Origin of the sequence: Shinella sp. M31, assembly GCF_049199205.1 — a bacterium.
In the GTDB taxonomy this organism is placed as follows: Bacteria; Pseudomonadota; Alphaproteobacteria; order Rhizobiales; family Rhizobiaceae; genus Shinella.
The window spans coordinates 1-50,154 of sequence record NZ_JBLZPH010000168.1 but is presented as its reverse complement, the minus strand read 5'-3'; the positions used below and the strand labels follow the sequence as shown (position 1 = coordinate 50,154).

Sequence of the window (50,154 nt, the reverse complement as noted above, 5' to 3'; positions counted from 1 at the left end):
ATATAGTCGACGCCGGTTTCGGCAATCGCCCTGACAGTCTGGAGATTGACGTTGCCGGAGGCTTCGAGCTTCACGCGGCGCGCGTCGGTAATATAGGCCTCGTCCGTCAGGCCCGCGCAATCGCGGTTGATCTCGACGGCCCGGCGCAGAAGCTCAGGCCCCATATTGTCGAGCAGGATCACGTCGGGCTGCGCCTCTAGCGCCTCCTCCAGCTCCTCCAGCGTCGTCACCTCGACCTCCACCTTGACGAGATGGCCGGCGAAAGCGCGCGCGGAACGGATCGCGCCCTCGACGCCGGCGGCCACCGCGATGTGGTTGTCCTTGATGAGGATCGCATCATCGAGCCCGTAGCGGTGCGACGAGCCGCCGCCCATACGGACCGCATATTTTTCCAATGCCCTCAGCCCCGGAATGGTTTTCCGTGTGCAGCAGACCTTTGCCGGCGTGTGCGCGATCTCTTCGGCAAAACGCGCCGTATGGGTCGCGACGCCGCAGAGATGCATGAGGAAGTTCAACGCCACCCGCTCGGCCGACAGCACCGCCCGCGCCGGCCCCGAGACTTTCGCGATGACGGTGCCGGGCGCCAACTTGTCGCCGTCCTGCACGAAGGCCTCGAAACGGATCGAAGGGTCCATCAGCCGGAACGCCGCGCGCGCCAGATCAAGCCCTGCCACGACGCCATTCTCGCGCGCATTCAGCTCCGCCGTCGCCTTCATATCCGGCCCGATCGTCGCCTGGCTGGTGATATCGCCGGCCCGGCCCAGATCCTCGGCAAGCGCCGCGCGCACCTGGTCTTCCACCATAAGGGAGGAAAGGACGGGGAGATAGGAGGTGGTCATGGGCTTGTCCTGTTCAATGTCGAGTAGAAGATGGCAGGCTCACGCCGCCGCCGTTTCCGAGAGTTCCGCGACGACCTTGTCCGCCTCGGCGAGCGTGATGAAGGTGCGGTGCTTCCAGTTTGCCTTCTGCTCGGGGAAATCGGAGCGGTAGTGGCCGCCGCGGCTTTCTTCGCGCAGGTAGGCGCCCGTCGCGATGAGCTTTGCCGTGGTGACGATGTTGTGGAAGCGCATGCGGCTGTTTTCGCGCTCCAGCGTCGCAATCTCGCGGATCGCGGCCGCAAGGCCCTCGCGGGTCCTGATGACGCCGACCTGATCGCTCATGATGCGGCGCAGACGCTTCAGCGCGGCGCTGTCCTCGATGGTCACGAGGTCGTCGCTCTCGCCGGCATTGTTGCCCCAGTCGTTGAGCTTCGGCTCCGGCAGCATGCCCTTGATGTTTTCGGCAATGCGGGCGGAAAAGACGACGGCTTCGAGCAGGGAGTTGGAGGCCAGGCGATTGGCGCCGTGCACGCCCGTGGAGGTGACTTCGCCGGCGGCCCAGAGGCCGTCGATCGAGGTGCGGCCCTCGGCATCCGTCAGCACGCCGCCCATGTGGTAGTGCACGGCGGGCACGACGGGGATCGGCTGGGTGATGGGATTGATGCCGGCGGCCTTGCAGGAGGCATAGACCGTCGGGAACATCTCCGGGAAATGCGCACCCACCGCCTTGGTGCAATCGAGGAAGGCGCCGCGGCCGGCCTGCACTTCGGCGAAAACGCCGCGCGAGACGATGTCGCGCGGGGCGAGTTCGGCATCCGCATGGATATCCAGCATGAAGCGGTGGCCGGAGGAATTGATGAGATGCGCGCCGTCGCCGCGCAAGGCTTCGGTGGCGAGCGGCGCGGGGTCGCGGCCGATATTGATGGCGGTCGGGTGGAACTGCACGAATTCCGGATCGGCGATGATCGCGCCGGCGCGGGCGGCCATGCCGACGCCCTGCCCGCAGGCCTGCCACGGATTGGTGGTGACGGCGAAGAGATGGCCGACGCCGCCCGAGCACAGCACCACGGCGCGGGCCGGGAAATGCACGCGGTTCTTCGCCTGGCCGGCATCGGGACGTGCGATGACGCCGGAGATGAAGCGACCTTCGCTCACCAGTTCCTCGACGACATAGCCTTCCAGCACGCGGATCGACGGCGTGTTGCGCACGGCGGCAATGAGCGCTTCCATGATGGCCTTGCCGGCCATATCGCCCTTGACGCGCACGATGCGGCGCTCGGAATGAGCCGCCTCACGCGACAGCATCAGTTTGCCTTCCAAATCGCGGTCGAAGGGAACGCCGTAATCGAGCAGGTCGTGAATGCGCGACGGTCCCTCGGAGACCATGAAGCGCGCCATCTTCTCATCCACGATGCCGGCACCGGCTTCCAGCGTGTCGGCGACATGCTTGTCGAACGTATCGCCGGGGCTCATCGCCGCCGCGATGCCGCCCTGCGCCCATGCCGACGACGCGCCCTGCCCGATGGGCGCGGCGGCGAGGATCGTGACGGGGCGCGGTGCGAGCTTCAGGGCGCAGAACAGGCCGGCGAGGCCCCCGCCGACGATAACGATATCGTCGATGCCGTTCCAGGATTGCGGGCGGAAACTGTCAATGGGCATATGCTACTCCTCCGACTTGCGGCCTGCCGCTCGCCCCTCACCTGCCTGCCGGCATCCTCTCCCCGCAAGCGGGGAGAGGAGCGATGGGCTCACCGTTCTGCCCCTTCTCCCCGCCTGCGGGGAGAAGGTCCCGGCAGGGGGATGAGGGGCCGCATGATGCGGGCCATACGTCCGTTACTGCTTCAAATTCACCATCCGCTCGACGGCAAGGCGGGCACGGTCGGCGATGGCCGGATCGACCAGAACCTCCTCCGTCATGTTCACCAGGCTGTCGAGGATCTTCGGCAGCGTGATGCGCTTCATGTGCGGACAGAGATTGCACGGCTTGACGAAATCGACATCGGGCAGTTCCGCCTGGATGTTCGACGCCATCGAGCATTCCGTGACGAGCAGCACGCGCGACGGGCGGTTGTCCTTCACATAGTTGATCATGCCCGAGGTCGAGCCGGCGAAATCGCAGACGGCGATGACGTCGGGATGGCATTCGGGGTGACCGATGATCTCGATGCCGGGATGGGCTTCCTTGTAGGCGAGCAGTTCGGCCGCCGTGAAGCGCTCGTGCACCTCGCAATGGCCCTTCCAGGTCAGGATCTTCTTTTTCGTCTGCTTGGCGACGTTCATCGCCAGATATTCGTCCGGGATGCAGAGGACCGTATCGCTTTCCAGGCTTTCCACGACGGAAAGCACGTTGGACGAGGTGCAGCAGATGTCCGTCTCGGCCTTCACGTCGGCCGAGGTGTTGACATAGGTGACGACGGGCACGCCGGGATAACGCAGCTTCAGGAGGCGTACATCCTCGCCGGTGATCGATTCCGACAGCGAGCAGCCGGCGCGCGAATCCGGGATCAGCACGGTCTTTTCCGGGTTGAGCAGCTTCGAGGTCTCGGCCATGAAGTGCACGCCGCACTGGATGATGATCTCGGCATCCACCTTGGTGGCATCGCGGGCGAGCTGCAGCGAATCGCCGACGATATCGGCAACGCAGTGGAAGATTTCCGGCGTCTGGTAATTGTGCGCCAGGATGACGGCGCCGCGCTCGCGCTTCAGCCGGTTGATGGCCGCAACGTAGGGCGCATAGACAGGCCATTCGAAGGCGGGGATGAACTGCTTCACCTTCTCGTAGAGGTGCTCCGTCTCGCGGGCGATCTCCGGGGTGAACGTGAGGTCGGGTCTTTCCAGGACGCCGAAGCGCTCGGCGGCGGTCAGCGGGCGCACGGCTTCTGCTTCTGCCGCATGCGGGGCCAGAATGGTCATGGAACCCTCCCTCTTCTCCGCCGGTTCCGGCGGGTCGGCCATTTTGCTCACTTTGAGCATAATGGCTCCAAAACAAAACCGGCATGGGCCGGTGGTTTAGATTTAAAAACTTTTGTGACGGTTTGCAAGAAGCGCCGCCGGAATTCCTTCAGGCGGCGCGATGGTTTTCAATCAGGCCATAGCCGGACGCGGCACGCTCTTTTCCTGGATCGGCCAATGGACGACGGCCGCGAAGATGCCGAGCGCGACCCCGAGCCACCACACTGGATCGTAGGTGCCGAAGTGGTCGTAGAGATAGCCGCCCATCCACACGCCGAGGAACGAGCCGATCTGGTGCGACAAGAAGACGATGCCGCCGAGCAGGCCGAGATGCTTCGTACCGAACATGATGGCAACGAGGCCGTTGGTCGGAGGCACCGTGGAAAGCCAGAGCAGGCCCATGACGATCGCGAAGATGATCACCGAGGTCGGTGATTTCGGCAGCAGGATGAAGGCCGAGACGGCAACCGAGCGGGCGAGATAGATATAGGCGAGGAAATAGGGCTTGGAATAGCGCTGGCCGATGACGCCGGCGGCAAGCGAGCCGATGATGTTGAAGAAGCCGATCAGCGCCAAAGCGATCACGGCATAGCGCGCATCGATGCCGAGGTCGCCGAGATAGGCCGGGAAATGCGCGGTGATGAAGGCGACCTGATAACCGCAGACGAAGAAACCGGACACGAGCAGCAGATAGCTGCGATGGCCAAGCGCCTCGCGCAGCGCCTCGCCGATCGTCTGCTTGTATTCGTTGGCGGACGTGATGCCGGAGGAGGAATTGCCGCGCAGCGGAATGGCGATCAGCGGCACGAGCAGCATCAGCATGCCGAGATAGACGAGGCTGTCCGACCAGCCATAGGCGCTGATCAGGCCCTGCGACAGCGGCGCGAACAGGAACATGCCGGCAGACCCCGCCGCGGTGCAGATGCCGAAGGCCATGGAGCGCTGCTCGGGCGTGACATTGCGGGCGAAGGACGACAGGAGGATGCCGAAGGAACCGGAGCCCACGCCGAGGCCGACCAGCACGCCGCCGCCGATGTGCAGCCAGAGCGGCGAGGTGCCGAGCGACATGAGGAACAGGCCGAGCGCATAGACGAGACCCGAGATCAGCAGCACGCGCCAGGTGCCGAACTTGTCGGCGATGGCGCCGAAGAACGGCTGGCTGACGCCCCAGGCGAGGTTCTGCAAGGCCATGGCGAGACCGAAGGTCGTGCGGTCCCAGCCGGTATCCTGCAGCATGGGCAGCTGAAAAAAGCCCATCGCCGAGCGCGGGCCGAAGGTCAGCACGGCGATCAGCGAGCCGGCGACAATGATGAGCCAGGGCATGGGCCGGCTCGCGGCAGGCGCCGCAACGGTGGATGGGGCGGACATGAGCGTCTCCAAATCGAGTGCCCGAAACCTACGTCGCGCCATCAATTAACAAAAGCGAATTTAATTGACCGAGCGATCAGTCCCGTTGATGGGATATTTCGATTCAAGCGGTCCGCGGATGTGCTTGACGCGGAACGATTTTGGGCGCATCCCACCCTCAGGTGTCACAGGACGCCAATTGAACCCGGATAAGATCAATGGACCCCGACAGTCGACTATCGAGAGCGATCGAGCGACCCGTCCGGTAGCAGCGTTTCGGCTTGCTCCGGATGGCGAGAGCGCCCTCCAAGGAGCAAAACATGCTGCAGATCTATGCCCGCAAGGCTGACCGTTTTTGCCTGCGCGAGATTTCCAATCCCGCCATCGAACAGGCGATCGCGCCTGCCCTCTGGTACGACCTCCTCAACCCGTCGACGGAAGAGGTGAAGGACGTCGAGGCGGCCCTTCATATTGCTATGCCGACGCGCGAGGAGATGGAGGATATCGAGCTTTCAGCCCGCCTCTATCAGGAGGACGGTGCCGCCTTCATGACCATGACGGCGCTGACCAATCTCGACAGCGACGAGCCGGCGAAGACGCCGATCACCTTCATCCTGCGCGGCCCGACGCTGGTGACGGTGCGCCATGCCGATGCAAAACCCTTCGCCACCTTCTGCACGCGGGCGCTGCGCGGCAACGGCCACACTTACGAGACCGGCGAGGACGTCATGCTCGGCGTCATCGAGGCCGTGATCGACCGCATGGCGGATGTGCTGGAGCGGCTGGGTAACGAGATCGACGGCATTTCGCGCGAGGTCTTCCGCAGCAAAAAGGCTTCGTCCACCAAGAAGACGCGCGACCTCGAGGCGCTGATCGAACAGCTCGGCCGCAAGGGCGACTTTTTGAGCGGCGTGCGCGAAAGCCTCGTCAGCATCTCCCGCCTCGTCGCCTATCATGCGGCGCTGGAAACACCGACGCGCAAGCCGTCGAAGGAAATCCGACAGTTGGTGAAACTCGTTCAGCGCGACGCCGCCTCGCTCGGCGACCACGCTGCGTTCCTGTCGGGCAAGATCAATTTCCTGCTCGATGCGACGCTCGGCCTGATCAATCTCGAGCAGAACCAGATCATCAAGATCTTCACCGTCGCCTCGGTGGTCTTCCTGCCGCCGACGCTGGTCGCGTCGGCCTATGGCATGAACTTCGAGCTGATGCCCGAGCTGCAATGGCACTTCGGCTATCCCTACGCCGTCGGCCTGATGATCATCTCCGCGCTGATGCCGTTCCTTTATTTCAAGCGTCGCGGCTGGGTTTAACGGCATCGGGGGCCGATTACAGCCAGTTCTCGGCCCGCAGCCCCGGCATGCGGGCGAATTCCCTGAGATTGTTGGTGACGACGATCAGCCCTTCGCTGCGGGCATGGCCGCCGATCTGCATATCGTGCGGGCCACAGGGCGTGCTCGCCCGCTCCAGTTCCGCACGGACCTGCCCGTAATGCGCCGCCGCCTTGTCACCGAACGGCAGGACCTCCAGCCGCGCCACGAAATGCTCGATCGCGGTGAGGTTTTCTGCACGGCGGGCGGATTTCTCCGCGCCATAGTGCAGCTCCCCAAGGGTGATGCCCGATATGCAGAGTTGCTCCGCCAGCGCATTGAACTTTTCTCGCACGGCTGGAGGATAGGTCTTCATCACATAGATGCAGATATTGGTATCGAGCATATAGGCCAGCATCAGAACGTCTCGCGTTCTTCCGCCGTCGGCTGCACCCTCTCGCTCAGGAAATCGCCGCTGACCCGCGGACCGTTCAGGAACAGATCGTCCCACCGCTGGCCCTGCGGGACGATGACGCGGCTGCGGCCGATCTTGAGGATGTCGACCTGACGCACCTCGGCAGGAAAAGCAACGGCTTTCGGCAGACGCACAGCCTGGCTGCGGTTGCTGATGAAAACGGTCGAATTGGCCATGCTCCGCTCCTCATGTGATATCCCGACGGGATATACATAAGACGAAAGCGCAGAAACCGCAAGATTCCGCCGCTAGGCCCGCACCTTCATCGGCCAGCGCTCGGAGCGCGTCTTCGTCACGCGCACCGTATCGCCGAGGCGGATTTCGCCCTCGCTGCGCGGTACGGCGTTCCAGCCGAAGAGCACGCCGGGCACCCGACGGTCGGCGGACATGCGCTTCTCGGCGAGGCCCTGGATGGGATTGCCACCGATGCGTTCGCCGGTCGTCTGGTCCTGCGTGGTCATGATGCAGCGGGCACAGGGCTTGACGAAGTCGAAGACGATTCCGTTGATCTCGATCGCTTCCCAGAGATCCTCTTCCCAGGGATCGTCGCAGGAGACGAGGATGTTGGTGCGGAAGCGGTCCATGCCGACGGGCTCCTGGCCCTTGGCGGCCAGCGTCCGGTTGAGATCGGCCAGCGAGCCCGTCGTGGTGACGAGGATGGGGAAACCATCGGCGAAACCGACGGGCGCCGGCTGGCCGGCCCAGTCCTCACCTTCGGCGCGGTGCGCCAGCGCATCCATGTGGACGAGCTTGACCGGACGATCGAGCCAGTCGGACAGCACGTCATTGACCGCCTCGTCGGCGACGGCGGCGTTGACGGGGCTGTCCCAGACGGTGACGTCGAGGCGGTCTTCCGGCTCGAAGCTCGCGAAGAGCTGGCGGCCCTCCATTTCGAGATGCAGGCTTTCGCCCACCGCCGTCGCCTCGATGCGGGCAAGCGCCTGCAATTCGCGCTGGGTGATGAAGCGGCCGTCTGGCTCGACGATCATGAAGCGGCGGTCGCCGGCGAGGCCGTCGAGGCGCACTGTCGCGCTGTCGACGGGAATGGCCCGGCCGCTCTTCAGCGGGTGAATGTTGAGGCCCTCGATCTTCATCGCACGTCCCTTCCTTGAAACTTTGATTCAACGCTCTGCCGAGCCGATTCAATCCGGCGGCACAAAAGCATGTTTTCGTTCAGATTTCATCCAGAAGCATGTCGCGGATCGCGCGCAGGCGCTCTGTGCGCTCCAGCGCCATGCGGGCGCCTGCCGTCGTCTGGAAGCCATCTGCCAGCTTGAACAGCTTTACCTCGAAATGATCGATAGCGAAGGCCTTGTCGTCGAGCGGGCGATTTTCGGCGAGCGGATCCAGGGGATCGTAGAGACCGCTGCCCATGCGCCCGGCAATGTAGAAGCAGCGTGCAGCACCCACCATGCCGATGGCATCGAGCCGGTCGGCATCCTGCACGATCCTCGCCTCCAGCGTCTCGGGCGCGATATTGGCGGAGAAGCTGTGGGTGAGGATGGCATGGCTGACGGCGGCCACGTCCGCATCGCTCCAGCCTTCGGCGGCCAAAAGCGTGGCTGCTTTTTCGGCGGCAAGACGCGAAGCCTTGGCGCGCAGTGGCGAATTCTTCTCCACCGCCACGCAATCGTGCAGCAGCACGGCGGCGGCGAGAAGACGTGGGTTTCCGCCCTCCTCCGCCTGGATGCGGCGGGCGTTCTTCCACACGCGGAGGAGATGGGCGGCGTCATGCGAGCCGTCGTCGGCGGCGAAGGCCTGCGGCAGCAGACACTCGGCGAGCGGTCCCAGAGGTGTGAAGGCGGCGGCGAGGCAGGTGAAGGACATGGGCAATCCGTTTCGATTGCCGCAGACCTACCCCGTCACGCCCCCGCGTTCAATTCCGGCTTTTCACCCGCCCCGGACTTTCCCGAGAGGATTTTCTGGTAGAACAGGCCGATGCCGATCAGCACTGCGCCAAGCCCGATGAAGGAGAGCGCACGCAGGATGCCTTCGAGATTGGCCATATCGATCAGGAAGACCTTTACCACCGCGATCAAAACGAGGCCGGCGGAGGCAAGGCGGATGCTCTTGGAATCCAATTTCGAACCGACTGCCAGAAGCAGCACGCCGAGCAGCAGCCAGACCACCGAATAGGTGTAGGTCTCCGACTGGAGGAACCCCTTCCAGTCCGCGATGCCCTCGCCGTGCCAGTAGCGGCGAACCGACAGCGTGACCCAGGCGAAGACCAGCGCGACGCCGGAGAGCGCGAGCAGGATGACATAGGGCATCGGCCGGCGGCCGCGCGCATACCAGGCCAGGCCGCCATAGGCGATGCCGGGCAGCAGGTAGCCGACGAGCAGAAGATCGAGCACCGGCCATTTGCCGAGCAGTTCGCCGGTGAAATACGGGTTGAGGCCGATGAAATGGGCGCTCAGCACCGAGAGCACCGAGAGCCCGCCGACGACCATCGAGCCGTAGCGGAAGACCGGGCTTGGCGATTTCAGGTCGAGCGACATCATGATGGCGGACGCGCCGATGACGAGCAGCGTGTAGGTCGCCTGTTCGCCGAGCGTCGGCACGGAACTGTCGAGCACGCCGCCATTCATGCCGTGGCGCACGAGGATCGCCGCCGTCAGAAGCAGGAAGAGGCTGGCGAGTGCCTGCAGGAGATTGCGGATGCGCTCGCCCGGCCAGCGGCGCAGTTCGAACGCCGAGAGCGCGAGAAGTGCGGCGGGGATGCCGTAGCCGGCGAGGAGTTGGTTGAAGACGGGGGTCTTCGAGAGGTTCACGGCACCGACGATCGTGGGCTCCCAGGCGATGCGGCCGGCGACGACGGCGGCGGCACCCGCCATCAGCCAGGGCAGCACCGGCCAGCGGCGCAGGCGAGTGGCGAAGACGGCGATGGTGCCGAGCAGGATGATGCCGAGCGTGGTCACGAGGCCGTCCGTCAGGGCATGCAGCGCCAGAACGAGGAAGGCGAAGCCGCCGGAGGAAAGCGTCCATTGCGGCAGGAAGAGGCCATACTCCTCTCCTTTTTCGCGCGAAAAGGCTTCCGCGGCGGTGAAGAAGACGAGGCCGAGCAGCGCGGCGAGAAGGCCGTGTTTAACGTCGAAGGAGAGGTTGCCGAAGGTGAAGAAGCTGATAGCGAGTATCGCGAAGGGCACTGTCGGCGCAAGCACACTCCAGAGAGCCGCGAACGCATTGGAGCCTGCCATGCGCAGGCGTATCGCCACGAGGCCGACGGCAGCATAGGCAACCGCGAGAATCAGCAGCAGATTGACCGGCACCGAACCGAGGACAGGCACGGGCAAGACGCTTTCCGCCATCGGCGGCGCGGGGATAACGCCCTCCACCGCTGGCAGCGCGAGACTGCCGAAACCATCGATCAGCCCTTGATCCGGCAGGCCGACCATCGTCACCACGCCGACAAAGGCGGCGACAGCAGACAGGATCGCCGGATAAATCGCCCAGCCGCGCAACGCGCCGAGAATGGCGAGCGCAACGACGACGATAACGAAAGCATAGTCGGCATGGGCAAGCGCCGGAACTGCACTGGCGAGCACCAGTGCAGGAAAGGTCATGGCGAGCGCGCCGGTGAGCGAGACGGCAACGGCCGGCGGGGTGAGCAGATGATCCAGCGCATCGGCCGGCTTGGCATCGACGGGCTGCGGCAGGTCTTCCGCCGTAACACTCCCCGGCCAGATCAGGCCGTGGCCGACGGCGAGCACCAGCAGCGCGACGAGGGCCGGCACCACATCGACGGTGCTTCCCTGCGAGAGATAGAGCACGGCCCACAATGCCATGCCGGCATTGGCAAGCGCCGGCACGACCTGCCAGCGGCGGATGCGCGAGGCGGCAAAGGTCGCAAGCCAGGCGACGATGAGGAAGCCGAACAGGCCCCAGGCGCTCGGCTCTTCCGTCGCGACCAGTGCCGGCGTCAGCATGGAGGCCAAGAGGCCGAGGCCGGCGAGTGCCTGCCCGTGCAGCAGCGAGAGGCCGATCGTCGCGAAGGAGACGGCGGCGAGCAGCACGAAGGCCGTGACCGGGCCGATATAGAAGTAGAACTCGTAGGAGACGTAGGTGACGGCGAAGAGCGTGATGGCGCCGGCGGCCGTCAGCACGCCGGGGATCATGGCGTTCTGGAAGGCATTGGCGATCAGCGGCTGGGTGCGGCGGCGCACGAATTCGCCCGCCGCCATCAGAACCAGGCCGAAAGCGGCGGCCAGCGACAGGCGCACGGCGGGGCTCAGCAGGCCGGCTTCGATGGAATATTTCACCATGAAGATGCCGCCGAGCGCCAGCGCGATACCGCCCACCCAGACGGCCCAGCGCGCACCGATGCGGCTTTCGAAACTTTCCTTCGGCTTGGCCGGCGCGACGGCGGGCGCGGCCACAACCTCTTCCGCCGCCTCGCTGGCGGCAACGGCTTCGGCCGGCGCGGCGGAGGTTTCACCACCGAAGATCGCGCGGCCTGCATCCGCCTCGCCGCTTTTCGCTGCCCAGGGGCTGGCGAAATCGGCCGACGCAGGCTCGTCCGACGCCTCTTCACGCGCGGTTTCAAGCGATTCGGCTTCGGTGGCTGGGAGTGCGATGCCGCCCGCCTTCAGCGCCTCGATCTCACCCTTCAGCCGCATCACCTCTGCGCCGATTTTCTGCGCGCTGTTGCGCGAGGCATTGAGGGTATAGAGCGCGAGGCCGATCGCGACCAGGGAAAGGATTTCGAGCATTACGTCTCCAGCAGGCACAGTCCGGGCGGCGAGACTACCCGGTTTTATCCAAACGCCAAACGGGGTTACGTTTCAGCGCGGTGATCTCTTCGGACCTTCGTTCTTTGTTTTCACGCAATTCCGGACGCAAAACCGCTGCGCACTTTTGCTGGGATTGCGTTATCGCATGAGATTTTCGATGGGGAAGATGGCGCAGGTTTCGGTGCCGTGCGCCAGAAGCTTGCCGTTCCTGTCACGCAGCCAGGCTTCCGAGGTGGCAATGGTGCGGCCGCGATGGACGATCTTTCCCTCGCAGAACACCTCGCCCATACCGGGCAATACGGGCCGCACGAGGTTCAGCTTGAATTCGATGGTCGTATAGGCCTCGCCCGGTTTGATGACGGAGAAGACGGCGCAGCCGAGCGCGGAATCCATCACCGTCGCCGTCCAGCCGCCATGCACCGTGCAGAGCGGGTTGAGGTGATCGGCAGAAGGCATGCCGGAGAAGACGACGCGGCCGTCCTCCACCTCCCGCATCGAGAAGGCGAGCGTCCGGCACATGGGGGGTGCGGGCAGATCGCCCGACAGCATCGCCTTCAGGACCTTCAGGCCGCCGTCACGCTGCACCACGTCGAGCGGCAGCGTGCCGATGCCGCCGACCGTCAGCCCCGGATAGATTTCCACCGTCATGCATGCGCCTCTTCGGGTTGATCGTTTTTCGGTCCGCCGAGCGCCTTCAGCGCCGCCTGCACGAAGCCTTCGCGGGCATTGGCCAGCTCCAGCCCGCGCGGTTCGCAGACATGGCGGTTGAGGAAAAAGGCCGTCAGGCGGAAGCCATCGGCAAGGGCTGCGGCATCGGCTGCGTGCCGGCTTTCATCGCCGAGGAAAGCGGGCAAGGCCAACATCTTCTCCGCCCAGGGCGCGCCCGCGGCACGGGAGACGGCGCGGCCGGATTTCGGCGAGACGTAGCAGAGGTCGTCCTTCGCGCCCGTCGCGACGCATTCGAGCAGATCGAGGCCGAAGCCGAGATCGTTCAGCACGGCGAGCTCGAAGCGGATGAACAGCTCGCCGGCATCGGCGGGCTCATGCAGGTGGCCAAGGATGACGGAGAGCGCTTCGTAGAGATGCGGATGCGGATCGCGCTCCGGCAGGAAGCGCAAGAGCGCCGCCATGGCCTGCACGCCGTAGACGGCGGTCGCCGTTTCCATCAGCCGGCCGGCGCGCAGTTCGAGCGGCTCGACGCGGAACTCGCCGAGATGCTCGTCGAGCCTTGCCCGCCAGGTGACATCGACGGAATTGCCCGGCTGGAGCACCGGCTGCATGGTCCGCGAACGGCCGCCGCGCACCATGCCGAGATGGCGCCCGCGCTCGCGCGTCATCACCTCGACGATCACGGATGTCTCGCCGTGGCGCCGCACGCCCAGAACGATGGCCTCGTCACTCCATTGCATAGAGGAAGCCTTACGCCGTCCGTCGGTTCGCCGCAAGCCGGCGCACTCCTGTCCATGCGTCGGAACGACGCGTGGCGCATCGGCCACACCTAAGCCCTTGCCACAGTTTCGCTTTTTTCTCGCCCTGCCCACGCCGGCTTTGCCCCCGAAGAACCGGCCAAAGGCCGAAAAGGCCAGATTTGAACTTCGAAATGACAGGTGCCGTCTTGATGTGTGTGTTCCGCCCGCTTGCCCTTCTTGCCCTTGCCGCCACGTTGGCCGGCTGCGCCACCACCACGATGGAGGTGAAGAGGAAGGGGCCGGATCCCATGCATGTCGCCATGTACGGACCGCATCCCGACGAGCGGTTCCCCTTGCCGGCGATGGATATCAGCCGCGTGAACCCGAGATATTTCCGCCAGCAGGTCGCCTACCAGACGATGGAGCCGGCCGGCACCATCGTCATCGATACGCAGAACCGCTTCCTCTATCTCGTGCAGGACGGCGGCATGGCGATGCGCTACGGCATCGGCGTCGGCAAGGCGGGACTGGAATTCGAGGGCACGGCGCGCATCGGCCGCAAGGCGGAATGGCCGCGCTGGACGCCGACGCCGACCATGATCAAGCGCGAACCGGAGCGGAACCTGAAATGGGCCGGCGGCATGGAGCCGGGCCTGACCAACCCGCTCGGCCCGCGCGCGCTCTATCTCTACAAGGACGGCAAGGACACGCTGTTCCGCATCCATGGCACATCCGAGCCGTGGTCGATCGGCAAGGCCGTGTCGAGCGGCTGCGTGCGGCTGTTCAACCAGGATATCATCGATCTCTACAGCCGCGTGCCGGCCGGCAGCCGCGTCGTCGTGCTGCAGCACCAGACGCCGGCCAGCGAAACCATGCCGATGGCGGCCGCCGACGGTCTCGTGCCGCCGGCGGCTATTTAAGGATCACCAGGCGTCGGGCTCTCGCACCATGTGCACGATATTGGCCGGATTCATGATCCAGCCGCCCCGGAAGCCCGCACCCAGGTCCTCGACGGCGTCGCAGCGCACGGCGCCGTTCTTCTCCAGATGGTGAAGTGCATCCGCATGGTCGGGCGTGAAAAGCTCGAGCCAGACTTCGGCCTGGCTGTAGTTCGGCGCCTCGTCGATCCACAGCCGGTTCGGGCCGAGTTCGAAGCCGATGGCCGGCGCCTTCGCCTCGAAGGGTTTCAGGCCGACGACATCGCGATAGAAGGCGACGGTTGCCGCGTATTGATGCGTCGGCACCTTCATCGCGATGTTGATGCCGCCTTTGATTTCCGTGCTCATCGCCATCTCCCTCATGTGAAATCTTCCTGCTCGGCGGTCACGACACCCTTGAGTTCGCTTGGGTAATAGCCCTCGCGCAGGTTGATGCCATATTCCACATAGGCCTTCATGCAGGCCAGCATCTGCGACCAGCCCTCGCAGTTCATGTAGGAAGATTTCTGGCCACGGTCGTTTTCGCGCCAGCCGGTCTCGGCGATGGTCACCATCGTGCCGCCGTCGTCGAGCGGCTTGAAGCGCATCTCGACGCGAGTCTTGTAGGGGTCCTCGCCTTCGTCGACCATCGCATCCCAGCGAAAGACGATGAGGGCATTTTCCTCGACCTTGTCGACGATGACAGGCGCCATGCCCCACCAAGTCACAGTGGTCCCTTCGACAAGCGGCGCGCTCGCACCGCCGATCGTCGTGAAATAACCGCTCAGCTTCTTCGGATTGACCACCGCGTCGAAAACCTCGGCAACCGGTTTGCCGATCCGCCCGTTCACACGAAATTCCAGCGTCATGCCGTCCTCCTTGGGGCGCATGGCCCTCCTCTGTCTTGCACCCGATCAAAATACGTTATAAAAATATAACATGTCAAGCGAATCGACCGAGGATGCCGTTTTCAAGGCGCTCGCCAACGGAAAGCGGCGGCAGATGCTGGATGCGATCAAGCACGCACCGCTGACCACCGGTGCGCTGTGCGAAAAATTTCCGGAAATGGATCGCTGCACGGTGATGCAGCATCTGAAGGTGCTGGAAGAGGCCGACCTGATCATTCCCCGCAGGCAAGGCCGCGAGCGCTGGAACCACCTCAACGCGCTCCCCATCCAGGCGATCCATGACCGCTGGATCAGCCAATATGCGGGGCACGCGATGAGCGTGCTTTCGGCATTGAAGGGGGAACTGGAAGGCTGAGGCGCCGCCCTTGCGGCAGCGCCCCGCAAAGATCAGACGGTGGCGGCGATGCGACCGATTTCGGCGATGAGTGCGTTGCGCTCGTCGCCGGAAATGCCGGGCATTTCGACAAAGGCCGAAACGACGATGGCGCCGCGGTTCGGCGACCAGGCGACCGCCACGTCATTGGCATTGCCGGCCTTGTCGCCGTTCGTGCCGGTCTTGTCGCCGGTCATCCAGTCGGCCGGGAAGCCGGCGCGCAGCCGCGTATCGCCCGTCTTGTTCATGACGAGCCAGGCGGCAAGCTGGGCCTTGGAGCGCGGCGAAAGCACATCCGTGAAGACCAGCTTGCGCAGCGTCTCCGTCATTGCGACCGGAGTGGTCGTGTCGCGCTCGTCGTCAGGCGTTTCATGATAGTTGAGCGTCGGCTCGGTGCGGTCGAGGCGGGTGATCTCATCGCCGAAACCGCGCAGGAACGCCGTAACCGCCTTGGGGCCGCCCGACGCGCCGAGCAACAGGTTGGCGGCGGCGTTGTCGCTGAGCGTAATCGTCGCCTCGCAGAGTTCGGCAATCGTGATGCCCTTGCCGCCGACGCGCTTTTCTACCACCGGCGCCCAGTCGACGAGATCCGATTTCTTGACGACGATGCGGCGGTCCAGCGCCTCGTCCTTGCGGTCGATGCGGGCGAGGATATGCCCGGCCAGCAGGGCCTTGAAGGTGCTGCACATCAGAAAGCGCTCGTCGGCGCGGTGGCCGAGCCGGGCGTTCGTCGCGAGATTATGTATGGCAACGCCGATGCGGCCGTCGTGGCGCGCTTCCAGTTCGGCGAGCTGCTCTTGCGGCGTGCCGCCGGAGGCCGCCCCTGCCGCGCCGGCCAGAACCGAAACAGCGGGTATCGCAAGGAGAGCGCCGGCAATCGCCTGCCGGCGTGAAATCGTCATCGTCATAGGTCAATTTTCCTGTCTGCCGGGTCACGGAGCGTTTTGCGCCCGGCCCGTTTGAGCCCGCCCATGGCGCGACTATGCGCAAAGGGGTGGGGCAAAACAAACGACGATTTCTGCCGGCAGCCATTAGGAAAACTAGGGCTTATTTCTTCTTCAGCGCCTCGGCGAAAGCCGCACCGAAGGCCCCCTGCGACGGGGCCTGCTGCTTGGGCGCAGCCTGGCTGAATTTCGGCTTCATCTGGGTGTTCCTGTCGTTGCGCTGGGTGCTGTCACGGTCGGCGGGCGCACCGCCGTCCTTGCGCATGGTAAGACCGATGCGCTTGCGCGGCACATCCACTTCCGTCACGCGCACCTTCACCACATCACCGGCCTTCACCACCTCATGCGGGTCCTTGATGAAACGGTCGGCCAGTTGCGAGACATGCACGAGGCCATCCTGATGCACGCCGATATCGACGAAGGCACCGAAAGCGGCAACGTTGGTGACGGTGCCCTCCAAAAGCATGCCGACCTTCAGGTCCTTGATGTCGTCGATACCGTCGGCGAAGGTCGCGGTTCTGAATTCCGGGCGCGGGTCGCGGCCGGGTTTTTCCAGTTCGGCAAGAATGTCCTTGACCGTCGGCAGGCCGAAGCGCTCATCGACGAAAACCTTGGGATCGAGCTGCTTCAGTGCGGCGCTGTCGCCCATCAGGCTACGCACGTCACGCCCGCAGGCGGCGACGATCTTTTTCGCCACGCCATAGGCTTCCGGGTGCACCGAGGAGGCGTCGAGCGGCTCCTTTCCATTCGGAATGCGCAGGAAGCCGGCGGCCTGCTCGAAGGTGCGTGCGCCGAGGCGGGGGACCTTCATCAGTTCCTTGCGGCTCTCGAAGGGGCCGTTGGCGTCACGATGCGCGACGATCGCTTCCGCCGACGATTTCCCAAGGCCGGACACACGGGCGAGCAGCGGCGCGGACGCCGTGTTGAGATCGACACCGACGGCGTTCACCGCGTCTTCCACGACGGCATCGAGCGAACGGGAGAGTTTGCCCTGGTCGACATCGTGCTGGTACTGGCCGACGCCGATCGATTTCGGCTCGATCTTCACCAGCTCGGCCAACGGATCCTGCAAGCGGCGCGCAATCGAGACGGCGCCGCGCAGGGAGACGTCGAGGTTCGGAAATTCGGCGGCTGCGGTTTCCGAGGCCGAATAGACCGAGGCGCCGGCTTCCGAAACAATGACCTTGGTGGGCTTGGCGCCCGGAAGCTGCGCCAGCATGTCGGCGACCAGCTTTTCCGTCTCACGGCTGCCCGTGCCGTTGCCGATGGAGATCAGCTCGACCTTGTGTTTGCGGATAAGAGAAGCAAGCTCGGCCTGCGTGCCGCGCACGTCGTTTTTCGGCGGGAACGGATAGACCGTCGTCGTCTCGACCACCTTGCCGGTATTGTCGACAACGGCGACCTTGACGCCGGTGCGGATGCCCGGATCGAGGCCCATCGTGGCGCGCGTTCCTGCGGGAGCGGCGAGCAGCAGGTCCTTGAGGTTGCGGGCGAAAACGCGGATCGCCTCTTCCTCCGAACGCTCGCGCATCTCGCGCATCAGGTCGAGCGACAGCGACATGGAGAGCTTTACGCGCCAGGTCCAGCCGATGACCTCGGCCAGCCACTTGTCGCCCGGCTTCGTGCCGACCGCATAGAAGGAGGCGATGATGCGCTCGACCGGCTTGACCGGCTCGGTGCTGTCCTGATCGACGACGATATCGACCGACAGGAACTCCTCGTTCCAGCCGCGCAGCATCGCGAGCGCCCGGTGGCCGGGCACGGTCGCCCAGCGCTCGGTATGGTCGAAATAATCGGAAAACTTCGCGCCGGCCTCCTGCTTGCCCTCGACCACGCGCGAGCGCAGGAAGGCATTTGCCTTCATGTATTCGCGCAGGCGCTTCAGGAGATCGGCATTTTCCGTCAGCTGTTCAGCAACGATGTCGCGCGCGCCTTCCAGCGCCGCTTTCACATCCGGCACCTCGGCCGAGAGGAATGTTTCGGCCAGCTCCGCCGGCACCAAAGCGCGGTCGGCAAGGATCTGCTCGGCAAGGCCCCCAAGGCCACGCTCTCGGGCGATCTCCGCCTTGGTGCGACGCTTCGGCTTGTAGGGCAGGTAGATGTCCTCGAGCTCGGCTTTCGTCATCACGGCGGCGATCTTACCGGCAAGCTCGTCCGTCAGCTTGCCCTGCCCCGCGACGCTGTCGAGGATCGAGGCGCGGCGGGCTTCCAGTTCGCGCAGATAGGTCAGACGTTCGGAGAGCGTGCGCAGTTGCGTGTCGTCGAGACCGCCGGTCACTTCCTTGCGGTAGCGCGCGATGAAGGGCACCGTCGCCCCCTCGTCCAAGAGCCCGACGGCGGCGGAAACCTGCGCGGCGCTCGCCTTGATCTCGGATGCGATCAGGTTTGCGATCTTCTGCGGTGTCGGGGCCATGATGAACTCCTCTGGCTGGCAAGCGGGCGGCGACCATAGTGCGCGGCCGCAAACAGGCCAATCGCAGGGGGGATGGGCCGTCGCCACGTCCACAACATATATCACGGCCTTGCCGAAGGCGCAGAAGCGCATCAGGGTTGAGCGGACAGAAACAGGAGCTTACCGGTTGTAACGCTTCATAAAGCCTTGCCGCCTATCTTGTCCCCGTAGGGGAAACGGGGCCTTCGGCATGCGCGGCGCATTCTTTGCAGCAGTCTCACTGACGGCCTTCGCCACGGCTGCTCCCGCGGGCGCGGCCACGCTCAACCTGCTCATCTGGGAATCCTATATCGACACGCAGATCCTCAAGGATTTCTCGGTCGAGACGGGCGTCGAGGTCCGCCAAACCTTCTACGACAGCGGCGACGCGCGCGACGAAATCCTTGCCGATCCCAACAGCAATGTCGACGTGGTTCTCACCAACGAGAACGGCGCACGGCTCTATGGCAACCGCGGCGTCATCATGGCGCTGGACAGCCAGATGGTGCCGTCGCTGAAGGACTATGCCGACAGCTGGACGAAACGCTGCGGCGGCTTCGGCGTGCCCTATCTCTGGGGCACGATGGGCATCCTCTACCGCTCGGACAAGATCACGACGCCGCCCACCTCCTGGGCCGACATGATGAAGCCCGCAGAGAGCCTGCGCGGCCACATCGCCATGTATGACGACCATGCCGAGGCCTTCGTTGCACCGCTGGCGCTGCTCGGGAAGTCCGTCAACGCCAATGACAACGAAACGCTGAAGGCGGCCTATGAGCTGATGAAGGCGCAGGTGCCCTATGTGCTCACCTACGATTATGTCATCACCTCCATCCAGAACGCCGACAAGGGGCCGAACATCTGGATGGCGCTCGGCTATAGCGGCGACCAGTACACGCTGAACGACAAGGTCTCTTCGCCCGGTCTCTGGCGCTATGTCGTGCCGAAGGAAGGCACGCTCTCCTGGCTCGACTGCGTTTCCGTCAGCGCGCGCTCGCAAAACAAGGATCTCGCGCTCAAGCTGGTCGATTATATCAGCAATGCCAAGAACGGCGCCCGCAACGCCATCAAACTCAACATGCCGACCGCCAGCACCGCCGCTTTGGCACTGCTGCCGGAAGACATGCGCTCCAATCCCGAAATCTATGCCGCACCGGAAATCCTGGCCAAAAGCCAGTTTCAGGAGGAGCTGACCGTGCAATCGGTGCAGGCCCGCCGCCGCATCATCAGCAGTCTGGCCAAGATCAGTGACGCTCGGTAAACGCGCCCTCTCCCTCATTTTCCCCGTCATCCTGGCCGGCTACGTGCTCGCGGCGTCGCTGATCTATTACGTGCAGAGCGCCTCGGTCATCGGGCTGGAGCGCGCGCGCCTGTGGCAGCAGATGGGCCTCCTGACCGCCGTCTTCCAGAACGAGGTGACGCAGAACCGCAGCCTGATCTATTCGCTCGTCGAAGGCGGCGCCGTGCGCCTTTTCGTCAACGAGCCGGACGCCGCATATCGCTCGAATGCGCTGGGCGTGCGCCTGCAGCAGAGCATCACCTCGCTCTCCGACGACGGCAAGAAATTCATCTCGGTCGCCATCATCCGCCCACCGCTGACGGTCGACTACTACTATGAAAACAGCGACGATCCCTTCGCCGAGATCACGCGCCAGCAGGTCGAGCATGCCCGCCAGGTGATCGCGAGCCCGCGGCTGTCCTCCTGGAGCTATCTCAATGTCGACGGCCTAGAGCCGTTGATCGTGCATTCGGAATTCATCGATCCGCTGACCTTCAACCGCCCCGTCGCCAGCGCAAAGAACGGCGCGATCCTGGTGCAGACCGCCGTCAGGCCAAAGCTATTTCTCGACATGAAGCGGGCGCTGGAGAAGGAATACGGTGCCCAGATCGAAATCGGCCAGCACCAGCTTCTCGCCCAGGGCGCGCTGTCGGCCACCGCGACGCTCAGCCCTTCGCTCTTCGCGCGTCTGACGCCGGATCCGACCTTCCTGAATGAGCGGCTCTGGACGCTGAAATCGCTGCTGGCGCTCGGTGCCATCGCGCTCAGCCTGTGCACCATCATCCTCGTGCTCGGCCTCGTGCGCCGCTACATCACCAATCCCATCGCCCGCCTCGACCGCCAGCTCACCGACGTGATGACCGGCAGCCGCAGCGCCCTGCCCGACATGAACGAGGCCGGCGAGATCGGCCGCCTGTCGGCCAACGTCAAGCGCCTGCACGACCATTCGATGCAATCCTTCGATCTCGTGCGCAATGCCTCGTGGACCGATACGCTGACGGGCATTTCCAATCGCGAATATTTCAACATTCGCTCCACGCAAATCCTCGAAGAGGCCGAAGCCGAGGATATCGGCTGCACGCTTCTCTTCATCGATGTGGACAACTTCAAATTCGTCAACGACAAACACGGCCACAAGATCGGCGACGAGCTTCTAAAGGTTCTCGCCGCCCGCATTTCGGCGATCGTCGCGCGCGCCGTCAGGGAACGTGGCCTGCCGGATGGTCTGTTCGCGCGCCTTTCCGGCGACGAATTCGCCATCATGCTGCGCTGCCAGCCGGGCAGCGGCACGATCACGGAAACATCGAACCAGATCCTGGCGCTGTTCGGTGAAGGGTTCGAGGTGCTGGACAAGGCCTATCCCGTCACCGCCAGCATCGGCATCGCCGTCTATCCCGAGGACGCCCGCACCCTGCCCGAGCTCGTCGCCAATGCCGATGCCGCCATGTACCAGGCGAAGTCGCAGGGCAAGAACGGCTCGGCGCGCTATTCCCGCTCGCTGCACGAGAAGCGCAACCGCCAGCGCCGCATCGAGGAAGAGCTGCGCGTGCTCGATCCCGACCGCGAATTCCACCTCGTCTACATGCCCATCGTCGACGGTCACGGCAAGGTGATGGGCTGCGAGGCGCTGCTGCGCTGGACTTCCCCGGTGCTCGGCCGCGTGACGCCGGACGAGTTCATCCCGATTGCCGAAACGACCGGCCTGTTCAGCAAGATCGACTGGTGGGTAATCGACCGGGCGATGGCCGAATACGGCCAGATCAAGAAGCTGTTCGGCGCCGAAACGATCCTCTGCATCAACATCTCCTCGGCCGAGCTCTACACCAAGTCGATCAGCGATCATTTCTGCGATTGCGCGGACCGACATCGCGTCGACCCGCGCGTCATCGAGATCGAGCTGACCGAGACCTTCGCCGTCAAGCTCGGCGAGCAGTCGCGCCGCAACATCGAAATCCTGCGCAGCCGCGGCTTCCGCATCTCGATCGACGATTTCGGCGCCGGTTACACCTCGGTTCAGCAGATCATCGAGTACCCGGCCGAGACCATCAAGCTCGACCGCGAGCTGGTGGAAAGCCTCACCCGCTCGGCCGCCCTGCCGACGTTGCGCGCGCTCGTGGCGCTCTGCCATGCCCAGGACATGTCGGTGATCGCCGAAGGTGTCGATACGACGGAGAAGATGGGCCTGCTCGCCGCCGCCGGCTGCGACTTCTACCAGGGCTATCTCATCTGCAAACCGCAGCCGCTCGAAGACCTCGGCATCTGGGCCATGCAGCGATTGGTGGAAAAGGCCCGCGATGCGGCGCACAGCCCGGAGCGTCGGGCGCGGGCGTAGTTGGATTCCAGCCCCTCATCCGGCCTGCAGGCCGCCTTCTCCCCGCAAGCGGGGCGAAGGGATAAGCCGCACCGTTTTCTCCCGCCAATGCCCGCTCACAGGGCAAGTCCCCTCTGCCCGCTTGCGGGGAGAGGGTTAAGGTGAGGGTGAGGGTGAGGGGCTTAATCCTCGCGCCAAACTCTCAAGACGTCGGGAAATCCAACCCCATTTCGCGGAAGCGGGCCGGGTCGTCGCCCCAGTTCTCGCGCACCTTCACGAAGAGGAAGAGGTGCACGGTCTGCTCGAGGATCTCAGACAGTTCCTTGCGGGATGCCGTGGAGATCGCCTTGATCGCGTCGCCGTTCTTGCCGAGCGCGATCTTCTTCTGGCTGTCGCGCTCGACATAGATGACCTGTTCGATGCGCACCGAGCCGTCCTTGCGCTCTTCCCACTTTTCCGTCTCGACATGCGAGGAATAGGGAAGCTCCTGATGGAGGCGCAGAAACAGTTTTTCGCGGGTGATTTCCGCTGCGAGTTGGCGCATCGGCAGGTCGGAAATTTGATCCTCCGGATAGTACCACGGTCCCTCCGGCAGCGCGGCGGAGAGGTAGTCCATCACGTCTTCGCAGCCCGAGCCGTTCAGTGCCGAGATCATGAAGGTGCGCTCGAACTTGACGACCTCGTTGACGGCCGCCGTCAGCTTCAAAAGGTCTTCCGGCTTGACGCGGTCGACCTTGTTCAGCACCAGGATCTTCGGCTGGTGGACTTCCTTCAGGCCTTCCAGGATCGTCTCGGCGTCGCCCTTCAGGCCGCGCTCGCTGTCGATCAGGAACATGATGAAGTCGGCATCCTTGGCGCCGCCCCAGGCCGTCGTGACCATGGCGCGGTCGAGCCTGCGGCGTGGCTTGAAGATGCCGGGCGTGTCCATGAAGACGATCTGGGCATTGTTGTGAATGGCGATGCCGCGCACGATGGCGCGCGTCGTCTGCACCTTATGGCTGACGATCGACACCTTGGCGCCGACGAGGCGGTTGACCAGCGTCGACTTGCCGGCATTGGTCGCGCCGATCAGCGCCACGAAGCCCGAATGGGTCGGGCCCGCGCCAGTATCGCCATTCTCGGCGGGGATGTTCGTTTCTTCGGTCATGATGTCCGTTTATTCCGCGCCGCTGCCCTTGGGCCAGACGCCTTCGCGTTCCAGAATCTTCGTTGCGGCCGCCTGTTCGGCGGCCCGTTTCGAGCGGTCGATGCCGGTTTCCGGCTTCACGCCCTTGATCTCCACCGTCACGGTGAAGCGCGGGTCGTGATCCGGGCCGGAGCGTTCGTCCACCTTGTAGTTCGGCGTCAGGCCGAAGCGGGCATGCGCCCATTCCTGCAATTCGGTCTTGGCGTCGCGCCGCGCGCCTTCCGCGCGGGCCGCCCTGCCCTCCCAGTTGCGCAGGATGAAGCCGCGCGCGGCTTCCAGCCCGCCGTCGAGATAGATCGCGGCGATCAGCGACTCTACCACATCGGCGCGCACATTCAGCATGGCTTTTCCGGTGAGCTTTTTCACATCCGCGCCGGTGCGGATGAAGCGGTGCAGGCCAAGGTCGTCGGAAACCGCCGCGCAGCTTTCGGCGCTGACCAGCTGGTTCAGGCGAACGGAAAGCTCGCCCTCCTTGGCATCGCGGAAGGTGCGGAACAGCATCTCGGCGACGCAGAGCCCGAGCACGCGGTCGCCGAGGAATTCGAGCCGTTCGTAGTTGCTGCCTTTTCCCGGCCGGGCGCTCGCATGCGTGATCGCCCGGTCGAGACGGTCCTTGTCGGTGAAGGCGTAGCCGATCAGGTCTTCGAGAGCCTTGCGGTTAACGTCGTTCAGCGGAATGGCGCCCTTCATTCAACGACCTTGAACAGGCGGTCCCAACGCAGGTTCGTCGGCCACTTCCAGATTTCGCTGAAGGACGTGTCATGGCCGAGCGAGAAGAAGATCAGGCTGGCGCGGCCGATCAGGTTCTCGGCCGGCACGAAACCGACGTCGAAACGGCTGTCTGCCGAGTTGTCGCGGTTGTCGCCCATCATGAAATAATGGCCTTCGGGCACGATGAATTCGCGCGTGTTGTCGCCGACCGTACCGGGGCGCGTGTCGAGCGTGTCGTAGGTCACGCCGTTGTCGAGCGTTTCGCGGAAGACCGGAACGTCCTCGCCGGTATCGTACTGGTCGTCGGCGCGGAAGAAGCCATTGTGCTCGCGCGGCACGGCGACGCCGTTGACATAGAGTTCGCTATCCTTGACCTGGATGCGGTCACCCGGCAGGCCGACGAGGCGCTTGATGTAGTCGATATCCGGGTTCGGCGGGAAGCGGAAGACGACGATGTCGCCGCGCTTCGGCTCGCTCGCAAAAATGCGGCCGGAAAACAGGTTCGGCGAGAACGGCAGCGAATATTTCGAATAGCCGTAGGAGAACTTGTTGACGAAGAGGTAATCGCCGACGAGCAGCGTCGGCATCATGGAGCCGGACGGGATCGTGAAGGGCTGGAAGAGCACCGTGCGGATCACCACGGCAAGCAGCAGCGCCTGGATGATGACCTTGACGTTTTCCCACAGGCCGCCTTCGGCCTTTTCTGTCTTCTCTGCCACGCCGGACTTTTCCTTATTTGCGAACATTTGGCCCTCTATAGAGGAAAGGTTGTCTGTTGGAAATCGCGTCGGTCAAAAAGACGCGGGGATCCGGTTATCCGGGCGTTGCAGACGGCAGCGCTTCGATGATCACGAAAGCCTGGGCCAGCGGAAAGTCGTCGGTGATGGTGATGTGGATGCGGGCCTCATGGCCCGCGGGAAGCATCTGCTTCAGCCGTTCCAGCGCCCCGCCCGTCAGCTTCATCGTCGGCTTGCCGCCCGGCAGGTTGACGACGCCCATGTCCTTCCAGAACACGCCCTGCGCCAGGCCCGTTCCAAGCGCCTTAGAACAGGCCTCCTTGGCGGCGAAGCGCTTGGCATAGGAGGCCGCGCGGTTCTTGCGCCCGTCGGATTTCGTCCGCTCGATCTCGGTGAAGCAGCGATCGGTGAACCGCGTGCCGAAGCGCTCCAGCGACTTCTCCACCCGGCGGATGTCGATGAGGTCGCTGCCGATGCCGATGATCATAGGGTTGTTTCTCCGGGGGAAAGGGCGGTGCGGGTCGGGGAAAGCCCGGCGCGCTGCAGGAGGCGCGCATGACGCCGCGCCTTGAAGGAGCGCACGGCAAAGCGCGTCACGCCATAGCCGATGGCGGCCGTCACGAGGCCGAGAAGACCGGCACCGGCAAGCATCGGCTTCAGGACGGGCTGCCAGAGTTCGGACAGCTGAAGGTGCTCCAGCCGGTGGAAGAGTTCAGCTGCCGTCACCGCCTCGCTGGAGGTGATGCCGAGAAGGGCCTCGCCGACCCGGAAGGTCGCGAGCGCAATCAGCGGAATGGTGAGCGGATTGGCGATGGTCGTGGCAAGCCCTGCGGCCAGCAGGTTGCCGGCCATCAGATAGGCGAGCGCCATGGCCAGAATGATATGGAAGCCCAGGAGCGGCGTGAAGGCGGAGAATATGCCGGCGGCAACACCTGCGGCCACCGCATGCGGCGACGCGGACAGGCGCAGGATTCGCTTGGCAAGGTAGCGCGCCGGACGCGTCAACCCCTTGCGCGGCCAGAAGAATTCGCGCAACCGGTCGGCCATCGAGGCCTTTTTTCGGCGTCTGAACAACATGCCCAAGACATAGCCGATCCGTTAGTGGCATTTCAATGGCGCCGACATGGGGCGCCGACGGGCGACCATCATGGCGCCACGGGCGGCCGTGGCGCACCCTGTGCGCCACTCGATCTCAAGATTTAGAAAGACTTGCGGAACAGGCCGCGGTCGATCTGACGCTGGCGATATTCCAGGTCGATCCGGTCGATGGCGCCATTGAGATAGGCGATTTCGCGCTCTTCGGAGTTCGGTACACGCAGGGCGCGGGCGAAGTTCTTGATCTGCTTCAACATGGTAAACCTCTTTCGGTTACCTCCCGACGCAGAAGATAGGATGAGACACCCAAAGGCACCAGCGACACTATTCCAATACAGCCATGCATAAGGCGCATAACGACTGGTCAAATCTTGGGCAATCCTGCCTTATTCAAGGCAGGATGCCACATTTTTGCATGGAAACTGTCATGTAAACACGCGGCTGATCGTCGAGACGCACTGAAGCTCCTTGAGCTGGCCCATCAACTGGTTCAGCTGGCGGAGATCCCAGACCTCGAGATCGATGTGCACCTCGGTGAAGTCCGTCGCCACCCGCGTCATCGACATGGAGCGGATGTTGACGTCGCTGGTGGCGATCGTCTGGGTGACTTCGGCGAGCGTGCCCGGTTCGTTCAGCGCGTTGATCATGATGCGCGCCATGAAACGGGTGTTGTTGGCCTCGTCGAGATCCCAGCGCACGTCGATCCAGCGTTCGGGCTCGTCGTCGAACTTCTGCAGCGCCGGCGACTGGATGGGGTAGATCGTGATGCCCTTGTCCTTCTCCATGATCCCGATGATACGATCGCCCGGCACGGCGCCGCCGGCGGAGAAATGCACCTCGGCATTGCCGGAGAGGCCGCGGATCGGCAGGGCTTCGGGGCCGGTTTCGGTCTCTGCGCCCTCCAGTGCGGATTTCGCCTTGCCAGGCAGCTTGAAGACCATGCCGGCGGCGCTGCGCATGTTGAACCAGCCCTCCTCCGTGTTGGGCTTCACGGTCACGCGCTCGTCCTGGTAATCCGGGAAGACGGCGCGCAGCACGTCGAGCGAGGACAGTTCGCCGCGGCCGACGGACGCGATGGCGTCCTCGACATCCTTCTGGCCGAGCCGGTGCAGCACCGGCTTCAGGCCATCCCGCGAGAAGGATTTTCCGGCGCGGTCGAAGGTGCGTTCCAGAATGCGATAGCCGAGGCCGGCATATTGTTTTCGCACGGCGGCGCGGGTGGCGCGGCGAATGGCGGCGCGCGCCTTGCCGGTGACGACGATCTCTTCCCAGGCCGGCGGCGGCACCTGAATGCCGGAGCGGATGATCTCCACCTCGTCGCCGTTGGAGAGACGTGTCACGAGCGGCATGATGCGGCCGTTGATCTTGGCCCCGACGCAGGTATCACCGACATTGGTGTGCACGGCATAGGCGAAATCGATAGGGGTGGCGCCGCGCGGCAGCGTGATCAGCTGGCCCTTCGGCGTGAAGGTGAAGACCTGGTCTTGGAAGAGTTCGAGCTTGGTATGCTCGAGGAACTCCTCCGGGTTGTCGCCTTCGGCCAGCGCCTCGATCGTCCGACGCAGCATGGCATAGGCATTGGAGCGCGGCGAGGTCGTGCGAACTTCGCCGATCACCACTTCCTTGTCCTTGTAGAGCGAATGCGCCGCGATACCGTATTCGGCGATCTCGTGCATGCGCTTGGTGCGGATCTGCAGCTCGATACGCTGGCGCGAGGGGCCGACGATGGTGGTGTGGATCGACTGGTAGTCGTTCTGCTTTGGCGTCGAGATATAGTCCTTGAAGCGGCCCGGCACGACGCGCCAGCGCGTGTGCACGATGCCGAGCGCGGCGTAACAGGCCGGGACGTCATCCACGAGGATGCGGAAGGCGTAAACGTCGGAGAGCTGTTCAAAGGACAGCGACTTAGACTGCATCTTGCGAAAGACCGAATAGACCGTCTTCTGCCGTCCCTTGACGAGCGCGTCGTCGAGACCGTTGACCACCAGCAATTCGCGCAGCTCGTCCTCGATCTTGCGGATGAGGCCTTCGTTGCGGCGCGAAAGCTCCTCCAGCTTCTTCGTGACGGTCTCGAAGGCTTCCGGATTGATATGGCGGAAGGAGAGGTTTTCCAGCTCCTCGCGCATGTCCTGCATGCCCATGCGGCCGGCGAGCGGCGCATAGATATCCATCGTCTCCTCGGAGATGCGGGCGCGCTTTTCCGGCGTCATATGATCCAGCGTGCGCATGTTGTGCAGCCGGTCGGCGAGCTTGACGAGCAGCACGCGCACGTCGTCGGAAATCGCAAGCAAGAGCTTGCGCAGGTTCTCCGCCTGCTTGGCCTTCTTGGAAACCAGATCGAGCTTCTTGATCTTGGTGAGGCCCTCGACCAGCGCGCCAATATCCTCGCCGAACAGTTCGTCGATTTCGCCGCGCGTCGCGCTGGTGTCCTCGATCGTGTCGTGCAGCAGGGCGACCGCGATCGTCGATTCGTCGAGGCGCATGTCGGTCAGGATGGCGGCGACTTCGAGGGGATGGGAAATATAGGGATCGCCGCTCGCCCGCTTCTGCTGCCCGTGCTTCTGCATCGCATAGACATAGGCCCTGTTCAGCAGGGCCTCGTTGACGTCGGGCTTGTACTTCTGAACCCGTTCGACGAGTTCATATTGGCGCATCATTCTCGATCGGCTCCCTCCCCGCGCGGCGGGGCAAAAAAAAGTGCGCCCCAACCATAAGAGGGGCGCACCGGCATTCGCAATATCAAAGGTTTCGGTAAGTTACCGAAATCAGTAATCGTCGCTCTTTTCCGGCGGTACGAGACCTTCGATACCGGCCAGCAGCTCTTCTTCCGACATGCGGTCGAAGGTGATGGTTTCCGGCTGGTCCTCGTCCTCGTCGACGGCGGCCGTCGTGGATGTCGTCTCGGCAGCCAGGCTTGCCGGATCGGGCTCGGGCTCGTCCACTTCGACATGCTTTTGCAGCGAGTGGATCAGATCTTCCTTAAGGTCGTCGGGCGAAAGCGTTTCGTCGGCGATTTCACGCAGAGCAACGACGGGGTTCTTGTCGTTGTCGCGGTCGATGGTGATGGCGGCGCCCTGCGAGATGAGGCGGGCGCGATGGCTTGCAAGCAGAACCAGCTCGAAGCGGTTGTCTACCTTGTCAATGCAATCTTCAACGGTGACACGGGCCATTGCCTGTCCTTTGTGATCAAGAATTTCAGGAGTTTGCATGCCCGATACAGGCAAAGCAGGAAAAATTCAAGTTTTTCCTTCCTTATCCCCTCATCTGCGTGTCATAAGCCTGCCCATGTAATTTGCGGTTGAATCTTGACGTTACGTCAGGCTGGAAGTCCAAATATCCGACAAATGAGATAAGGCGCGGGAACTGTTCTCCAATTCCGAAGCCGTTGAATTTGCTGAAACGTTGCCGGCGACAAAAATCGTATCCGCAACCTAGGTTTGCTTGGAAAGCGTCTTCGGCTGCCCTAAATGAAGATTATATGAAAAAGAGGTAATTCAACCGGCCAGTGCATCCGAAAGGGCCGGAACATGTTCAAAACTAACCTGTTTAACTCAACTTCTACTTAAAAGGATTTCCCGATATGTTCGACCCCCGCGAGAAAATCGCCCTCTTCATCGACGGTGCAAATCTCTATGCGGCTTCCAGAACACTCGGCTTCGACATCGACTACAGGAAGCTTCTGAAGGCCTTCCAGAAACGCGGCTACCTGCTGCGCGCCTATTACTACACAGCCCTCATCGAAGACCAGGAATATTCCTCTATCCGCCCGCTGATCGATTGGCTCGACTATAACGGCTACAAGGTCGTCACCAAGCCGGCCAAGGAATTCACCGACTCGCTTGGCCGCCGCAAGATCAAGGGCAATATGGACATCGAGCTTGCGATCGATGCCATGGAGCAGTCCGAGACGGTCGACCATCTCGTCATCTTCTCCGGCGACGGCGATTTCACCACGCTGGTCGAGGCTTTGCAGCGCCGGGGCCGCAAGGTTTCCGTCGTTTCCACGATGCAGACCCAACCGCCGATGATTGCCGACGACCTGCGCCGCCAGGCCGACTATTTCATCGACCTCGGAACGCTGAAGGCCGAAATCGGCCGCGACCCCTCCGAGCGCCCGCAGCGCAATGTCGAGCCGGTGGACAACGTCGCCGAATAGCCCTTCCGTCGCCGGCTTGCTTCACGAACGTCCCGCTCCGGGACGTTCATGCGTTCAGGACCTCGGGCGCGCTTTACCTTCAGGTTCCTCGACACACACTGAAATTCTGAAGGCTTCAATGTTCCGTTAAACATTGATTCAAATGCGCCCCCGGACCATTAATGTTCCGCAAGACTCTCCTGATATTCCCATTGCCGTACAGTCATTTCGCATTGGGACATCTCGCAACATGGTGGACGCAGTCTCGCTTTCGGGCAACAGCTACCGGGCAGCATTGAACGCGCTCGACGTGCGTTCGGCGACGCCTGCGGCGGAACCCCGCCCCGCAGCCTCCGCCCTTGCCGCGCTCACCGTGCCACGGCCCGTCACGCAGGTCTCGACACCGTCGGAGACCGCCGAGGACATCGGCGACCTCAGCTTCCTCTACGCACCGAACGGCCAGCCGGGCATTTCCAACGTCCCCGTTTATGCCGTGCCGTCCACCCAGGCGACAGGCGAAGCCCGCGTTTCCGCCGAGCGCAACCCGACGGCGCGCCTGGCGATCGAGAGCACAGACCTTAACGCCCTGCTCTCGTCTTTCCTCGCTCCGCGCACGCCAAGCGCCAACCCGGCCCCCTCGCCGGACGTGCCCACCGAGACGACCGGCGCAGACCTTGCCCGCACCGCCCAGCAGTCGGTCATCACGCAGCTTTACGCGCAGTTCTAAATTTCATTTTGAAATAGGATGCGCGCCGGCCTGATCGCTGGCGCTTGCGAACGACGTCAGCCCCGATCGCGCAGCAGGCGGCCCTTCTGGCGGTTCCAGTCGCGTTCCTTCTCGGTCTCGCGCTTGTCGTGCAGCTTCTTGCCCTTGGCAAGCGCAAGCTCGAGCTTGGCCCGGCCGACATCGTTGAAATAGACCTTCAGCGGCACAAGCGTCATGCCCTCGCGGTTGATCGCGATGCGCAGGCGATGGATCTCGCGCTTGGAGAGCAGCAGTTTGCGGCGGCGGCGAGTCTCGTGGTTGAAGCGGTTAGCCTGCAGATATTCCGGCAGGTAGGAATTGATCAGCCAGATCTCGCCGCCCTCGTCCGAAGCGTAGGATTCCGCGATGTTCGCCTTGCCTTCACGCAGCGATTTGACCTCCGTGCCGGTCAGAACCAGACCGGCCTCGTAGGTGTCTATGATCTCGTAATTGAAGCGGGCCTTGCGGTTTTCCGCTACGATCTTCTTGACCGTCGCCGGGCGTGCTTTTGTTGCCATATCAGTTCAGCAGGCCGGCATGGCGCAGCGCCGCGTCGATCGCTGCCTCCGTTGCCGGTTCCAGAGTGGGCAGAAGCGGCGAACGCACGAAGCGGTTCATGCCGCGGGTACGGTTCAGCGCGTATTTCGCGCCGCAAAGACCTGGCTCCAGGAAGATCGCCTTGTGAAGCGGCATCAGCTTGTCCTGATGGTCCAGCGCCTTGGCGTAATCACCCGCCAGTGTGGCTTCCTGGAATTCGGCGCAAAGGCGCGGTGCGACATTGGCCGTGACCGAGATGCAGCCGACGCCGCCATGGGCGTTGAAGCCGAGCGCAGTCGCGTCCTCGCCGGAAAGCTGGACGAAATCCTTGCCGCAGGTGATGCGCTGCTCGGACACGCGCTCGATCTTGCCCGTCGCATCCTTGACGCCGATGATCGAGGGATGCGCCTTGTGCAGCGCGCCCATCGTTTCCGGCATCATATCGACGACGGAACGGCCGGGAATGTTGTAGATGACGATCGGCAGCTTCACGGCGCCGGCAATTGCCGAATAATGGGCGAAAAGGCCCTTCTGCGTCGGCTTGTTATAATAAGGAGTGACGACGAGAACCGCGTCCGCACCGGCTTTTTCGGCGTGCTGGGCGAGATCGATCGCTTCCTTGGTATTGTTCGAGCCTGCACCCGCAATGACTGGAACGCGGCCCTTCGCCACCTTGATGCAAAGTTCCACCACCCGTTTGTGCTCGTCATGGGACAGCGTCGGCGACTCGCCGGTGGTGCCCACCGGAACGAGACCGTGGCTGCCCTCACCGATCTGCCATTCGACATGAGCCGCGAACGCGTCTTCATCGACGGCGCCGGCATCGGTAAAGGGGGTAACGAGTGCGGGAAGGGATCCCTTGAACATCCAGAACTCCTGAGGCCAGAGCCGCCCGTGGGCTTACATGCTTTGGCCGTATTCCGTGGTTAAAAACGCTGGCACAATAGTCGGGCGACGGTCATGCGGCAAGCGTCGCGACGGGCGTTTTTCATGCACAAACAAGGCGGAATTGGCTCTGGGACACGAATATTCGTTTCACCTGATCCGTCGCCTGGGATGAAGCCCCCTTCACGGCTTAGTGAGATGAGCGATTAAGGTTTCGTTAAGGCAACAAAGGGTTAATGAGTGTTCACAAACAGGCGGAAAGTCACGCGCCGACGCGTCGCCTGCCATGGCATCCGGGATGTAGCATGATCTCGACGAACAGTTTTGCCCTTTGCGCCTTGCTGCTTGCCGGTATTGCCGGGCTTTCGCTGCGCTCATCGCCCGTCGAGGCCGACAACACCGCCGACATCAAGCCGCTCGGCTTTGCCGCCGAGATGCCCTCGAAGGATGTCATCACCAGCGCCATTCCGCGCGCCGACAGCGTGCCGGTGGTGAGCGCCGAATTGCGCGAGGGGCTCGACGCCCTCTCCAATCGTGACGCAGCGGCGGCGATCGCCGCACGCGACCGCCTGCCCTCCTCCAGCCTCGACCGGCACATCCTGACCTGGGCGATTGCCGTTTCCGGCCAGCGCGGCGTGCCCTCCTGGGAGATCGCCAAGGCCCAGCGCGAGCTGAAAGGCTGGCCGGGTCTGACGGTGCTGCGTGCCAATTCCGAAAAGGCGATGGCGCGGGAAAACCCGGCGACGGCAGATGTGCTCGCCGCCTTCGGCACCACAAGGCCGGAGACGGCCGAGGGCGCCATCGTGCTGTCGCGCGCGCTCGTCGCGACGGGTGATACGCCGCGCGCGACGAACATCCTGCGCTCGTTCTGGCAGAAGGACGCGCTCTCCAAGGATGTCGAGGACACGATTCTTGCCGAATTCGGCAGCCTGCTCAGCGTCGAGGACCATAAGACGCGCATGGAGATGCTGCTGTATCGCGAGCGCGCCGATCAGGCGCAGCGTTTCGGCGATCTCGGCAAGGCGCAATCGCTCTACCGCGCCTGGGCGGCGGTCATCCGCAAGAGCAAGAATGCCGGTGACCTGATCAAGGCCGTGGATGCCAGCTGGCAGAAGGATCCGGCCTATACGTTCCTGCGCATCCGCGACCTGCGCGGCAAGCAGGACTATCGCGCGGCAGCAAAGCTCTTTGCCTCGATGCCGGAGGACCCTGCCCGCCTCATCGATCCCGGTGCCTGGTGGAACGAGCAGCGCATCGTGAGCCGCGGCCTTGCCGATCTCGGCGACTACCGCGATGCTTACAATGTCGCCGCTCGGCACGGAGCGGACGATCCGACCGATATCGTCGAGGCGGAATTTCATGCCGGCTGGTATGCCCTGCGCGATCTCGGCGATGCGAAGATAGCCGCAAGCCATTTCCAGCGCATCCTGCAAACCTCCGACCGGCCGCTTTCGGTCTCCCGTGCCTGGTACTGGCTCGGGCGGGCCGCCGAAAAGGGCGGGCCGGGCGACGCGAAGGACTATTTCGCCAAAGCTGCGAATTTTCCCGGCACTTTCTACGGCCAGCTTGCCGGCGCGCGGCTTGGCCGCAAGACGCTGAACGTCACCTATCCCATACCGACGGCGGAAGAGCGCGCCAGTTTCAACCAGCGTGAGGCCGTGCAGGCCATCGCCCGTCTCCAGGCTGCCGGCCACGGCTGGCGGGGCGACAGTCTCTACCGCGCGCTGGCCGGCGAGCTGATGAGCCCGGGCGAGCTCGCGCTGCTTGCGGCGCAGGCCGAAAAGGGCGGCAACCACCAGCTTTCGCTGCAAATCGGCAAGATCGCCTTCGGCCGCGGCATCGATGTCGCGGCCCTTGCCTTCCCCATAGGCGTCATTCCTGACGGCGCCAATATTGCGGGCTCCGGCAAGGCGCTCGCCTATGCGATCGCGCGGCAGGAGAGCGCCTTCAACCCCGCCGCCGTCTCGCCCGCCAATGCGCAGGGTCTGCTACAGCTGATGCCGGGCACGGCGCAGGGCGTCGCCAAACGCTACGGCCTTGCCTATTCCAAGGAACGGCTGACGACGGACGCCGCCTATAATGCCACGCTCGGCGCGCATTATCTCGGCGAGCAGATCAGCGATTTCGGCGGTTCCTATGTACTGACCTTCATCGCCTACAATGCCGGCCCGCGCCGCGTGCCGCAGTGGATCAAGCGCTATGGCGATCCGCGCGGCAAGCCGGTCGACGAGGTGGTCGACTGGATCGAGCGCATCCCTTTCTCCGAAACCCGCGGCTATGTGCAGCGCGTGATGGAGAACTACCAGGTCTACAAGACCCGCCTCGGCCAGACCGCCGATATCGAGCACGATCTCAGCGTCGGCCGCTGAGGCCATATTTCAGGATGACTTGCCGGCAGAATTGGCGATGATGTCTTCCCATTCACTGGTAAGGCACGCGCATGAACTCTTCGGACGCAGCGGCATTCCGCGATATCTTCTTCTCAAGCGAAGACGGACTGAGGCTTCATGCCCGTGATTATCCGGCGGGACAGACACGGGAAAGCAGCGAGCGCCTGCCGGTCATCTGCCTTCCCGGCCTCAGCCGCAACGCGCGCGACTTTCACCAGCTCGCCTTGCTGCTCGCCCATCATCCGGAAAAGTCGCGCCGTGTCATCGCCGTGGATTATCGCGGTCGCGGCCTTTCCCAATACGATCCCAATCCCGTGAATTATAATGTAATGGTGGAATGCAGGGATGTCATTGCGCTCTGCGACCTGCTCGGCCTGAAGCAATGCCTCTTCATCGGCACGTCACGCGGCGGGCTGATCCTGCATATCCTGGCTGCACTGCGGCCGGACCTCATAGCGGCGACCGTGCTGAACGACATTGGCCCGGTGATCGAAGTTGAAGGCCTGATCGAAATCCGGGATTACCTCGGCCGCCGCTCGACGTTCTCATCCTTCGAACAGGCTGCCGACGCTTTGGCGGCGCTTCACGGCCAAACCTTCCCGACTCTTGCCCTGGCCGACTGGGTCGAGATGGCCCATGCGCTCTATACAAGGCGTAACGGCTTCCTCGTCGCCGACTACGATTCCGCCTTGAACGACCAACTCCAAGCCATCGACTTCCGCAAGCCGCTGCCGACCCTATGGCCGCAGTTCGAAGTTCTCGCTGAAAAGCCGATGCTGGTCATACGCGGCGAGCATTCAAAACTTTTTTCCGCTGAAACGCTTCAGGCGATGGCGGAAGACCGAGCACAAGTCCTCGCGCAAACCGCACCCGGCCAAGGCCACGCACCCCTCCTCCACCACGAAGACGTCTTTCCCTCGCTGTCCGTATTCCTTTCGGAACTTTGAAACGCGACCGCGACGAGCAATCAGCGACACGACGAGGTGGTTGAGGCTTTAACCGACAAGCCGCAATCCGAGACCTCCGCGACATCGAATAGATGACGCGGCAGCTGATTCAGCGTGAAACGCCAGATCAGAACGCTACAAACGCAAAAAACCCGCAGCCCTTTTCAGGACTGCGGGTCTTTATCTAACCTAGGTTAGATTAGAACGAACGCTGGAAGCGGATCATACCACCCCAGGAGTCGCCATCGTCGAGACCGTTGTCGAAGTAAGCAACTTCCGGCGTTACGACGAAGCCCGGAACAACCGTGAAGTTGGCGTTGGCTACAACAGCCAGCTCGTCGGCGTCGTCGAACGAAACCTGTGCGTTCAGCGTTACGCGGTCGGTAACAGCGGCAGATGCGCCGAGCCAGACAGCCCAGTCGCCACCCCAGGTAGCGTAGACGTTCTTGCGGTCGCCGTCCGTGTTCCAGCCACCCATTGCGAAGACCGAAACGCCACCGAAGGTGCCGTCAGCGCGCAGCTTGATTGCGCCTTCTTCAACAGCAGAGTCGTAACCGCCCACGAGCTTGACGCCGAAGGCGCCGCCCGAATAGCCGATACCGCCAACGATGTTCGGGATGTAGTCACGGTCGCCACGGAAGGAACCGATAGCAGCTGCATCAGAACCGCTCGTGTCTTCGAGCGACAGAACTGCCGTGAGGCCAGCGCCGTTGTCGTAGTTGTACTGGATGACGTTGGCGTCGTAGATGCCGCCCGAGATCAGGTCGTCGTTGATGACGTTGCCGGCGTAGCCAACGAACGTGTAGAACGCCGTTTCGGTCTTACCGACGCGGAAGCCGGCCAGGTCGATGTAGGCGAAGTTCAGCGATACGTCCGTACCACCTTCGTTGTTCCAGTTGAAGCGGGTCTCGGTGTAGGTCTTCAGAGCGCCGTATTCGGTGTCGGAAGCCGTTTCGATCTGCAGCGAGAGACGCGACTTGGTGTTCCACTCGTCGCCAAAGCCACCGTTAGCAGCGTTTACGTCGTCGCCGAGCAGCTCACCGCCACCAACGTCAAAACGAACGTAACCACCGATCTTGAGGCAGGTTTCGGTGCCCGGGATGTAGAAGAAGCCGGTGCCAAAAGCGTCGCAAACGCGAACGTATTCCATGGGCTCGGGCTCAGCAGCGACGATAGCGTCGGCAGCCTGTGCGCCGGATACTGCTGCGAGAGCTGCAGCGGAGCCGAGAAGAAGGCTCTTGATGTTCATTTCTGACCTCCAGTCAAAAAGTTTCAAACGGGTCTGGGTTTTTTGCTGAAGGACAGCGTTCCCTGCCCCATCCCCAAGTTCAAGAAGTGGACGATCAACCGCCCCTGCTTCCGAGAGTGAAAATACTCGACGCGGTTCCGTAAGCAATCTCCAAACTGAAAGGAGGCGGACTTTGTGACTGCCTTCGCCCAACGCTGTTGCGGAAAGGACACAAAATGGCGGACAGGGTCGTTAAAAGTTTATGGATTCTTAACAAAACCCCTTATGAAGCGAGCACTTAGCTTGTCGCAACTGCCTACGGACACCGCCCCGTACAGGGCGAAAAGACGGCAGAACACCTTCATAAACATGGCGACGGCATCTTTTCGAAGCCACGCGCCGTCTCCATGCGAGCCTGATATTTAAGCCGCAGACGGAATTGCACGCCTTTCCAACAGACTCGATTCGTCGTGATTCTGGCGAAGACTCGGCTTGGCGAATATGGGAACGAGCCGGTGCAGGTCTCAGCATCTTATGGCGTGGCGGTTTTGCGAGCTTGCCGCCACTGGGAACGACGTGACCTTTTTTGAGGGTTGGAAAAACAGCGCCACGCTTCAATGTGACCACGTCCAGCTTCAGCACATCTATAAGATCGTGGATGCACTTTCATCGCCGGCCACCGGGGCGCGGTTCAACACGCCGTTACCGGAGAGGACATTGTCATAGACGCTTGCGGACGAAAGCGTCATCGCCACAGCTTCAATACCCACGCGATGGAAGCAAGTATGTCGACGTTATCCATGGGCGCAAGCATTGCCCTTGGCCGAGCCGTTGAGTTTGATTGAGGGGGCCCGGCTTGCCTAGAGCGCGACAAACCTATGGCGTAGAAGAGAGAAGCCTAAGCCTCGTCTCTTTGAATGCCGCATTCATATGAAAGAGGAAACTGGCGGAGAAGATGGGATTCGAACCCACGATACCGTTTCCGGTATACTCCCTTAGCAGGGGAGCGCCTTCGACCACTCGGCCACCTCTCCGCTCGCGGTTTCACTATGCGGCAGAGCTTTTGATTGCAAGGCTTTTTTGACAGGCGATGCGAAATGAAATCGTCTTTGCCGCTTTTTCGGATTTTTTCGTTGGAAGATCCGGGTTAGCGCCTGAAGCCGGATAGTATTCAAGCGACGGGTCGTCCCGGAATGGCGGGAATCACTCATTGATTCCTGTGTTTCTCGGAATGACGCGGCTCCGGTCGATTGCCGCACGCGGGGCTATGGACAAGCCTTTTATATAAAGAGGGCAAGATCGGGCATCGGCTTAAATCGTATGCCTGCCTGCAAAACTCCGAAAATTCGCCTCGAAATCGCCGCGTGGTTCCTGCCTTGTTCAACATCGGTTCAGCTTGCCGACGTTAAATGTCGTACAACAAACCCGTTGTTGCGGAAAGGAATATGCATATGACAGTTGTAATTGACGGCACGGATGGGGACGACCTCATCGTTCAGAACTCCAGGGTTGAACTGGATGTCTACACCTATGGCGGCGACGATGAAGTCGTTTTGAACCTTATCGGCACCTATGGCGGCTTCAACAAGGTCAATACCGGCAGCGGCGATGACATTGTGCGCAACAGCTTCGAGGGCGGCAACGTCGTTTATCTCGGCTCGGGCAACGACTATTACACGCACAGCGGCAAGGACTACGACCCGGATTATTATGACAAGGTCTATGGCGGCAGCGGCAACGACGTCTTCAAGGTTCTGACCTACCAGAGCGTCTATAACGGCGACACCGGCAACGACACCTTCTATTCCGCCGGCTTCAAGAACACCTTCAACGGCGGCGACGGCGTCGATACGATCAATTACTCCCTGCAGGATTCGAGCAGCCAGGAAGGCCGCGGCATCTATGTCGATCTCGACAAGGGCTATGCCAAGGCGGTTTCGGGCCGCCTCGAGACGCTGAAGAGCATCGAAAACGCCACGGGCACCAGCTATGCCGACACGCTGATCGGCACCGTCGGCAGCAACGTCCTCAAGGGCGGCAGTGGCAACGACCAACTCGAAGGGCTTGGCGGCAACGACAAGCTCTATGGCGGCAGCGGCGTCGATATCCTTTACGGCGATGCGGGTAACGACAACCTCTATGGCGAGACGGGCAATGACCGGCTCTATGGCGGTTCGGGCGCGGACGACATGTTCGGCGGTTCGGGCAACGACCTGCTCGTCGGTGGGGCCGGCAGCGATCTTCTGGTCGGTGGCTCGGGGGCCGACACGTTCCGCTTCACCAGCATTTCCGACAGCAAGGTCGGCTCGACGCTGCGCGACATTATCGATGATTTCAATCCCGGCAGCGAAGGCGATCGAATCGACCTTCGGTCGATCGATGCCAACATCAATACGTCGGCGGACAACAAGTTCTCCTTCATCGGCAAGGCCGGTTTCTCCGGCACCGCGGGCGAACTGCGTTATTCGGGCACGATCATTTCCGGCGACGTGGACGGCGACGGCGTCGCCGACTTCCAGATCGATGCAGGCCTGACGAAATATTATGGGAGCGATTTCCTGCTCTAAGCAGAAACCTATCGCCGCAATTCAGCGCCGGGGCCCTGCCCCGGCGTTTTGTATTTCGAGGTCATGTGACGGGCGTGAGGCGTTCCAAGGCGTCGGCGAGCGTCTCGGCACTGGGATCGTCCATTGCCCCGCCAAGGTGGCGCTCGATGGCGGCGGCATAGACGGTCCATATCCGCGCCTGCGTCCTGCGGCCTTCTTCCGTCACGAGCACCCAGCGGCCGCGGCCGTCTTCGGGCAGGATTTCGCGGCGCACGAGCCCTGCATTTTCCATGCGGTCGAGCAGGCGCGAGAGATTGTGCTGGGCCAGGAGCGTGCGCTCCTCGATTTCGTAGGGGCGCAGCCTGCCCGTTTCCGTGCGCACCAGTTCCCACAACACATCGTACCAAGCGAGTGGCGGCATGTCGGCAGCCTTGAGGTCCTGCTCGATGGCGCCCAGCAGAAGGCGTTGGGCGCGCATGAGGCGGATCCACAGCCGGGTGGTGGCCTCGGATGGCTTGCCGGTAGTTTCTTTGGGTGAGTCGGGCATAGATGCAATTACATACACCTTGACGGAAATGGCAAGGCTATATACATGCAATTGCATCTACATTGATGTGGAGACCTGCCATGCCCCTTTCCCAGTCCGATCTCACCGCCTATGGCGTCACCCTCCTGCGCGTGAGCCTTGGCGTGATGTATCTCGCCCACAGCGTCGTCCTGAAACTGCTGACCTTTGGCCTTGCCGGAACGGCGGGCTATTTCACATCCATCGGCCTGCCCGGCTGGCTCGCCTATCTGACCTTCGCCGCAGAGGCCGCGGGCGGCCTTATGCTGGTGCTCGGCATCCAGGCCCGCTGGGTGGCGCTGGCCCTTATTCCCGCACTGGCAGGCGCCATCATCTGGGTGCACGGCGCCAATGGCTGGGTGTTCAACGCTCCCGGCGGCGGCTGGGAATATCCGCTCTACCTCATCGTGCTTTCCATCGCGCAGGCCCTGCTCGGTGACGGGCATTATGCGCTCAGCCCCTCGCGCAGCCTGCGCTGACCCAACCCAAAGGAGATATCCCGATGACCGAAGCCCGCCTGATCCTCGTCAGCCACCATCTCTGCCCCTATGTGCAGCGCGCCGCCATCGCGCTTGCCGAAAAGGGCGTTCCCTTCGAGCGTCGCACCATCGACCTTGCCGCCAAGCCCGACTGGTTTCTCGCCCTTTCGCCGCTGGGCAAGGTGCCGCTTTTGCTCGTCCGCCAGCCTGACGGGAGCGAGGTCGTGCTCTTCGAAAGCGCCGTCATCTGCGAATATCTCGAGGATACCGAGACCAGCATGCCGCTTCACCCGGCCGATCCGCTGGCCCGCGCCCAGCATCGCGGCTGGATGGAATTCGGCTCCTCTATACTCGGCGATCTCTGGGGTTTCGAGACGGCGAAGGACGCCGAGACCTATGAGGTCAAGCGCAAGGCGCTGATCGAGAAGTTTTCGCGCGTCGAAGCGGCCCTTGGAGACGGGCCGTTTTTCGCCGGGGAAAAATTCAGCCTCGTCGATGCGGTCTTCGCACCGATCTTCCGCTATTTCGAAACGTTCGACACGATCGCACCGACTGGCATCTTCGATGGTTTCGCGAAGGTTGCCTGCTGGCGCGCGGCGCTGGCGGTGCGGCAGAGTGTCAAAGACGCGGTTGCCGAGGATTATCCGGCACACCTCAGGACGTTTCTCGAACAGCACGACGCCTGGCTGTTGAAGCGCGCGGCCTGATCAGCTCGTCATAGAAAAGAACCGCTGGAAACGGGTGTTTCCAGCGGTTCCTTGTTTCAGCCCTGTCCGGACGGATCAGGTGCGGGCGGCGAGACGATCGATCGCATTCTGCGTCGAGGTGCCGAAATCGCCGTCGATCGGGCCGCTGTAATAACCGCGATCCTTCAGGATCTGCTGGAACTCCTTGCGGAACTGCGGCGTGAAGTTCGCCGGCGAGCCTTTGAGTTCCTGCAGCTTGCCCTGGTCGCCGCCCTCCACGCTGGCGGCGGCCCAGCGGGCAGCCTCCCGTGCGTTGGACCGCGTGCCGAGACCCTGATCATAGAGGCGCGACAGGTTGCCCATGGCGTAGGTGTTGCCGCCATTGGCCGCCTTTTCGTACCAGTTGATCGCCTGGGCATAGTCCTGCGTCACGCCGTTGCCGACGTCGTAGAGCCAGCCGAGCGAGGCCATCGAATAGTAGTCGTTCTGGGCTGCGGCCTTTTCGTACCAGTTGCGTGCCTCGACATAATCGACGGGAACGCCGAGACCGGACTGGTAGGCATAGCCGACCGAGGACATGGCGTTGACGTCGCCGCCTTCCGCGCCCTTCTTGTACCAGTCGAGCGAGACCGCGTCGTCCTTCTGTGTGCCGAGGCCTTCGCGATAGAACCAGCCCATTGTGGCCTGCGCATTGGCATAGCCCTGCTGGGCTGCCTTGCTGTACCACTTGAAGGCCTCGTCATAGTCCTTGCGCGTGCCGTTATAGCCTTCGCGGTAGAGCCAGCCGAGCGACGCCTGGGCGTAGGGATTGCCGGCATTCGAGGCCTGCTCGAACATGCGGGTGCCCTTGGCCATGTCGACCGGGCCATCCGTGCCGTAGATCGAATACCAGGCCAGGTTGGTCAGCGCGTAGAGGTTCCCCTCGTCGGCCGCCTTCTGGTAGTGCTCGCGTGCCTTCGCGAAGTTCTTCGCGGCATCGTAGGCACGGCCCAGCATGTTGCGAACCGAGTTGTCCGACGGATTGGCATTGAGAGCCGCTTCGCAGACGGAGATCGCACGACCGTAGTCGATATTGGCGAAGAGCGTGCCGAGGAAGCCCGGACGCAGGTTCGGTTCGCCGGCCAGCTCATAGCACTGGTCGACATCCGAACCGCTGCTGAGCGTCGACGTCGACTGGTCGGTCGAGGTGACCGTCGATGAACCGGAACTCGACAACGAGGTGCTGTCGTTGCGGCCGGCGGCGAGCTTGTCGATGGCGGCGAGCGTGGCCGCACCGAATTCGCCGTCGGACGAACCGCTGTAATAACCGCGCTCCTTCAAGAGGCCCTGCAGTTCCTTGCGGAAGGCCACGGTGAAGTTGGCCGGGGTTTCCTTCAGCTCCTTCAACTTGTTGGGATCGCCGCTTTCGACGGCGGCAGCAGCCCAGCGGACGGCCTCCTTCGCGTCGGCAGGCGTGCCGAGGCCCTGATCGTAGAGACGCGAGAGGTTGCCCATGGCATAGGAGCTGCCGGCATTGGCAGCCTTCTCATACCAGTAGCGGGCTTCGACATAGTCCTGCTTCACGCCGTTGCCGACGTCATAGAGCCAGGCGAGCGAGGCCATCGAGTAGGAATCGCCGATATTAGCGGCCTTCTCGTACCAGACCTTGGCTTCGGCATAGTCCTGCGACGTGCCGAGACCGTTCTGGTAGGCCCAGCCGAGCGAAGACATGGCATTGGCGTCGCCGGCATCCGCAGCCTTGCGGTACCAGTTCAGCGACTGGACGTAATCCTGCGAGACGCCGAGGCCTTCGCGGTAGAACCAGCCCATCGTGGCCATGGCGTTGGCATAGCCTTGGTTGGCCGACTGCTGATACCATTTCACCGCTTCGGCATAGTCCTGGCGCGTGCCGCCGTAACCCTCGCGGTAGAGCCAGCCGAGCGACGCCTGGGCGTAGGAATTGCCCGCCGTCGAGGCCTTCTCGAACATCGACAGGCCCTTCGGCACGTCGACCGGGCCATCCGTGCCGTAGATCGAGAACCAGGCCAGGTTGGTGAGCGCGTACATATTGCCGAGCTCGATGGCCTTTTCATAGTTGCGGCGCGCTTCGACATAGTTGCGGTCGGCATCATGCGAGCGGCCGAGCAGGTTGACGAGCATGCCGTCGGACGGGTTCTCGTTGACCGCCTGCGCGCAGGCGGTGAGCGCCCGCTTGGCATCGATCTTCAGGAAGTTGACGCCCATGAAGCCCGGCAGCGACTGCGGTTCGCCGGCCAGAAGGAAGCAATCGCGCGACGCGGCCGTTTCCTTCGAGGCGACATCGACGCTCAGGCCCTTCTTCGGCTCCAGAGCGGCGATGAGATGTTCGGCATCGCTGCGGTGCTTGCTGTCCGGATACCGCTCGAGGAAACGCTGGAGGGCGGCCGCATCGGTCGATTCCTTCAGCGCATCCCAGGCGATGCCGTCGGCGTCCTGGCCTTCGTTCTGGGTGGCTTCCTTGAGGCTGGCGAGCTTCTTCTCCGCCAGCATCTTGTAGACCGGGTCCTTGCCGTGCTTGGCGATGAAGGCGTTGATCAGGTCCTCGTCGGCGAGGTCGCGGATGTTCTGCCAGTCGGCCGCCGCTTCGGACTGGCCGTTCGGCGAGACTTCCGTGTTGCCGCTGTTGGTGACGTTGATGTTCACTTCCTTGATGTTCAGGAAGATCTGCGCGCCGCCGAGCGAACCGTAGACGAAAGGCTCCTGCTCGCGGTTGGTGGCTTCCACCACCTCGTCGCGCACCTTGCCGAGCGCGATGCGCACGTCGAGGCCGGGTTCCGTCAGGTATTTCGCAAGCGCCGTGGCAAACGGGCTGTTCTTGCCCTGGCCGTCGAGCGCCACCGTGCCGGCCTTCGAGGCGAAGGCGATCAGCGTGTCGGCGGATTCGGGCTCGACGCGGGCAAGGCCGCGCGTCACGGCACGGGTGCCGATCGAGCGCGTCATCGCGGCGGCGAACGGATTGTTGCGGCAGGCATCGAGAATGAAGAGCTTCAGCTTCTTGGCGCCTTCCAGCGACCGCTGCACGCGGTCGATGGCAACACTTTCATCCTCGACGTCGCGGTCGCTCTTCAGCGCCGCATCGACGGGGATCAGGTAGTTGACCCCGTTCATTTCCATGGCGTGGCCGGAATAATAGACCACCGCCATATCCGCATCGACGGACTCGTCCTCGAAATCGCGCAGCGCCTTCACCATGGCGGAGCGATCGAGATCCAGCACGGTCTTCACACTGTCGAAACCCGCCGCCTCGAACGACGCGCGCATCAGCTCCACGTCGTTGGCGGGGTTGTTCAGCTGAGCGGTCTCTTCGTATTTCTGATTGCCTATCAGCAGCGCCACGCGTTTCGCCTCAGCGGCGCCCGCGTTGAACACGACGACAGCAATCGATACGAAGAACACCGGTGCCCAGCGTTTTTGTATTCGCTTGAACATGCCCTTCCCTCCGGCATTATTGCCGCCAGTATTACGTATGGGGTGAGCGGTTTCAATGACTAAGCCGGTGGATTTTTTTGGCCGGGTCGCCAAAAATCACGCCGGGGCGATTTCAATCCACCGTTCCTCGCGGAACGACTGCGCCATGGCGTGCACCGTCTTCTCGATGCGCAGGCCATGGTTGAAATCGATGGAATGCGATGCCATGCCGGCAATGGCGGCGATCAGCTCGCGGCATTCTATGACCTTGAGATCGTTGAAGCCGAGGCCGTGGCCGGGGGCCGGAATGAAGCGGTCGTAGGGCTTGTGATGCGGCGCCGTCAGCACCGTGGAAAAGCCATGTTCTGTGGCGCGGCCATCGGTCGTATAGAGCTGGAACTCGTTCATGCGCTCCTGATCGTAGAGGATCGAGCCCTTCGAGCCATAGACCTGCAAGGCGATGCGGCCCTTGCGGCCCCAGGCGGAGCGATTGGCCATTAGCACGCCGGAAATGCCACCGGGAAGACGCATCAGGACGCTGGCGATATCGTGGTTCTCGACGGCGCGGCGGCCACCGTCCTTCGTCGGGCGGTCCGCATAGGGCTTGGCCAGCGAGGCGATGACCGCCTCGACATGGCCGAACAGGCTCCACAGCAGCGAGAGCGGATGCACCGCGAAATCGTCGAGCGCGCCATAACCGGAGGACGCCTCGCTCTTCCAGTAGAACGCCGCTTCCGGATCCGCCATGAAATCCTCGTCCATCTCGACACGGACATGGTTGACCGCGCCGATCGCGCCCTCGTCGATCAGCGAGCGGATATGGCGCATCAGCGGGTTCTGGATGTAATTGTAACCCATCACGGCGACCTTGCCGGAGGAGCGCTGGGCGGCCAGCATGCGCTCGGCATCGGCAAAGGCCGTCGCCATCGGCTTCTCGCACCAGACGTGTTTGCCCGCTTCGAGGGCTGCGACCGCCATTTCGGCATGGAACTGGTTCGGCGTGGTGACGGAGATGACATCCACGTCGGGATCGGAGAGCAGGTCGCGCCAGTTGGCCGTCGATTTCGCAAAGCCGAATTCTCGGGCGCGGGTGGCGGCAAGCTCGGGATTGGCCTCCGCCAGATGCACGAGGCGCGGGCGATCCACATCGCCGAAGACCGTGCTGACATTGTTCCAGGCGAGCGCATGGCACTTGCCCATATAGCCGGTTCCGATCAATCCGATGCCAAGCGCTTTCATGACGTCCTCCCTCGCTGAATTCCGCTACGCACCGGCAGAGGAATTGCTATATCTCGCCGCACAGGCGCCTCTTGCGTCATCCATAGCGGGAAAGATTTGGAACGAAAACTATCTTTTCCAAAAATATGGAATATTTATTTCATTTGTCGCAGAATGGCCGCCGAGGAGACCCACGATGAGCAACACCGAAACGGCCCTTTCGCGCGTGCCGCGCGATTTCGACAGCCTGCGCAGCGTCATCATCGAGCGCAAGGCGACCATGCCGAAGCGGCTGGCGCAGGTGGCGGCCTATGCGCTCGCCAATCCCGACGAGATGGCTTTCGGCACCGCCGCCAGCATCGCGACGGCCGCCGACGTGCAGCCCTCGACGCTGGTGCGCCTGGCGCATCATCTCGGTTACGAGGGGTTTTCGGATCTGCAGAACGTTTTTCGCGCCCGGCTGCGCGATCGCACGCTTTCCTATGAGGAACGGCTCGCCTCGCTGGAGGCGGGACCGGCGGCCAACAGCGACACCGAACTGCTCTCCGGTTTCCTGACCGCCGCCAGCCAGTCCGTCGCCCGCCTTGCCAGCACCATCGACGGCGAAACGTTCTCCAAGTCCGTCGACCTGCTCGCCCGCGCCGAAACCATCTATCTCGTTGCCAAGCGCCGCTCCTATCCGCTGACCGCCCATATCGCCTATGCCTTCGGCAAACTCGCCATCCGCCACCAGATCGTCGCCTCCCCCAACGGCATCGACCCGGAAATGGTGCAGTTCGCCACCAGCAAGGACGCTGTGATCGCCGCGAGCTTCGCGCCCTATGCCGCCGAGAGCCTGACGCAGGCGCAGGAGCTGGCCGCCCGCGGCGTGCCCATCGTCGCCATCACCGACTCGGTCTTCTCGCCGCTTGCCGCCTCCGCCACGCATTGGTTCGAGGTCTCCGAAGCCGACTACGCTGGCTTCCGCTCGCTCTCCGCCTCCATGGCGCTCGCCATGGCGCTGCCGGTCGCGATTGCGGAAAAACGTCGCAGCCTGCGCCGCACATCCAAATGAAATGCCGTGAAATAAAAATGGAATGAACATTCCGAATTGACAGAATAATGGAATTCATGTTTCATTTTCCCAGACTATCGCCGCGCTCTCATGACGGCGCCTCGAGACCGGGAGGAAGACATGCCGCACATCGATCAGGCCAGAACGCTTGACGTCATCACGATCGGCCGTTCGTCGGTCGATCTCTACGGCCAGCAGCTCGGCACGCGGCTCGAAGACACCGCCTCCTTCGCCAAATCCGTCGGCGGTTGCCCCGCCAACATCGCCATCGGCACCGCCCGCCTCGGCCTGAAATCGGCGCTCATCACCCGCGTCGGCGACGAGCAGATGGGCCGCTTCATCCGCGAGCAATCCGCCCGCGAGGGCGTCAATGTCGAGGGCATCAAGACCGACAAGGAGCGGCTGACCGCGCTGGTGCTGCTCGCCATCGAATCCGAAGGCGTCTCGCCGATGATCTTCGTGCGCACCGACTGCGCCGACATGGCGCTCGACGAGGGCGACGTGGACGAGGCTTTCGTCCGCTCCTCCCGCGCGGTTCTGGTCTCCGGCACGCATTTCTCGCGCCCCAACACCGAGGCCGCGCAGCGCAAGGCGATCCGCATCGCCAAGGAAAACGGCGGCAAGGTCATCTTCGATATCGATTACCGCCCGAACCTCTGGGGCCTTGCCGGCCATGCCGAGGGCTTCGAGCGCTATGTGAAATCCGATCGCGTCTCCGCCATCCTGAAATCCGTCCTGCCGGATTGCGACCTGATCGTCGGCACGGAAGAGGAGATCCTGATCGCCTCGGGTGCCGATGACGTGCTCTCATCGCTCAAGGCGATCCGCGCCGTTTCGCCGGCAACCATCGTGCTGAAGCGCGGGGCCATGGGTTGCATCGTCTATAACGGCCCGATCTCCGACGATCTGGAAGATGGCGTGGTCGGCGACGGGTTCCCCATCGAGGTCTATAATGTGCTGGGTGCGGGCGATGCCTTCATGTCCGGCTTCCTGCGCGGCTGGCTGAAGGGCGAAGACCATAAGACCTCCGCCACCTGGGCCAATGCCTGCGGCGCCTTCGCCGTCTCGCGCCTGCTCTGCTCGCCGGAATATCCGAGCTGGGACGAGCTCGCCTTCTTCCTGAAAAACGGCAGCAAACACCGCGCGCTGCGCAAGGACGAGGCGATCAACCACATCCACTGGGCGACCAACCGCAAGCAGGACGACATTCCGCTCCTCATGGCGCTCGCCTGCGACCACCGCATGCAACTCGTCGATATCGCCGACGAACTCGGCGTGCCGCATGAGAAGATTTCGCAGTTCAAGCGCCTCACCGTGCAGGCGACAGCCCGCGTCGCAGAAGGCCGCCCTGGCTACGGCATGCTCATCGACGAGCGCTTCGGCCGCGACGCCTTCTTCGACGCCGCCACGCAGAATTTCTCGTGGATCGGCCGCCCGGTCGAACTGCCCGGCTCCAAGCCGCTGCGTTTCGAGTTCAGCCAGGATATCGGCTCGCAACTGGTGGAGTGGCCGCTCGACCATTGCATCAAATGCCTGTGCTTCTACCATCCCGACGATCCGGCCGCGCTCAAGCTGGAGCAGCAGGAGAAGCTGCGCACGCTCTTCGAAGCCGCCCGCCGGGTCGGCCGTGAACTTCTGGTCGAGATTATCGCCGGCAAGAACGGCCCGCTCAAGGATGATACGATCTCGACGGCGCTTCAGGAGCTCTACGATCTCGGCATCAAGCCGGACTGGTGGAAGCTGGAGCCGCAGGCATCGAGCGAAGCGTGGAAGAACATCGAGGCCGTGATTGCCAAAAATGACACCTATTGCCGTGGTATCGTGCTGCTTGGCCTGGAAGCGCCGACGGAGGACCTGGTGAAGGCCTTCGAGGCGACGACGGTGGCGCCGGCCGTGAAGGGTTTTGCCGTCGGCCGGACGATCTTCGTCGATGCCGCCCGCGCCTGGATGGCGGGAAAGATGGATGACGAGGCCGCGATCGCAGACATGGCCGGCCGCTTCCGCGAGCTGACCGACGCCTGGCTTCGCACGCGCGGCCTGTGAATAAAGAGTTTGGGAGGAATACCATGGGCAAGACGATCCGGCTGACGATGGCGCAGGCCGTCACGCATTTCCTGAAGGCGCAGATGACCGTCGTCGACGGCAAGACGGTGCCGATCTTCGCCGGTGTCTGGGGCATTTTCGGCCATGGCAACGTCGCGGGCATGGGCGAAGCGCTCTATCAGGTGCGCAACGAACTGCCGACCCTGCGCGCCCATAACGAACAGGGCATGGCGCATGCCGCCGTCGCCTTCGCCAAGGCCAGCTTCCGCCAGCGTTTCATGGCCTGCACCACCTCCATCGGCCCGGGCGCGCTCAACATGGTGACGGCGGCGGGTGTCGCCCATGTCAACCGCCTGCCCGTGCTCTTCCTGCCCGGCGACGTTTTTGCGAACCGTATTCCCGACCCGGTCCTTCAGCAGATCGAGGATTTCAACGACGGCACCGTCTCGGTCAACGACGCCTTCCGCTGCGTCTCGCGCTACTTCGACCGCATCACCCGCCCCGAGCAGATCATCTCCGCCCTCAAGCGCGCCATGCAGGTACTGACCGACCCGGTCGATTGCGGCCCGGTGACGCTGTCGCTCTGCCAGGACGTGCAGGCCGAAGCCTATGACTATCCGGCTGCCATGTTCGAGGAAAAGGTCTGGACGCATCGCCGCCCCCGCCCCGATACCGACGAACTCGCTGCCGCCATCGCCACACTGCGCAAGGCGGCAAAGCCGCTGATCATCGCCGGCGGCGGCGTGCTCTATTCGCAGGCGACGGCCGAACTGAAGGCCTTTGCCGGCATGCACGGCATCCCGGTCGCCGTGACCCAGGCCGGCAAGTCGGCACTGCCGGACGATCACCCGCTCTGCATGGGCTCCATCGGCGTCACCGGCACCTCCGCCGCCAACGCCTTTGCCGAAGAGGCCGACGTCATCCTCGCCGTCGGCACGCGCATGCAGGATTTCACGACCGGCTCCTGGGCGCTGTTCAAGAACGACGGCGTCAAGATGATCGGCCTCAATACCGTCGCCTTCGACGCCGCCAAGCGTGACAGCCAGCCGCTCGTCGCCGATGCGCGCGAGGGCCTGACGCTGCTGTCGGAAGCGCTCGGCGGCTGGAAGGCGCCCGCCGCCTTCACGGAAACGGCGAAGACCCGCAAGGACACGTGGATGGCGGTCGTCGCCCGCGCGACCGCGCCGACCAATGCCGACCTTCCGTCCGATGCGCAGGTCATCGGCGCGGTGCAGCGCACGATCGGCGGAGAGAATTCCGTGCTCGTCTGTGCGGCCGGCGGCCTGCCGGGCGAGCTGCACAAGCTGTGGCAGGCGCAGAAGCCCGGCGGCTACCAC

At 63.1% G+C, this 50,154-nt stretch carries 44 protein-coding genes and 1 tRNA gene; 15 read left to right on the top strand and 30 right to left on the bottom strand.

From position 1 onward, the window contains the following. The 4 genes from nadC to ACOZKU_RS26345 all read right to left on the bottom strand — a co-directional run. Window positions 1–839, bottom strand: an 839-nt coding sequence (gene nadC / locus ACOZKU_RS26360) for a carboxylating nicotinate-nucleotide diphosphorylase (RefSeq protein ID WP_421581395.1), incomplete at its 3' end; no start/stop codon positions are given. Between the two features lie 39 nt (window positions 840–878). Next, complete coding sequence (locus tag ACOZKU_RS26355) at window positions 879–2,477, bottom strand: L-aspartate oxidase (protein ID WP_421581394.1); 1,599 nt, start codon at window positions 2,475–2,477, stop codon at window positions 879–881. A 174-nt stretch (window positions 2,478–2,651) separates the two neighbouring features. Then, entirely contained in the window at window positions 2,652–3,731 is a 1,080-nt protein-coding gene (gene nadA / locus ACOZKU_RS26350; protein WP_421581393.1) for a quinolinate synthase NadA, read from the bottom strand. Between the two features lie 171 nt (window positions 3,732–3,902). Continuing rightward, window positions 3,903–5,138, bottom strand: coding sequence for an MFS transporter (locus tag ACOZKU_RS26345; protein ID WP_421581392.1), 1,236 nt, complete (start codon window positions 5,136–5,138; stop codon window positions 3,903–3,905). Window positions 5,139–5,437: 299 nt separating this feature from the next. On the opposite strand from ACOZKU_RS26345, the gene ACOZKU_RS26340 reads away from it, so the two are divergent. Then, complete coding sequence (locus ACOZKU_RS26340; protein WP_421581391.1) at window positions 5,438–6,430, top strand: magnesium transporter CorA family protein; 993 nt, start codon at window positions 5,438–5,440, stop codon at window positions 6,428–6,430. Window positions 6,431–6,446: 16 nt separating this feature from the next. Here the strand turns inward: ACOZKU_RS26340 and vapC are convergent, their stop codons facing one another. The 7 genes from vapC to recO all read right to left on the bottom strand — a co-directional run bounded on the left by vapC (window position 6,447) and on the right by recO (window position 13,041). Beyond that, entirely contained in the window at window positions 6,447–6,845 is a 399-nt protein-coding gene (vapC, locus tag ACOZKU_RS26335) for a type II toxin-antitoxin system tRNA(fMet)-specific endonuclease VapC (RefSeq protein WP_421581390.1), read from the bottom strand. Then, entirely contained in the window at window positions 6,845–7,078 is a 234-nt protein-coding gene (vapB, locus tag ACOZKU_RS26330; RefSeq protein ID WP_421581389.1) for a type II toxin-antitoxin system VapB family antitoxin, read from the bottom strand. Before vapB ends, vapC begins: the two co-directional genes overlap by 1 nt. Before the next feature lie 72 nt (window positions 7,079–7,150). Beyond that, window positions 7,151–7,996 carry an MOSC domain-containing protein gene (locus ACOZKU_RS26325; RefSeq protein WP_421581388.1) on the bottom strand — a complete coding sequence of 282 codons (846 nt, stop codon included), beginning with the start codon at window positions 7,994–7,996 and terminating at the stop codon, window positions 7,151–7,153. Between the two features lie 79 nt (window positions 7,997–8,075). Next, window positions 8,076–8,729 carry an HD domain-containing protein gene (locus tag ACOZKU_RS26320; protein ID WP_421581387.1) on the bottom strand — a complete coding sequence of 218 codons (654 nt, stop codon included), beginning with the start codon at window positions 8,727–8,729 and terminating at the stop codon, window positions 8,076–8,078. 35 nt (window positions 8,730–8,764) lie between these two features. Next, entirely contained in the window at window positions 8,765–11,611 is a 2,847-nt protein-coding gene (locus ACOZKU_RS26315; RefSeq protein ID WP_421581386.1) for a DUF2339 domain-containing protein, read from the bottom strand. 159 nt (window positions 11,612–11,770) lie between these two features. After that, window positions 11,771–12,280: a PaaI family thioesterase gene (locus ACOZKU_RS26310; protein WP_421581385.1), complete on the bottom strand. Its 510-nt coding sequence runs from the start codon at window positions 12,278–12,280 to the stop codon at window positions 11,771–11,773. After that, a complete protein-coding gene (gene recO / locus ACOZKU_RS26305; protein WP_421581384.1) occupies window positions 12,277–13,041 on the bottom strand; it encodes a DNA repair protein RecO in 765 nt (254 codons plus the stop codon). Before recO ends, ACOZKU_RS26310 begins: the two co-directional genes overlap by 4 nt. A gap of 209 nt (window positions 13,042–13,250) precedes the next feature. On the opposite strand from recO, the gene ACOZKU_RS26300 reads away from it, so the two are divergent. After that, window positions 13,251–13,961 carry a L,D-transpeptidase gene (locus ACOZKU_RS26300; RefSeq protein WP_314087771.1) on the top strand — a complete coding sequence of 237 codons (711 nt, stop codon included), beginning with the start codon at window positions 13,251–13,253 and terminating at the stop codon, window positions 13,959–13,961. Window positions 13,962–13,964: 3 nt separating this feature from the next. Here ACOZKU_RS26300 and ACOZKU_RS26295 read toward each other — a convergent pair whose 3' ends face one another. Further along, on the bottom strand, window positions 13,965–14,327 hold the full coding sequence (locus tag ACOZKU_RS26295) for a hypothetical protein (RefSeq protein WP_421581383.1): 363 nt from the start codon (window positions 14,325–14,327) through the stop codon (window positions 13,965–13,967). 11 nt (window positions 14,328–14,338) lie between these two features. After that, window positions 14,339–14,827 carry an SRPBCC domain-containing protein gene (locus ACOZKU_RS26290; RefSeq protein WP_421581382.1) on the bottom strand — a complete coding sequence of 163 codons (489 nt, stop codon included), beginning with the start codon at window positions 14,825–14,827 and terminating at the stop codon, window positions 14,339–14,341. A gap of 70 nt (window positions 14,828–14,897) precedes the next feature. On the opposite strand from ACOZKU_RS26290, the gene ACOZKU_RS26285 reads away from it, so the two are divergent. Continuing rightward, window positions 14,898–15,221 carry a metalloregulator ArsR/SmtB family transcription factor gene (locus ACOZKU_RS26285; RefSeq protein WP_314087765.1) on the top strand — a complete coding sequence of 108 codons (324 nt, stop codon included), beginning with the start codon at window positions 14,898–14,900 and terminating at the stop codon, window positions 15,219–15,221. A 32-nt stretch (window positions 15,222–15,253) separates the two neighbouring features. On the opposite strand, the gene bla is transcribed toward ACOZKU_RS26285, so the two are convergent. Together bla and ACOZKU_RS26275 are read right to left on the bottom strand one after the other, a co-directional pair. Continuing rightward, window positions 15,254–16,147, bottom strand: coding sequence for a BKC/GPC family carbapenem-hydrolyzing class A beta-lactamase (gene bla / locus ACOZKU_RS26280; RefSeq protein WP_421581381.1), 894 nt, complete (start codon window positions 16,145–16,147; stop codon window positions 15,254–15,256). Window positions 16,148–16,286: 139 nt separating this feature from the next. After that, complete coding sequence (locus tag ACOZKU_RS26275; RefSeq protein WP_421581380.1) at window positions 16,287–18,596, bottom strand: Tex family protein; 2,310 nt, start codon at window positions 18,594–18,596, stop codon at window positions 16,287–16,289. A 229-nt stretch (window positions 18,597–18,825) separates the two neighbouring features. Here ACOZKU_RS26275 and ACOZKU_RS26270 point away from each other — a divergent pair, with 229 nt between their 5' ends. After that, window positions 18,826–19,875 carry a polyamine ABC transporter substrate-binding protein gene (locus ACOZKU_RS26270; protein WP_421581379.1) on the top strand — a complete coding sequence of 350 codons (1,050 nt, stop codon included), beginning with the start codon at window positions 18,826–18,828 and terminating at the stop codon, window positions 19,873–19,875. Continuing rightward, entirely contained in the window at window positions 19,862–22,225 is a 2,364-nt protein-coding gene (locus tag ACOZKU_RS26265; protein WP_421581378.1) for a putative bifunctional diguanylate cyclase/phosphodiesterase, read from the top strand. Before ACOZKU_RS26270 ends, ACOZKU_RS26265 begins: the two co-directional genes overlap by 14 nt. A 181-nt stretch (window positions 22,226–22,406) precedes the next feature. On the opposite strand, the gene era is transcribed toward ACOZKU_RS26265, so the two are convergent. From era to rpoZ, 8 genes are all read right to left on the bottom strand, one after another. After that, window positions 22,407–23,351 (bottom strand): GTPase Era, encoded by a 945-nt coding sequence (gene era / locus ACOZKU_RS26260; protein ID WP_314087751.1) that lies wholly within the window; start codon window positions 23,349–23,351, stop codon window positions 22,407–22,409. Window positions 23,352–23,360: 9 nt separating this feature from the next. Further along, window positions 23,361–24,080, bottom strand: coding sequence for a ribonuclease III (rnc, locus tag ACOZKU_RS26255; RefSeq protein WP_421581377.1), 720 nt, complete (start codon window positions 24,078–24,080; stop codon window positions 23,361–23,363). Next, window positions 24,077–24,847 carry a signal peptidase I gene (gene lepB, locus ACOZKU_RS26250; RefSeq protein WP_199564140.1) on the bottom strand — a complete coding sequence of 257 codons (771 nt, stop codon included), beginning with the start codon at window positions 24,845–24,847 and terminating at the stop codon, window positions 24,077–24,079. The genes rnc and lepB overlap by 4 nt, the downstream gene beginning before the upstream one ends. Window positions 24,848–24,914: 67 nt before the next feature. Beyond that, window positions 24,915–25,325, bottom strand: coding sequence for a holo-ACP synthase (gene acpS, locus ACOZKU_RS26245; RefSeq protein WP_421581376.1), 411 nt, complete (start codon window positions 25,323–25,325; stop codon window positions 24,915–24,917). Then, window positions 25,322–25,885, bottom strand: a complete 564-nt coding sequence (locus ACOZKU_RS26240) for a DUF2062 domain-containing protein (RefSeq protein WP_421581375.1) — start codon at window positions 25,883–25,885, stop codon at window positions 25,322–25,324. Before ACOZKU_RS26240 ends, acpS begins: the two co-directional genes overlap by 4 nt. 152 nt (window positions 25,886–26,037) lie before the next feature. Then, window positions 26,038–26,190 carry a DUF3563 family protein gene (locus ACOZKU_RS26235; RefSeq protein WP_117369271.1) on the bottom strand — a complete coding sequence of 51 codons (153 nt, stop codon included), beginning with the start codon at window positions 26,188–26,190 and terminating at the stop codon, window positions 26,038–26,040. Window positions 26,191–26,358: 168 nt separating this feature from the next. Beyond that, window positions 26,359–28,590: a bifunctional (p)ppGpp synthetase/guanosine-3',5'-bis(diphosphate) 3'-pyrophosphohydrolase gene (locus ACOZKU_RS26230; protein ID WP_314087737.1), complete on the bottom strand. Its 2,232-nt coding sequence runs from the start codon at window positions 28,588–28,590 to the stop codon at window positions 26,359–26,361. A gap of 108 nt (window positions 28,591–28,698) precedes the next feature. Then, a complete protein-coding gene (rpoZ, locus tag ACOZKU_RS26225) occupies window positions 28,699–29,103 on the bottom strand; it encodes a DNA-directed RNA polymerase subunit omega (RefSeq protein ID WP_421581374.1) in 405 nt (134 codons plus the stop codon). A 410-nt stretch (window positions 29,104–29,513) separates the two neighbouring features. Here rpoZ and ACOZKU_RS26220 point away from each other — a divergent pair, with 410 nt between their 5' ends. Beyond that, the gene (locus ACOZKU_RS26220; RefSeq protein WP_314087732.1) at window positions 29,514–30,089 is read left to right on the top strand and encodes an NYN domain-containing protein; all 576 of its coding nucleotides are present in this window, start codon (window positions 29,514–29,516) and stop codon (window positions 30,087–30,089) included. A gap of 229 nt (window positions 30,090–30,318) precedes the next feature. Continuing rightward, entirely contained in the window at window positions 30,319–30,795 is a 477-nt protein-coding gene (locus tag ACOZKU_RS26215) for a hypothetical protein (RefSeq protein ID WP_421581373.1), read from the top strand. Window positions 30,796–30,851: 56 nt separating this feature from the next. Here the strand turns inward: ACOZKU_RS26215 and smpB are convergent, their stop codons facing one another. Beyond that, a complete protein-coding gene (gene smpB / locus ACOZKU_RS26210) occupies window positions 30,852–31,331 on the bottom strand; it encodes an SsrA-binding protein SmpB (RefSeq protein ID WP_314087726.1) in 480 nt (159 codons plus the stop codon). Window position 31,332: 1 nt separating this feature from the next. Further along, the gene (gene dapA / locus ACOZKU_RS26205; protein WP_421581372.1) at window positions 31,333–32,217 is read right to left on the bottom strand and encodes a 4-hydroxy-tetrahydrodipicolinate synthase; all 885 of its coding nucleotides are present in this window, start codon (window positions 32,215–32,217) and stop codon (window positions 31,333–31,335) included. 323 nt (window positions 32,218–32,540) lie between these two features. Between dapA and ACOZKU_RS26200 the strand changes: the two genes are divergently transcribed. Both ACOZKU_RS26200 and ACOZKU_RS26195 read left to right on the top strand, forming a co-directional pair. After that, entirely contained in the window at window positions 32,541–34,604 is a 2,064-nt protein-coding gene (locus ACOZKU_RS26200) for a lytic transglycosylase domain-containing protein (protein ID WP_421581371.1), read from the top strand. Between the two features lie 71 nt (window positions 34,605–34,675). Further along, window positions 34,676–35,572, top strand: a complete 897-nt coding sequence (locus ACOZKU_RS26195) for an alpha/beta fold hydrolase (protein WP_421581370.1) — start codon at window positions 34,676–34,678, stop codon at window positions 35,570–35,572. A gap of 199 nt (window positions 35,573–35,771) precedes the next feature. Here the strand turns inward: ACOZKU_RS26195 and ACOZKU_RS26190 are convergent, their stop codons facing one another. Beyond that, window positions 35,772–36,821 (bottom strand): porin, encoded by a 1,050-nt coding sequence (locus ACOZKU_RS26190; protein WP_421581369.1) that lies wholly within the window; start codon window positions 36,819–36,821, stop codon window positions 35,772–35,774. 923 nt (window positions 36,822–37,744) lie between these two features. Then, window positions 37,745–37,834 (bottom strand) — tRNA-Ser (locus tag ACOZKU_RS26185). Between the two features lie 417 nt (window positions 37,835–38,251). Here ACOZKU_RS26185 and ACOZKU_RS26180 point away from each other — a divergent pair. After that, entirely contained in the window at window positions 38,252–39,367 is a 1,116-nt protein-coding gene (locus ACOZKU_RS26180) for a calcium-binding protein (RefSeq protein WP_421581368.1), read from the top strand. A gap of 61 nt (window positions 39,368–39,428) precedes the next feature. Here ACOZKU_RS26180 and ACOZKU_RS26175 read toward each other — a convergent pair whose 3' ends face one another. Beyond that, window positions 39,429–39,893, bottom strand: coding sequence for a MarR family winged helix-turn-helix transcriptional regulator (locus tag ACOZKU_RS26175; RefSeq protein ID WP_421581367.1), 465 nt, complete (start codon window positions 39,891–39,893; stop codon window positions 39,429–39,431). 80 nt (window positions 39,894–39,973) lie between these two features. Here ACOZKU_RS26175 and ACOZKU_RS26170 point away from each other — a divergent pair, with 80 nt between their 5' ends. Then, window positions 39,974–40,390 carry a DoxX family protein gene (locus tag ACOZKU_RS26170; RefSeq protein WP_421581366.1) on the top strand — a complete coding sequence of 139 codons (417 nt, stop codon included), beginning with the start codon at window positions 39,974–39,976 and terminating at the stop codon, window positions 40,388–40,390. A 23-nt stretch (window positions 40,391–40,413) separates the two neighbouring features. Next, window positions 40,414–41,097 carry a glutathione S-transferase family protein gene (locus ACOZKU_RS26165; RefSeq protein WP_421581365.1) on the top strand — a complete coding sequence of 228 codons (684 nt, stop codon included), beginning with the start codon at window positions 40,414–40,416 and terminating at the stop codon, window positions 41,095–41,097. A 75-nt stretch (window positions 41,098–41,172) separates the two neighbouring features. On the opposite strand, the gene ACOZKU_RS26160 is transcribed toward ACOZKU_RS26165, so the two are convergent. Both ACOZKU_RS26160 and ACOZKU_RS26155 read right to left on the bottom strand, forming a co-directional pair. Continuing rightward, window positions 41,173–44,523: a caspase family protein gene (locus ACOZKU_RS26160; protein ID WP_421581364.1), complete on the bottom strand. Its 3,351-nt coding sequence runs from the start codon at window positions 44,521–44,523 to the stop codon at window positions 41,173–41,175. A gap of 96 nt (window positions 44,524–44,619) precedes the next feature. Continuing rightward, window positions 44,620–45,741 (bottom strand): Gfo/Idh/MocA family protein, encoded by a 1,122-nt coding sequence (locus tag ACOZKU_RS26155; protein ID WP_421581363.1) that lies wholly within the window; start codon window positions 45,739–45,741, stop codon window positions 44,620–44,622. 175 nt (window positions 45,742–45,916) lie between these two features. Between ACOZKU_RS26155 and ACOZKU_RS26150 the strand changes: the two genes are divergently transcribed. The 3 genes from ACOZKU_RS26150 to ACOZKU_RS26140 form a co-directional block, all read left to right on the top strand. After that, on the top strand, window positions 45,917–46,774 hold the full coding sequence (locus ACOZKU_RS26150) for a MurR/RpiR family transcriptional regulator (protein ID WP_421581362.1): 858 nt from the start codon (window positions 45,917–45,919) through the stop codon (window positions 46,772–46,774). 120 nt (window positions 46,775–46,894) lie between these two features. Next, window positions 46,895–48,817, top strand: a complete 1,923-nt coding sequence (locus ACOZKU_RS26145; RefSeq protein ID WP_421581361.1) for a bifunctional 5-dehydro-2-deoxygluconokinase/5-dehydro-2-deoxyphosphogluconate aldolase — start codon at window positions 46,895–46,897, stop codon at window positions 48,815–48,817. A 23-nt stretch (window positions 48,818–48,840) separates the two neighbouring features. Next, window positions 48,841–50,154 (top strand): thiamine pyrophosphate-binding protein (locus ACOZKU_RS26140; protein WP_421581360.1); only part of this gene is annotated, 1,314 nt, incomplete at its 3' end.

Coding starts and splice junctions, on each gene's coding strand:
- ACOZKU_RS26355 (WP_421581394.1), bottom strand. CDS start 2,477: ATGCCCATTGACAGTTTCCGCCCGCAATCCTGGAACGGCATCGACGAT.
- nadA (WP_421581393.1), bottom strand. CDS start 3,731: ATGACCATTCTGGCCCCGCATGCGGCAGAAGCAGAAGCCGTGCGCCCG.
- ACOZKU_RS26345 (WP_421581392.1), bottom strand. CDS start 5,138: ATGTCCGCCCCATCCACCGTTGCGGCGCCTGCCGCGAGCCGGCCCATG.
- ACOZKU_RS26340 (WP_421581391.1), top strand. CDS start 5,438: ATGCTGCAGATCTATGCCCGCAAGGCTGACCGTTTTTGCCTGCGCGAG.
- vapC (WP_421581390.1), bottom strand. CDS start 6,845: ATGCTGGCCTATATGCTCGATACCAATATCTGCATCTATGTGATGAAG.
- vapB (WP_421581389.1), bottom strand. CDS start 7,078: ATGGCCAATTCGACCGTTTTCATCAGCAACCGCAGCCAGGCTGTGCGT.
- ACOZKU_RS26325 (WP_421581388.1), bottom strand. CDS start 7,996: ATGAAGATCGAGGGCCTCAACATTCACCCGCTGAAGAGCGGCCGGGCC.
- ACOZKU_RS26320 (WP_421581387.1), bottom strand. CDS start 8,729: ATGTCCTTCACCTGCCTCGCCGCCGCCTTCACACCTCTGGGACCGCTC.
- ACOZKU_RS26315 (WP_421581386.1), bottom strand. CDS start 11,611: ATGCTCGAAATCCTTTCCCTGGTCGCGATCGGCCTCGCGCTCTATACC.
- ACOZKU_RS26310 (WP_421581385.1), bottom strand. CDS start 12,280: ATGACGGTGGAAATCTATCCGGGGCTGACGGTCGGCGGCATCGGCACG.
- recO (WP_421581384.1), bottom strand. CDS start 13,041: ATGCAATGGAGTGACGAGGCCATCGTTCTGGGCGTGCGGCGCCACGGC.
- ACOZKU_RS26300 (WP_314087771.1), top strand. CDS start 13,251: ATGTGTGTGTTCCGCCCGCTTGCCCTTCTTGCCCTTGCCGCCACGTTG.
- ACOZKU_RS26295 (WP_421581383.1), bottom strand. CDS start 14,327: ATGAGCACGGAAATCAAAGGCGGCATCAACATCGCGATGAAGGTGCCG.
- ACOZKU_RS26290 (WP_421581382.1), bottom strand. CDS start 14,827: ATGACGCTGGAATTTCGTGTGAACGGGCGGATCGGCAAACCGGTTGCC.
- ACOZKU_RS26285 (WP_314087765.1), top strand. CDS start 14,898: ATGTCAAGCGAATCGACCGAGGATGCCGTTTTCAAGGCGCTCGCCAAC.
- bla (WP_421581381.1), bottom strand. CDS start 16,147: ATGACGATGACGATTTCACGCCGGCAGGCGATTGCCGGCGCTCTCCTT.
- ACOZKU_RS26275 (WP_421581380.1), bottom strand. CDS start 18,596: ATGGCCCCGACACCGCAGAAGATCGCAAACCTGATCGCATCCGAGATC.
- ACOZKU_RS26270 (WP_421581379.1), top strand. CDS start 18,826: ATGCGCGGCGCATTCTTTGCAGCAGTCTCACTGACGGCCTTCGCCACG.
- era (WP_314087751.1), bottom strand. CDS start 23,351: ATGACCGAAGAAACGAACATCCCCGCCGAGAATGGCGATACTGGCGCG.
- rnc (WP_421581377.1), bottom strand. CDS start 24,080: ATGAAGGGCGCCATTCCGCTGAACGACGTTAACCGCAAGGCTCTCGAA.
- lepB (WP_199564140.1), bottom strand. CDS start 24,847: ATGTTCGCAAATAAGGAAAAGTCCGGCGTGGCAGAGAAGACAGAAAAG.
- acpS (WP_421581376.1), bottom strand. CDS start 25,325: ATGATCATCGGCATCGGCAGCGACCTCATCGACATCCGCCGGGTGGAG.
- ACOZKU_RS26240 (WP_421581375.1), bottom strand. CDS start 25,885: ATGGCCGACCGGTTGCGCGAATTCTTCTGGCCGCGCAAGGGGTTGACG.
- ACOZKU_RS26235 (WP_117369271.1), bottom strand. CDS start 26,190: ATGTTGAAGCAGATCAAGAACTTCGCCCGCGCCCTGCGTGTACCGAAC.
- ACOZKU_RS26230 (WP_314087737.1), bottom strand. CDS start 28,590: ATGATGCGCCAATATGAACTCGTCGAACGGGTTCAGAAGTACAAGCCC.
- rpoZ (WP_421581374.1), bottom strand. CDS start 29,103: ATGGCCCGTGTCACCGTTGAAGATTGCATTGACAAGGTAGACAACCGC.
- ACOZKU_RS26220 (WP_314087732.1), top strand. CDS start 29,514: ATGTTCGACCCCCGCGAGAAAATCGCCCTCTTCATCGACGGTGCAAAT.
- ACOZKU_RS26215 (WP_421581373.1), top strand. CDS start 30,319: ATGGTGGACGCAGTCTCGCTTTCGGGCAACAGCTACCGGGCAGCATTG.
- smpB (WP_314087726.1), bottom strand. CDS start 31,331: ATGGCAACAAAAGCACGCCCGGCGACGGTCAAGAAGATCGTAGCGGAA.
- dapA (WP_421581372.1), bottom strand. CDS start 32,217: ATGTTCAAGGGATCCCTTCCCGCACTCGTTACCCCCTTTACCGATGCC.
- ACOZKU_RS26200 (WP_421581371.1), top strand. CDS start 32,541: ATGATCTCGACGAACAGTTTTGCCCTTTGCGCCTTGCTGCTTGCCGGT.
- ACOZKU_RS26195 (WP_421581370.1), top strand. CDS start 34,676: ATGAACTCTTCGGACGCAGCGGCATTCCGCGATATCTTCTTCTCAAGC.
- ACOZKU_RS26190 (WP_421581369.1), bottom strand. CDS start 36,821: ATGAACATCAAGAGCCTTCTTCTCGGCTCCGCTGCAGCTCTCGCAGCA.
- ACOZKU_RS26180 (WP_421581368.1), top strand. CDS start 38,252: ATGACAGTTGTAATTGACGGCACGGATGGGGACGACCTCATCGTTCAG.
- ACOZKU_RS26175 (WP_421581367.1), bottom strand. CDS start 39,893: ATGCCCGACTCACCCAAAGAAACTACCGGCAAGCCATCCGAGGCCACC.
- ACOZKU_RS26170 (WP_421581366.1), top strand. CDS start 39,974: ATGCCCCTTTCCCAGTCCGATCTCACCGCCTATGGCGTCACCCTCCTG.
- ACOZKU_RS26165 (WP_421581365.1), top strand. CDS start 40,414: ATGACCGAAGCCCGCCTGATCCTCGTCAGCCACCATCTCTGCCCCTAT.
- ACOZKU_RS26160 (WP_421581364.1), bottom strand. CDS start 44,523: ATGTTCAAGCGAATACAAAAACGCTGGGCACCGGTGTTCTTCGTATCG.
- ACOZKU_RS26155 (WP_421581363.1), bottom strand. CDS start 45,741: ATGAAAGCGCTTGGCATCGGATTGATCGGAACCGGCTATATGGGCAAG.
- ACOZKU_RS26150 (WP_421581362.1), top strand. CDS start 45,917: ATGAGCAACACCGAAACGGCCCTTTCGCGCGTGCCGCGCGATTTCGAC.
- ACOZKU_RS26145 (WP_421581361.1), top strand. CDS start 46,895: ATGCCGCACATCGATCAGGCCAGAACGCTTGACGTCATCACGATCGGC.